Source organism: Parazoarcus communis, assembly GCF_003111665.1.
GTDB lineage: Bacteria > Pseudomonadota > Gammaproteobacteria > Burkholderiales > Rhodocyclaceae > Parazoarcus > Parazoarcus communis_B.
Genome location: NZ_CP022188.1, coordinates 4800737 through 4856461, shown reverse-complemented (window position 1 = coordinate 4856461; position 55725 = coordinate 4800737). Strand labels below are relative to the sequence as shown.

The 55725-nt window shown below is 63.3% G+C and carries 54 protein-coding genes and 2 pseudogenes (2 of these 56 only partly in view); 27 read left to right on the top strand and 29 right to left on the bottom strand.

Translation table 11 applies throughout. From position 1 onward, the window contains the following. From atzF to CEW87_RS22120, 5 genes are all read left to right on the top strand, one after another. On the top strand, window positions 1-1446 hold the 3' portion of the coding sequence (gene atzF, locus CEW87_RS22140; RefSeq protein WP_108976776.1) for an allophanate hydrolase. Its footprint begins 357 nt before the window's first position; only the last 1446 of its 1803 coding nucleotides appear in the window; its start codon lies off the left edge, out of view; its stop codon occupies window positions 1444-1446. 22 nt (window positions 1447-1468) lie between these two features. Beyond that, window positions 1469-3079 (top strand): ABC transporter substrate-binding protein, encoded by a 1611-nt coding sequence (locus CEW87_RS22135; protein WP_108976774.1) that lies wholly within the window; start codon window positions 1469-1471, stop codon window positions 3077-3079. Between the two features lie 65 nt (window positions 3080-3144). Beyond that, window positions 3145-4167 carry an ABC transporter permease gene (locus CEW87_RS22130; RefSeq protein WP_108949097.1) on the top strand — a complete coding sequence of 341 codons (1023 nt, stop codon included), beginning with the start codon at window positions 3145-3147 and terminating at the stop codon, window positions 4165-4167. Window positions 4168-4178: 11 nt separating this feature from the next. Beyond that, window positions 4179-5024, top strand: coding sequence for an ABC transporter permease (locus tag CEW87_RS22125; protein WP_108949096.1), 846 nt, complete (start codon window positions 4179-4181; stop codon window positions 5022-5024). A gap of 10 nt (window positions 5025-5034) precedes the next feature. Then, on the top strand, window positions 5035-6795 hold the full coding sequence (locus CEW87_RS22120) for a dipeptide ABC transporter ATP-binding protein (protein ID WP_108976772.1): 1761 nt from the start codon (window positions 5035-5037) through the stop codon (window positions 6793-6795). Window positions 6796-6939: 144 nt separating this feature from the next. Here CEW87_RS22120 and CEW87_RS22115 read toward each other — a convergent pair whose 3' ends face one another. The 7 genes from CEW87_RS22115 to CEW87_RS22085 all read right to left on the bottom strand — a co-directional run bounded on the left by CEW87_RS22115 (window position 6940) and on the right by CEW87_RS22085 (window position 15464). Continuing rightward, window positions 6940-7605 carry a glutathione S-transferase gene (locus CEW87_RS22115; protein WP_108976770.1) on the bottom strand — a complete coding sequence of 222 codons (666 nt, stop codon included), beginning with the start codon at window positions 7603-7605 and terminating at the stop codon, window positions 6940-6942. After that, a complete protein-coding gene (locus tag CEW87_RS22110; protein WP_108976768.1) occupies window positions 7602-8534 on the bottom strand; it encodes a rhodanese-related sulfurtransferase in 933 nt (310 codons plus the stop codon). The genes CEW87_RS22115 and CEW87_RS22110 overlap by 4 nt, the downstream gene beginning before the upstream one ends. Window positions 8535-8624: 90 nt before the next feature. Further along, a complete protein-coding gene (locus CEW87_RS22105; protein WP_159098237.1) occupies window positions 8625-8792 on the bottom strand; it encodes a hypothetical protein in 168 nt (55 codons plus the stop codon). A 63-nt stretch (window positions 8793-8855) separates the two neighbouring features. After that, window positions 8856-10268, bottom strand: coding sequence for a solute carrier family 23 protein (locus CEW87_RS22100; protein WP_234421775.1), 1413 nt, complete (start codon window positions 10266-10268; stop codon window positions 8856-8858). 61 nt (window positions 10269-10329) lie between these two features. Next, window positions 10330-11961 carry an electron transfer flavoprotein-ubiquinone oxidoreductase gene (locus CEW87_RS22095; protein ID WP_108976762.1) on the bottom strand — a complete coding sequence of 544 codons (1632 nt, stop codon included), beginning with the start codon at window positions 11959-11961 and terminating at the stop codon, window positions 10330-10332. Further along, window positions 11961-13751: an acyl-CoA dehydrogenase gene (locus CEW87_RS22090; RefSeq protein ID WP_108976760.1), complete on the bottom strand. Its 1791-nt coding sequence runs from the start codon at window positions 13749-13751 to the stop codon at window positions 11961-11963. The genes CEW87_RS22095 and CEW87_RS22090 overlap by 1 nt, the downstream gene beginning before the upstream one ends. Window positions 13752-13823: 72 nt before the next feature. Then, a complete protein-coding gene (locus CEW87_RS22085; RefSeq protein ID WP_234421619.1) occupies window positions 13824-15464 on the bottom strand; it encodes an acyl-CoA synthetase in 1641 nt (546 codons plus the stop codon). A 24-nt stretch (window positions 15465-15488) separates the two neighbouring features. Between CEW87_RS22085 and CEW87_RS22535 the strand changes: the two genes are divergently transcribed. From CEW87_RS22535 to CEW87_RS22075, 3 genes are all read left to right on the top strand, one after another. Further along, window positions 15489-15632 (top strand): hypothetical protein, encoded by a 144-nt coding sequence (locus tag CEW87_RS22535; protein ID WP_159098236.1) that lies wholly within the window; start codon window positions 15489-15491, stop codon window positions 15630-15632. Window positions 15633-15745: 113 nt separating this feature from the next. Then, the gene (locus CEW87_RS22080; protein ID WP_420094123.1) at window positions 15746-17779 is read left to right on the top strand and encodes a PAS-domain containing protein; all 2034 of its coding nucleotides are present in this window, start codon (window positions 15746-15748) and stop codon (window positions 17777-17779) included. Window positions 17780-17814: 35 nt separating this feature from the next. Then, on the top strand, window positions 17815-18531 hold the full coding sequence (locus tag CEW87_RS22075; RefSeq protein WP_108976756.1) for a response regulator transcription factor: 717 nt from the start codon (window positions 17815-17817) through the stop codon (window positions 18529-18531). A gap of 13 nt (window positions 18532-18544) precedes the next feature. Here the strand turns inward: CEW87_RS22075 and CEW87_RS22070 are convergent, their stop codons facing one another. From CEW87_RS22070 to CEW87_RS22060, 3 genes are all read right to left on the bottom strand, one after another. Then, on the bottom strand, window positions 18545-18937 hold the full coding sequence (locus CEW87_RS22070; protein ID WP_199917091.1) for a hypothetical protein: 393 nt from the start codon (window positions 18935-18937) through the stop codon (window positions 18545-18547). 163 nt (window positions 18938-19100) lie between these two features. Then, window positions 19101-19781: a cupin domain-containing protein gene (locus CEW87_RS22065; protein ID WP_108976754.1), complete on the bottom strand. Its 681-nt coding sequence runs from the start codon at window positions 19779-19781 to the stop codon at window positions 19101-19103. A gap of 186 nt (window positions 19782-19967) precedes the next feature. Then, window positions 19968-21605 carry a sigma-54-dependent Fis family transcriptional regulator gene (locus CEW87_RS22060; protein ID WP_108976752.1) on the bottom strand — a complete coding sequence of 546 codons (1638 nt, stop codon included), beginning with the start codon at window positions 21603-21605 and terminating at the stop codon, window positions 19968-19970. A gap of 353 nt (window positions 21606-21958) precedes the next feature. Here CEW87_RS22060 and adh point away from each other — a divergent pair, with 353 nt between their 5' ends. The 3 genes from adh to CEW87_RS22045 all read left to right on the top strand — a co-directional run bounded on the left by adh (window position 21959) and on the right by CEW87_RS22045 (window position 24346). Then, complete coding sequence (gene adh / locus CEW87_RS22055) at window positions 21959-23479, top strand: aldehyde dehydrogenase (RefSeq protein ID WP_108976750.1); 1521 nt, start codon at window positions 21959-21961, stop codon at window positions 23477-23479. Between the two features lie 119 nt (window positions 23480-23598). Further along, window positions 23599-23967 carry a DUF779 domain-containing protein gene (locus tag CEW87_RS22050; protein WP_108976748.1) on the top strand — a complete coding sequence of 123 codons (369 nt, stop codon included), beginning with the start codon at window positions 23599-23601 and terminating at the stop codon, window positions 23965-23967. Window positions 23968-24025: 58 nt separating this feature from the next. Then, window positions 24026-24346, top strand: coding sequence for a c-type cytochrome (locus CEW87_RS22045; RefSeq protein ID WP_234421618.1), 321 nt, complete (start codon window positions 24026-24028; stop codon window positions 24344-24346). 87 nt (window positions 24347-24433) lie between these two features. On the opposite strand, the gene CEW87_RS22040 is transcribed toward CEW87_RS22045, so the two are convergent. The 4 genes from CEW87_RS22040 to pedF are packed head-to-tail and all read right to left on the bottom strand — an operon-like array spanning window position 24434 to window position 27235. Further along, a complete protein-coding gene (locus tag CEW87_RS22040) occupies window positions 24434-24970 on the bottom strand; it encodes a cytochrome b (RefSeq protein WP_108976746.1) in 537 nt (178 codons plus the stop codon). Next, window positions 24967-25941: a beta-propeller fold lactonase family protein gene (locus CEW87_RS22035; RefSeq protein WP_108976744.1), complete on the bottom strand. Its 975-nt coding sequence runs from the start codon at window positions 25939-25941 to the stop codon at window positions 24967-24969. The genes CEW87_RS22040 and CEW87_RS22035 overlap by 4 nt, the downstream gene beginning before the upstream one ends. A 3-nt stretch (window positions 25942-25944) precedes the next feature. Next, the gene (locus CEW87_RS22030; protein WP_108976742.1) at window positions 25945-26799 is read right to left on the bottom strand and encodes a substrate-binding periplasmic protein; all 855 of its coding nucleotides are present in this window, start codon (window positions 26797-26799) and stop codon (window positions 25945-25947) included. Continuing rightward, entirely contained in the window at window positions 26789-27235 is a 447-nt protein-coding gene (gene pedF / locus CEW87_RS22025; RefSeq protein ID WP_108976740.1) for a cytochrome c-550 PedF, read from the bottom strand. Before pedF ends, CEW87_RS22030 begins: the two co-directional genes overlap by 11 nt. Window positions 27236-27470: 235 nt before the next feature. Between pedF and CEW87_RS22020 the strand changes: the two genes are divergently transcribed. The 9 genes from CEW87_RS22020 (at window position 27471) to CEW87_RS21980 (ending at window position 36479) form a co-directional block, all read left to right on the top strand. Then, window positions 27471-29498: a sigma-54-dependent Fis family transcriptional regulator gene (locus tag CEW87_RS22020; RefSeq protein ID WP_108976738.1), complete on the top strand. Its 2028-nt coding sequence runs from the start codon at window positions 27471-27473 to the stop codon at window positions 29496-29498. Between the two features lie 155 nt (window positions 29499-29653). Further along, window positions 29654-30130, top strand: coding sequence for a 4Fe-4S dicluster domain-containing protein (locus tag CEW87_RS22015; protein WP_108976736.1), 477 nt, complete (start codon window positions 29654-29656; stop codon window positions 30128-30130). A 13-nt stretch (window positions 30131-30143) separates the two neighbouring features. Next, on the top strand, window positions 30144-31991 hold the full coding sequence (locus tag CEW87_RS22010; RefSeq protein ID WP_108976735.1) for an aldehyde ferredoxin oxidoreductase family protein: 1848 nt from the start codon (window positions 30144-30146) through the stop codon (window positions 31989-31991). A gap of 75 nt (window positions 31992-32066) precedes the next feature. Further along, window positions 32067-33332, top strand: coding sequence for an NAD(P)/FAD-dependent oxidoreductase (locus CEW87_RS22005; protein WP_108976733.1), 1266 nt, complete (start codon window positions 32067-32069; stop codon window positions 33330-33332). A 14-nt stretch (window positions 33333-33346) separates the two neighbouring features. Further along, on the top strand, window positions 33347-33598 hold the full coding sequence (locus CEW87_RS22000) for a MoaD/ThiS family protein (RefSeq protein WP_108976731.1): 252 nt from the start codon (window positions 33347-33349) through the stop codon (window positions 33596-33598). A 2-nt stretch (window positions 33599-33600) separates the two neighbouring features. Continuing rightward, complete coding sequence (locus CEW87_RS21995; RefSeq protein ID WP_108976729.1) at window positions 33601-33906, top strand: hypothetical protein; 306 nt, start codon at window positions 33601-33603, stop codon at window positions 33904-33906. Between the two features lie 91 nt (window positions 33907-33997). After that, the gene (locus tag CEW87_RS21990; protein WP_108976727.1) at window positions 33998-34702 is read left to right on the top strand and encodes an ABC transporter permease; all 705 of its coding nucleotides are present in this window, start codon (window positions 33998-34000) and stop codon (window positions 34700-34702) included. Window positions 34703-34712: 10 nt separating this feature from the next. Further along, window positions 34713-35426 (top strand): phosphate ABC transporter ATP-binding protein, encoded by a 714-nt coding sequence (locus CEW87_RS21985; RefSeq protein WP_108976725.1) that lies wholly within the window; start codon window positions 34713-34715, stop codon window positions 35424-35426. An 81-nt stretch (window positions 35427-35507) separates the two neighbouring features. After that, window positions 35508-36479, top strand: a complete 972-nt coding sequence (locus tag CEW87_RS21980) for a YcjF family protein (RefSeq protein WP_108976723.1) — start codon at window positions 35508-35510, stop codon at window positions 36477-36479. A 54-nt stretch (window positions 36480-36533) separates the two neighbouring features. Here CEW87_RS21980 and CEW87_RS21975 read toward each other — a convergent pair whose 3' ends face one another. From CEW87_RS21975 to CEW87_RS21945, 7 genes and pseudogenes are all read right to left on the bottom strand, one after another. After that, window positions 36534-36752, bottom strand: coding sequence for a Nif11-like leader peptide family natural product precursor (locus tag CEW87_RS21975; protein ID WP_108949073.1), 219 nt, complete (start codon window positions 36750-36752; stop codon window positions 36534-36536). Window positions 36753-36988: 236 nt separating this feature from the next. Continuing rightward, a pseudogene (locus CEW87_RS21970) lies at window positions 36989-37114 on the bottom strand (cyclic pyranopterin monophosphate synthase MoaC); the annotation flags it as partial. 201 nt (window positions 37115-37315) lie between these two features. Further along, window positions 37316-37657 carry a hypothetical protein gene (locus tag CEW87_RS21965; protein WP_108976721.1) on the bottom strand — a complete coding sequence of 114 codons (342 nt, stop codon included), beginning with the start codon at window positions 37655-37657 and terminating at the stop codon, window positions 37316-37318. Between the two features lie 306 nt (window positions 37658-37963). Continuing rightward, window positions 37964-38917 (bottom strand): metallophosphoesterase, encoded by a 954-nt coding sequence (locus tag CEW87_RS21960; RefSeq protein ID WP_108976719.1) that lies wholly within the window; start codon window positions 38915-38917, stop codon window positions 37964-37966. A gap of 11 nt (window positions 38918-38928) precedes the next feature. Next, window positions 38929-39195: a hypothetical protein gene (locus tag CEW87_RS21955; protein ID WP_108976717.1), complete on the bottom strand. Its 267-nt coding sequence runs from the start codon at window positions 39193-39195 to the stop codon at window positions 38929-38931. Beyond that, window positions 39192-39656: a hypothetical protein gene (locus tag CEW87_RS21950; RefSeq protein WP_108976715.1), complete on the bottom strand. Its 465-nt coding sequence runs from the start codon at window positions 39654-39656 to the stop codon at window positions 39192-39194. Before CEW87_RS21950 ends, CEW87_RS21955 begins: the two co-directional genes overlap by 4 nt. Window positions 39657-39682: 26 nt before the next feature. Next, window positions 39683-39877, bottom strand: coding sequence for a hypothetical protein (locus tag CEW87_RS21945; protein WP_108976713.1), 195 nt, complete (start codon window positions 39875-39877; stop codon window positions 39683-39685). A gap of 184 nt (window positions 39878-40061) precedes the next feature. On the opposite strand from CEW87_RS21945, the gene CEW87_RS21940 reads away from it, so the two are divergent. Continuing rightward, window positions 40062-41072 (top strand): helix-turn-helix transcriptional regulator, encoded by a 1011-nt coding sequence (locus CEW87_RS21940; RefSeq protein ID WP_108976711.1) that lies wholly within the window; start codon window positions 40062-40064, stop codon window positions 41070-41072. A gap of 165 nt (window positions 41073-41237) precedes the next feature. Here the strand turns inward: CEW87_RS21940 and CEW87_RS23085 are convergent. From CEW87_RS23085 to moaC, 3 genes and pseudogenes are all read right to left on the bottom strand, one after another. Continuing rightward, a pseudogene (locus tag CEW87_RS23085) lies at window positions 41238-41342 on the bottom strand (hypothetical protein); the annotation flags it as partial. 57 nt (window positions 41343-41399) lie between these two features. Continuing rightward, window positions 41400-41633 carry a hypothetical protein gene (locus tag CEW87_RS21935; protein ID WP_108976709.1) on the bottom strand — a complete coding sequence of 78 codons (234 nt, stop codon included), beginning with the start codon at window positions 41631-41633 and terminating at the stop codon, window positions 41400-41402. 139 nt (window positions 41634-41772) lie between these two features. Continuing rightward, the gene (gene moaC / locus CEW87_RS21930) at window positions 41773-42267 is read right to left on the bottom strand and encodes a cyclic pyranopterin monophosphate synthase MoaC (protein WP_108976707.1); all 495 of its coding nucleotides are present in this window, start codon (window positions 42265-42267) and stop codon (window positions 41773-41775) included. A 114-nt stretch (window positions 42268-42381) separates the two neighbouring features. On the opposite strand from moaC, the gene CEW87_RS21925 reads away from it, so the two are divergent. Together CEW87_RS21925 and CEW87_RS21920 are read left to right on the top strand one after the other, a co-directional pair. Further along, window positions 42382-43821, top strand: coding sequence for a M48 family metalloprotease (locus tag CEW87_RS21925; protein WP_108976705.1), 1440 nt, complete (start codon window positions 42382-42384; stop codon window positions 43819-43821). Window positions 43822-43912: 91 nt separating this feature from the next. Further along, a complete protein-coding gene (locus tag CEW87_RS21920) occupies window positions 43913-44143 on the top strand; it encodes a sulfurtransferase TusA family protein (RefSeq protein WP_108976703.1) in 231 nt (76 codons plus the stop codon). 95 nt (window positions 44144-44238) lie between these two features. Here the strand turns inward: CEW87_RS21920 and CEW87_RS21915 are convergent, their stop codons facing one another. Further along, window positions 44239-47235: a valine--tRNA ligase gene (locus CEW87_RS21915; protein WP_108976701.1), complete on the bottom strand. Its 2997-nt coding sequence runs from the start codon at window positions 47233-47235 to the stop codon at window positions 44239-44241. 98 nt (window positions 47236-47333) lie between these two features. Then, window positions 47334-48266: a LysR family transcriptional regulator gene (locus CEW87_RS21910; protein ID WP_108976699.1), complete on the bottom strand. Its 933-nt coding sequence runs from the start codon at window positions 48264-48266 to the stop codon at window positions 47334-47336. A 318-nt stretch (window positions 48267-48584) separates the two neighbouring features. Here CEW87_RS21910 and dctP point away from each other — a divergent pair, with 318 nt between their 5' ends. The 3 genes from dctP to CEW87_RS21895 all read left to right on the top strand — a co-directional run bounded on the left by dctP (window position 48585) and on the right by CEW87_RS21895 (window position 52036). After that, window positions 48585-49679, top strand: a complete 1095-nt coding sequence (gene dctP / locus CEW87_RS21905) for a TRAP transporter substrate-binding protein DctP (protein WP_108949067.1) — start codon at window positions 48585-48587, stop codon at window positions 49677-49679. Between the two features lie 181 nt (window positions 49680-49860). Further along, complete coding sequence (locus CEW87_RS21900; protein ID WP_108976697.1) at window positions 49861-50502, top strand: TRAP transporter small permease subunit; 642 nt, start codon at window positions 49861-49863, stop codon at window positions 50500-50502. Window position 50503: 1 nt separating this feature from the next. Then, window positions 50504-52036 carry a TRAP transporter large permease gene (locus tag CEW87_RS21895; RefSeq protein WP_108976695.1) on the top strand — a complete coding sequence of 511 codons (1533 nt, stop codon included), beginning with the start codon at window positions 50504-50506 and terminating at the stop codon, window positions 52034-52036. Between the two features lie 135 nt (window positions 52037-52171). On the opposite strand, the gene CEW87_RS21890 is transcribed toward CEW87_RS21895, so the two are convergent. From CEW87_RS21890 to CEW87_RS21880, 3 genes are read right to left on the bottom strand one after another with little or no spacing between them, the layout of a single operon-like run. Continuing rightward, window positions 52172-52684 (bottom strand): hypothetical protein, encoded by a 513-nt coding sequence (locus tag CEW87_RS21890; RefSeq protein WP_108976693.1) that lies wholly within the window; start codon window positions 52682-52684, stop codon window positions 52172-52174. After that, window positions 52681-53118, bottom strand: coding sequence for a DNA polymerase III subunit chi (locus CEW87_RS21885; protein WP_108976691.1), 438 nt, complete (start codon window positions 53116-53118; stop codon window positions 52681-52683). The genes CEW87_RS21890 and CEW87_RS21885 overlap by 4 nt, the downstream gene beginning before the upstream one ends. A 5-nt stretch (window positions 53119-53123) precedes the next feature. Further along, on the bottom strand, window positions 53124-54626 hold the full coding sequence (locus tag CEW87_RS21880; RefSeq protein WP_108976689.1) for a leucyl aminopeptidase: 1503 nt from the start codon (window positions 54624-54626) through the stop codon (window positions 53124-53126). A gap of 123 nt (window positions 54627-54749) precedes the next feature. Here CEW87_RS21880 and lptF point away from each other — a divergent pair, with 123 nt between their 5' ends. Beyond that, window positions 54750-55725 carry the 5' portion of an LPS export ABC transporter permease LptF gene (gene lptF / locus CEW87_RS21875; RefSeq protein WP_108976687.1) on the top strand. The gene runs 104 nt beyond the window's last position, so 976 of the gene's 1080 nt are visible here — the first part of the coding sequence; the start codon lies at window positions 54750-54752; its stop codon lies beyond the right edge, outside the window.

The following is a 55725-nucleotide window of genomic DNA, read 5'->3' as shown; positions in this document are numbered from 1 at the left end:
CTGGATCAGTTCGCGACCGGACTGGTCGGTGTGCGCACCCCCTTTCCTGTACCGCTTAACGCGCTCGACCCCGCGATCGTGCCGGGCGGATCCAGTTCCGGTTCTGCGGTGGCGGTTGCACACGGCATCGTGAGTTTCTCGCTGGGCACCGACACCGCCGGGTCCGGCCGGGTGCCGGCGGCGCTGAACGGCATCGTGGGGCTCAAGCCCACGCTCGGTGCGCTTTCGGCGACCGGCGTGGTGCCAGCCTGCCGCACCCTCGATACGATCTCGATCTTCGCGCTGACCGTTGGCGACGCCTACAAGGTGTTCGCCGCTGCGGCAGTGTTCGACCCCGCGGATTCGTACGCGCGACCGCTTGTGCTGGCCGAGAACCTCGTCGCCGCGCCGACGTTCCGCGTGGGTGTGCCGGATACCGCGAGTCGGCGCTTCTTCGGTGATGAAGTCCAGGCGGCGTCCTTCGATGCCACGCTGGAATCCCTGCGTGAGCGTGGGGCGGAGATCGTCGAACTCGACTTCGGTCCGCTCTATGCCATCGCGGAGATGCTTTACGACGGCGTCTGGGTGGCGGAGCGATACACCGTGATCGAGGCGCTGTTGCGCGAGCAGCCCGAGGCTGTGCTGCCGGTCACGCGGGCCATCATCCAGCGCGCCGAGAAGTTCTCTGCGGCCGACGCATTCCGCGGCTTCTACCGCTTGCAGGATCTGCGTCGCGAGGCGCTTGCCGTGGCCGATGCGGTCGACCTCCTGTGCGTGCCCTCGATTCCGACCTTCTGCACCGTGGCCGAGCTCGAAGCGGATCCGGTGGGGCCCAATTCCCGCCTCGGAACCTATACCAATTTCGTGAACCTGCTCGACATGTGCGCAATCGCGGTGCCCGTTCGCACGCGTGCCGACGGCAGGCCGGGCAGTGTCACCCTGATCGCCGGGCGCGGGGAGGATGCACGCATCGCGGCAGTCGCCGGGGTGCTGCAGCAGGACTGCGCCGCACCGCTCGGTGCGACTGGCTGGCCCCTGCCTCAGGCTGCCAGCGTTTCGCCGGCCGCCAATCGTGACGAGATTGCGCTGGCCGTGGTGGGCGCACACATGTCAGGTCTGCCGCTCAACCACGAGCTGACCCGCCTCGGCGCCCGCTTCCTGTGCGCTACACAAACCGCCCCGAACTATCGCTTCTACAGCCTCGCCGGTGGCCCGCCGCGGCGGCCCGGGCTGGTGCGCAGCGAGGCGGGTGCTGCGATCGCCCTCGAAGTCTGGGCGCTGCCGCTTTCCCGCTTCGGCGAGTTCACGCGCGGCATCCCGCAGCCGCTTGGCATCGGCACGCTCGATCTGGCAGATGGGAGCCAGGTAAAGGGATTTCTGTGCGAGCCCATGGGCACTGCGGGTGCCGAGGACATTACCCATTTCGAAGGCTGGCGCACCTACATGGCCGCGCTGGCTTCAACCTGACTACACACCAAGGAGTTCGATCATGCAAAGACGAGATTTCATCAAGGCAGGCGTAGTCGGCGCGAGCGTGCTGCCTTTCCTGCGTCATCTGCCCGCCCACGCAGCGGCCGGCAGCGACACGCTGGTGGTGGTGACCGGTGACGGCATCAACAGCCTCGACCTGCACCGCGCCGGGACCAACCGTCCGAGCTACCAGATTACGGTCAACGTCTACGACCGCCTGGTGCGTTTCGGTGTGAAGACGCTGGAAGATGGCTCGCTGTCCTACGATTCGACCAAGATCGTGCCGGAGGTGGCGGAATCCTGGACCTACTCGAGCGACCGCAAGTCGATCACCTTCAAGCTCAGCTCCAAGGCACGCTTCTGGGATGGTTCGCCGGTGACGGCGGAGGACGTCAAGTGGTCCTTCGATCGGGCAGTGAGCCTGGGCGGTTTTGCCGGTGTGCAGATGAAGGCGGGCTCGATGACCCGTCCGGAGCAGTTCGTGGTGGTCGATGCGCAGACCTTCCGCATCGACCTGCCCGCGCCTTCGAAGCTGACCTTGCCCGACCTCGCGGTGCCGGTGCCCTTCATCATCAACGCCAAGGTCGCCAAAAAACATGCGACCAAGGAAGACCCCTGGGCCACCGAGTATCTGCACAAGACGCCGGCCGGCTCCGGTCCGTTCAAGATCGCGCGCTGGGAACCGGGTCAGCAGTTCGTGTACGAGCGCAACGACGCCTGGGCCCTCGGACCCAAGCCGGCGCTGCGCCGCGTGATCGTGCGTGAGGTGCCGTCCGCGGCAACGCGTCGTGCGCTGATCGAGCGCGGCGATGCCGATCTCTACATGGATGTGCCGGCCAAGGACTCCAAGGAGCTCATGGAGGGCGGCAAGGTCAAGGTCTCCGGTGCGCCGATCGACAACTGCCTGCACGTGCTCGGGCTCAGCGTGACGCACAAGCCTTTCGACGATCCGCGTGTGCGCCAGGCCGTCGCCTATGCCCTGCCGTACAAGGACATCCTTTCCGCTGCAGCCTATGGCCGCGGCAAGCCGATGTTCGGTGCCGGTGCGAAAACGCCCGCCACGACCGAGTGGCCGCAGGCTTTCCCCTACGACACCGACCTGGTCAAGGCGCGTGCGCTGCTTGCGGAGGCGGGCCTTGCGGGCGGCTTCGAAACGACGCTGTCCTTCAACCTCGGGCTGGCCGACTGGCAGGAGCCGACTGCGCTGCTGATTCAGGAGGCGCTGGGCAAGATCGGTATCAAGGTCACGCTGGACAAGATTCCGGGTGCCAACTGGCGCACCGCTGCGCTGGTGGAAAAGCGCCTGCCGATGCATCTGGAGAACTTCGGCGGCTGGCTCAACTACCCGGATTACTACTTCTTCTGGGCGTACAAGCACGGGCACCTGTTCAACTCCTCGAACTACAAGAACGAAGAGATGGAGAAGCTCGTAGATGAAACCCTGCACATGGAGGTGAGCGATCCGAAGTACGCGCCCAACATCAAGCGCATGATCGCGATTGCGTTCGCCGACGTGCCGCGCATCCCCCTGTATCAGCCCTATCTGGATGCCGCACTGGCGAAGAACGTCGGTGGTTACGCCTCGTGGTACCACCGCCAGCTCGACTGCAGCACCATCACCAAGGCCTGAGATATCGTGAGCAGAGCTTCGCTGCCCATGGCACGCGCACCCATGTCTTCGGGCGGGGTGCGCTGATGCCGACAAAACTCATCCAGATCGGGAAGCGGCTGCTGCAGTCGCTGCCTTCACTGTTCGGTGTGGTGGTCATTTCCTTCGTGCTGACGCGGGCGCTGCCGGGCGATCCGGCGGCCTACTTTGCCGGCGCGATGGCCGACGCTGCATCCATTGCCCAGGTGCGCGAATCGCTGGGTCTGGACCGGAGCTGGCCGGAGCAGTTCGTTCTCTACGTCGGGCGACTGTTGCAGGGCGACCTCGGCATGTCGCTCGGCACCGGCGTGCCGGTGATGGAGGAGCTGCTGACGCGGCTGCCGGCTTCGCTGGAGCTGACTTTCTGCGGGCTGGGGCTGGCGATCGCGGTGGCGATTCCGCTCGGCGTACTGGCGGCGACCCGTCCCGGCTCGTGGATCGATCATCTGTGCCGCGTGGTGGTGACGGCGGGGGTTTCGCTCCCCACCTTCTTCACCGGCCTGTTCCTGATCTACATCTTCTACTTTCTGCTGGGCTGGGCACCGTCGCCACTGGGGCGGCTGGACATTCTGTATCTCTCGCCCGAGCGCGTGACCGGCTTCTTCCTCATCGACAGCATCATCGCCGGTGACGCCGAGACCTTCTGGGCCAGTCTGCGCCAGCTGGTGCTGCCGGCGATCACCCTGGGCGTGTTCGCGATGGCGCCCATTGCCCGCATGACGCGTGCGGCAATGCTCAATGCGCTGTCCAGCGAATACGTGCGCTCGGCACGCGCCAACGGCCTGTCGCGCTCCACCATCCTGGGCGCTTATGCCTTGCGCAACGCGGCGCTGCCGGTGCTGACGACGCTGGGCATGGTGTTCTCCTTCCTGCTCGGCGCCAACGTGCTGGTCGAGAAGGTGTTCTCGTGGCCGGGCATCGGTTCCTACGCGATCCAGGCGCTGGTGGCGTCCGATTACGCTGCGGTGCAGGGATTCGTGCTGGCAATGGCCTTGCTGTTCGTTTTCGTCAATCTGCTGATCGACGTGGTGCTGACCCTGGTCGATCCGCGCGTCGGTCTTGACGCCTGAGGACCATTGCAATGATCCGCTTCCTGCGTCATTTCCGCTATGTGATGAGTGAGAACCCGGTGACGGCCGGGGCCTTCTTCCTGTTCTTTGCCATCGTGCTGATCGCCCTGTTCGGCCCGGCGCTGGCACCGTACGACCCGATCGCCACCAGTGCCGCCAATGCATTGCAGGCGCCGTCGTGGGCGCACCCCTTCGGCACCGACCACCTCGGTCGCGACATGCTGAGCCGTGTGATCGTGGCCACCCGGCTCGATCTCGGCATCGCCCTCGCCGCGGTGGCGCTGTCCTTCTTCGTCGGCAGTGCGCTCGGCTGTGCCGCCGGCTTCTGGGGCGGATGGACCGACCGCATCGTCGGCCGGGTGACGGACACCATCATGGCTTTCCCGCTGTTCGTGCTGGCGATGGGTGTGGTTGCCGCGCTGGGCAACTCGGTGGAGAACATCATCTACGCCACGGCCATCATCAACCTGCCGTTCTACGCCCGGGTCGCGCGCTCGGAAACCAGCATTCGCCGCAACGCCGGCTTCGTGCAGGCGGCGCGCCTGTGTGGCTGCACCGATGTGCGCATTCTGGCAACGCATCTCTTTCCCAACATCCTGCCGCCGATGATGGTGCAGGTCTCGCTCAACATGGGCTGGGCAATCCTCAATGCGGCCGGCCTGTCCTTCATCGGGCTGGGCGTGCGTCCGCCCGATGCGGAGTGGGGAATCATGGTTGCAGAGGGCGCGACCTACATCGTGTCCGGCGAATGGTGGATGGCGCTCTTTCCTGGACTGGCGCTGATGCTGGCGGTGTTCTGTTTCAACCTGCTGGGCGACGGTCTGCGCGACCTGGTCGACCCCCAGCGTCGTACCTGAGGAGCATTCCGTGTCCACTCATCCCCTGTTGTCGGTGGATCGTCTGTCGGTCGAGTTTCGCACCCGGCACGGCGTCGTCCGTGCCCTTGACGAGGTTTCGCTCACGGTCGAGAAAGGTGAAGTGCTCGGTGTGGTGGGCGAGAGCGGCTCCGGCAAATCGGTCACCGCCTATACCGTGCTCGGACTGCTCGATGCCGCCGGCACGGCTGCCGGGGGCTCGGCCAGCTTCGACGGCATGCCGCTGACCGGCGCGTCGGAGGCCGCCTTGCGCGATCTGCGCGGACGCGAGATCTCGATGATCTTCCAGAACCCGCGCGCCGCACTCAATCCGATTCGCACCGTCGGCCGTCAGATCGAAGACGTGCTGGTGCGCCATTCGCAGGCAACCCGGCTGACCGCGCGCGAAAAGGCGATCGAGATGCTCGACAAGGTGCGCATCGTCGACCCCGCCCATCGTTACCACGCCTATCCCTTCGAGCTTTCGGGCGGGATGTGCCAGCGCGTGATGATCGCGATGGCGCTGGCGTGCAATCCGCGTCTGCTGATCGCGGACGAGCCCACGACCGGGCTGGATGTGACCACGCAGAAGGCGACGATGGACCTGATCGCCGACCTGACCCGCGAGCGCAACATGGCGGTGGTGCTGATCACGCACGACCTTGGCCTGGCTGCGGCCTACTGCGACCGTATTGCCGTGATGCAGAAGGGCAAGGTCGTGGAGTCGGCGGCGGTGGCCGACCTGTTCAGACACCCCACCCACCCCTACACCCGCAAGCTGATCGCGGCGTCGCCGGGACCGGAGACCGATCTTTCAGATCTGACCGCGGTGCCCGACGAGCTTGTCGATGGTCTCGTCGGCACGGCCGCCTCGGGTGAAGCGATGGTCTCGGCGGGTGGCAGCGAAGCGCCTGCCGTCATTGCCCATGCGCCGGCGCGCAGCGACACCTTGCTCGAGGTGGTCGATCTGGTGAAGGTCTTTCCGCGCCGCGATACCGGCGGCGGCTGGCCGTGGCGCCGCGCCGATCCGGCCGAGTGCGAGTTTCGCGCAGTGGATGGGATCTCCTTCAGGCTGCAGCGCGGCGAGAGCCTGGGGCTGGTGGGCGAGTCGGGCTGCGGCAAGTCGACGACGTCGAGCATCATTACCCGCCTGCTCGATCCCAGTTCGGGGGACGTGATCCTGGACGGCGAGAACATCACCACGCACCCTGCGGCGCGCTTTGCCAGTCTGCCGCAGCGCATGAAGATCCAGATGGTGTTCCAGGATCCCACCGACAGCCTCGATCCGCGTTACTCCGCGCAGGATGCGATTGGCGAACCCTTGCGCAGGCTCAAGGGCATGCGCGACGGGCGCAAGATCGCCGCGCGAGTCACGCAGCTTGCCGACATGGTCGGCCTGCCGCGCGAGCTGCTGACGCGCTTTCCGCATCAGCTTTCGGGGGGGCAGAAAGCGCGCGTCGGCATCGCCCGCGCGATCGCAGTCGATCCCTTGTTGCTGGTGCTGGACGAGCCGACGTCGGCGCTCGACGTATCGGTGCAGGCGGTCGTGCTGCAGCTGCTCGACCGCCTGAAACGCGAGCTGGGCATGAGTTACATCTTCGTGTCGCACGACCTCAACGTGGTGCGGCTGCTGTGCGAACGGGTAATCGTGATGAACCGCGGACGCATCGTCGAAACCGGGACGGCAACAGAGGTCCTGCGCAACCCGCAGGAGGATTACACCCGCACGCTCATCAACGCGATCCCGCACTTTCAGCCCGAGACCATGGCCTGAACGCCGCGTCACGCCAGCACCCTCCTGCGTCGTTGGTGATGGCGGGGCTGGTGTTTCGCGCGGAGGCGCGGAGAGCGCGGAAGGAAGACAGAATGGTCTTCTCTGCGTGCTCCGCGTCTCCGCGTGAGTCGATTCTTGGACTGATTATGGAAACAGGGTGGGTTGCGCACCTGCTCGCCACTGCGGGTGCTTGCCCATTACGTGGGTGAAGCACGGGCTTGTCGTGATGGTGGTCAGCCAGGCTTGCAGTCGCGGCCAGGGCTGGCCGGCAAACCAGTCGGGGTCGGTGGCGGCGAACTGGCGCACGAAGGGGGCAATCGCCATGTCAGCGAGTGCGGGACGGTTGCCGAACAGGCACACCGTCGCTTCGAGCCGGTGTTCGAGTTCCATCAGGAAGGCGGCTCCCCCGCTGCGATGCTGTGCGGCGTCTGCGCCCGGATAGCGGTTCGGGTGCTTGTAGCGGTCGAGGTGGTGCTTGAAGCCGCCTTCGCTGTTGCTGTCGTTGCGGGCGATGAGCGCCAGCATCCCGTCGAGCGTGCCCGATGGCGGATTCAGCCAGGCTTGCGGGTCGTGCAGGCGCAGCGCCCACAGCATGATGTCGATGCTCTGCTCGATCACCTGGCCGTCGGGCAGGACCAGCACCGGGACTGTGGCCTTGGGCGAGGCGGCGATCAGTTCGGGCGGTTTGTCCCTGAGCACGACTTCGCGCAACTCCACCCGCTGGGCACTGGCTGCAATCGCGAGGCGGGCCCGCATCGCATACGGGCAGCGTCGGAACGAATACAGCAGGGGCAGGGCGCCGTCCCTCACGGCTTGGGGCGTGCCGCCTTGTCGTCGGCGCGCTTCTGTTCTGCGGCCAGCGCTTGCTGGCGGCGGCGTTCGCGCAGTTCGGCCTTGCGTTCTTCGGTCGAGTCGCAGCAATGCGGGCAGCTCACGCCGTCCTCGTAGTGCTCGGAGGCCTGTTCTTCTGCGGTGAGCGGGTAGCCACAGGCAAGGCAGCGGCCCAGCCCGCCAGGCACCAGCGCGTGGCCGACCGAGACGCGGTCGTCGAACACGAAACATTCACCCTGCCAGCTGCTGTCGGCTTCGGGAATGGTTTCGAGGTATTTGAGGATGCCGCCTTCCAGGTGATAGACCGCCTCGAAGCCCTGCATGCGCATGAAGGCGGTGGATTTCTCGCAGCGGATGCCGCCGGTGCAGAACATCGCCACCCTCGGTTTGTCGGCGAGCAGACCGCCGGGTGCGGACTCCTTTTCCACCCAGGCGGGCAGCTCGGAAAAACTGCGGGTGTGTGGATCGACCGCGCCGTCGAAGGTACCGATGGCCACCTCGTAGTCATTGCGGCAATCGACCACCACCACGTCGGGGTCGGCAATCAGCGTGTTCCAGTCCTGCGGCTTGACGTATTCGCCGGCCATGTTGGTGGGCGAGACACCGTCTACACCAAGGGTGACGATCTCGCGTTTGAGCTTCACCTTCATGCGCTGGAACGGGGGCGAGTCGGCCCACGAGGACTTGTGCTCAAGTTCGGCCAGACGCGGGTCTTTGCGCAGCCAGGCCAGCACGGCTTCGATGTCGTCTGGCAGTCCGGCAATGGTGCCGTTGATGCCCTCTTCGGCCAGCAGCAGGGTGCCCTTGACCTGATGGCGGTTGCAGCAATCCAGCAGCGGGGCATGCAGCTCGCGGAAGTCGGGGAGGCGGACGAACTTGTACAGCGCTGCGGTCAGAAAACGGGACATGGGGAGGGCCGGAATGGAATGCGGCCAATTTTAGCCCGGATTGGTGGCCGGCTTGCACCACGATGACGGCGCGCGGCAGGCGGTGGGTGTTCAGTTTCTGAACGCGGCCCAGTGCAGCGCTTCAGGTGCGAAGACGAGCAGCATGGTCAGCGCATAGAGGGAGACAAGCGCAACGGTCAGGCCCAGACGGGCGAGGCTACGGCTGCGTGGGAGGGGCTCGGCGTCGGCGCCGCAGAGGCGGTGAATGAGTGCGGACATGGGGGCAGGGGCGTGGGAGGCGGCCACCATGACCCCTTGCAGGGCAATGATGGCCGTGTGCGTTTAACCGCGGGTCTGACCGTGGCTGTCGGCCGCTTCCATTTCGGCGGTGGTGTTGGCAAGGATGCTCACATCCTTGGTTTCACGGGTGCCGATGCGATGCGGACGCTCGATCAGGAAGTACAGGACCAGGCCGATCACCACTGCATACACGGTGGATTTCGGGTCGGGCATCGCCAGGGTGACCGCAACGATGCCGGCCACGCCGCGCTCGGTTGAGTTCTTCAGCTCTTCCATGCCGACCATGATGCAGATGTAGGCCGTCAGCACCAGGGTGAGCGAGAGCGCGATCGGCAGCACCGGCTTGAACACGCTGACCAGGGGTAGCATGAACAGCGCGATGAAACCGGTGATCCAGAAGGTGCCGCCGCCGCTGTAGATGGAGTCCATCGCCTTGCGGCCGAGTGCATAGCGCTCGGCAACGGTGGCGTGCGCAGCCGTCCACAACGGACCGGCCAGACCGGGCCACGGTGCGAAGAATGCGTGGATGCCGTTACGGATGGCGGTCACCAGGTGAACGCGGGTGATGCCTTCTTCGATCTTCTCGTCTTCACGCAGGTGGTCGACACGCTTGACCAGGGTGAAGCCGACCACGATGTCGCCGAAAGCGATCACGTAGGCAATGATTGCGGTCGGGAGTGCGACGAGGAAGGTGCTGGCGTCGGGCAGGCCGGTAGAGAACACCAGGTAGTTCCACATCAGCTTGAAGTCGGGATTGGTGATGCCCCACTGCACGTCCGGCCACGGGTATTCACCCACTGCCCAGCCGACCAGCATGGCCAGAATCATGCCGGGAATCATGCCGAAGTTGGAGATGCGCTTGGCCCACACGTTGTTCTCGACGATGCTCTTGAACGACAGCGAGAACAGCACATAGGCGGATACGATCGAACCGATGATCAGCGAGATCGGGGTGTTGTCGATACGCCCGCCGACCTTGAGCTCACCCATCATCGCGGCAATACCGGCGCCGATGATGATGCCGGATTTGAGCGAGTTGGGGATGATGGTCACCAGCCGGTTGCCCATGCCGGTAATGCCCAGGATCAGGAAGATCGCGAACACTTCGATCTGCAGCGCGAACAGCGCCTTGATTGCCTCGGGGCCAGGCTCGAAGCCTTGCAGGTAGAGGATCACCACTGGAATCGCGGGGGTGATCCAGCCTGGTACCAGTGGTACCCCGAGCAGGGCGGGCAGCATGTAACCTACACCGGCGATCACGCAGAAGGCGAGCGCGGCTTCGTACGGCATGCCGAGGTATTTCTGCAGCAGCGGAATCATCGCCAGACCGACCACGAACATGATCAGACCCTGGATCATCTCCGGGTATTCCCAGCGATAGTGGATGAAGGGCAGGCGGATCTTGAATGGACCGGCTGGCCAGTAGGGCTGTTCGGCCCCGTGAGGGCGTTGCATGGACACGATGTCTCTCCTCGTCTGTTAAAAGTTGTTTGTTGATGCTGTCGTGCGGGCTTGATTACATGTTCGGGTAGTTGGGGCCGCCGCTGCCTTCGGGTACCGCCCAGTCGATGTTCTGCGTCGGGTCCTTGATGTCGCAGGTCTTGCAGTGCAGGCAGTTCTGGGCGTTGATCTGCAGGCGCGGGCCCTGTTCTTCGCGCACGATTTCATACACGCCGGCCGGGCAGTAGCGCTGCTCGGGGGCCTCGAAATCGGCGAGGTTGGTGACGATGGGCGTCAGCGGATTCTTCAGCCGCAGGTGGCAGGGCTGCTCTTCCTCGTGGTTGGTGGCCGAGATGAAGACCGATGACAGGCGGTCGAAGCTGATCTTGCCGTCCGGCTTCGGATAGACGATCTGCTCGCAGTCGGCCGCCTTCTTCAGCTGGGTGTGGTCGGCATGGTTGCGCAGTGTCCATGGCGCACGGCCGCGGAACAGGAAGGTATCGATGGCGCTGTAGGCGATGCCGCCCCACAGGCCCCAGCGGAAGGACGGGCGGACGTTGCGCACCGAGTACAGTTCGTCCCACAGCCAGCTGGCCTTGAGGCGCTCGGGGTAGCCCGTGACTTCAGTCGCCTTTGCATCGTCGGCCGTCAGGTGCGCGAACAGCGCAGCAGCGGCTTCGATGCCCGACTTCATCGACATGTGGGTGCCCTTGATCTTGGGCACGTTGAGGAAGCCTGCGGTGTCGCCGACCAGCATGCCGCCCGGGAACGTGAGTTTGGGCAGGGACTGGAAGCCGCCTTCCGACAGCGCACGGGCGCCGTACGACACGCGGCGGCCGCCTTCGAAGTACTTGCGGATCTCGGGGTGAGTCTTGAAGCGCTGGAACTCTTCGTACGGCGACAGCCAGGGGTTGCTGTAATCGAGACCGACGACAAAACCGACCGACACCAGGTTGCCTTCCAGGTGATACAGGAAGGAGCCACCGTAGGTGTCCGACTTGAGCGGCCAGCCGGCGGTATGCACGGTGAGGCCGGGGCGATGGACGGCCGGGTCGACCTCCCACAACTCCTTGATGCCGATGCCGTAGGTTTGCGGGTCGGCGTCGCGGCGCAGGTCGTAGCGCGCCATCAGGCCCTTGGTGAGCGATCCGCGACAGCCTTCCGAAAACACCGTCTGGCGTGCGTGCAGCTCGATACCTGGCTGGTAGTTGGGGCCTTGCTCGCCGTCGCGGGTCACGCCCATGTCGCCGGTGGCGATGCCACGCACCGCACCGGCTTCGTCGAACAGCACTTCGGCAGCGGCGAAGCCGGGGTAGATCTCCACGCCGAGCGCCTCGGCCTGCTCACCCAGCCAGCGGCAGAAGTTGCCCAGGCTGACGATGTAGTTGCCTTCGTTGTGCATCTGCGGCGGCGTGGGCAGTTTGCGTGCACCCTTCTCCGACAGCAGCATGAAATGGTCTTCGGTGACCGGGGTGTTGAGCGGGGCGCCGCGTTCCTTCCAGTCGGGGAACAGTTCATTGAGCGCGCGCGGCTCGATCACCGCGCCGGACAGGATATGGGCGCCGACCTCGGAGCCCTTTTCCACCACGCACACCGACAGTTCGCGCCCGGCCTTTTCGGCAAGCTGCTTGAGCCGGATCGCGGTGCTCAGACCAGAGGGGCCTGCGCCAACGATGACGACATCGTATTCCATGCATTCGCGGCTCATCAGAACAGCTCCTCAGGCAGTGCCAGCACCGATTCGGCACCATTGACGATGGCGTCGCGCAGGCTGTTGGCTTCGGGCAGCACGTGCTCGACGAAGTAGCGTGCGGTAACGAGCTTGGCGCCGTAGAAGCCGGCATCCGGCCCCTGCATGCGCTCGATCGCAATTGCGGTGCTGCGTGCCATCAGCCAGGCGCCCGCTACCGTGCCGGCGAGCTTGAGGAAAGGCACGGCACCGGCTGCGGCCGCCTGCGGGTTGCGTTCGTAGTTGGCCAGCAGCCAGTCGGTGGCTTCGCGCAGGGCCAGGATGCCCTTGCCAAAGGACGCGCCGATCTTCTGCAGCTGGCTGTCGGCGTGCGCTTCGAGTTGAGCCCGGGTTACGGACATCTCCTCGATCAGGGCTGCCATGGCGTGGCCGCCTTCGCGGGCCACCTTGCGTCCGATCAGGTCATTGGCCTGGATCGCGGTCGTGCCTTCGTAGATGGTGGTGATGCGGGCGTCGCGCATGTGCTGGCAGGCGCCGGTTTCTTCGATGAAGCCCATGCCGCCGTGTACCTGGATACCGTTCCAGGTCACGCTCTGAGCGGTTTCGGTGCACCAGCCCTTGACCACCGGGGTGAGCAGTTCGAGCCGGCTCTGGTTGTCCTTGCGCACGTTCTCGTCGGCGTCGCTGCGGGCGCGGTCCATGCAGCCGGCAACGTAGTAGGCGAGGGCGCGTGTGGCCTCGGTGCGGGCCTTCATGTCCATCAACATGCGACGCACGTCGGGGTGATGCAGGATGGGCCGGGTTGCGCCCGACTTGTCGCCGATGATGCGGCCCTGCACGCGTTCGCGGGCATAGCCGAGCGCGGCCTGATAGGCGCGTTCGGCAATCGCCACGCCTTCAAGGCCGACGTTGAGGCGGGCATGGTTCATCATCGTGAACATGTACTCGAGGCCACGGTTGGGTTCGCCCACGAGGTAGCCGATCGCGCCTTCCTTCTCGCCGAATACCATGACGGCGGTCGGGCTGGCGTGGATGCCCATCTTGTGCTCGATCGATGCGCACACCAGGTCGTTGCGGGCGCCGAGGCTGCCGTCGGCATTGACCAGGAACTTGGGCGCGACGAAGAGCGAGATGCCCTTCACCCCCGGCGGTGCGTCGGGCAGGCGTGCGAGCACGAGGTGGATGATGTTCTCCGCCATGTCGTGCTCACCCCAGGTGATGAAGATCTTGGTGCCGGAGAGCGCGTAGCTGCCGTCACCGCGCGGTTCGGCCTTGCTGCGTACCGCAGCGAGGTCGGAGCCGGCCTGGGGCTCGGTCAGGTTCATGGTGCCGGTCCACTTGCCGGACACCATGTTGGGGAGATAAGTCGATTTCAGTTCGTCGCTGCCGTGATGGGCAATGGCTTCAACCGCACCCAGGGTCAGCATCTGGCACAGCGAGAACGACATGTTGGCCGACTTCCACATCTCCAGCACGGCGGTGGATACCGTGACCGGCAGTCCCTGGCCGCCGAACTCGGTGGATGAGGGCATGCCGTTCCAGCCGGTGTCGCAGAACACCTCGTAGGCTTGCTTGAAACCGTCGGCGGTGCTGACTTCGCCGTCGCGCCAGGTGTTGCCCTGACGATCGCCCGGGGCGTTGATCGGCGCCAGCACTTCGGCTGCGAACTTGCCGGCTTCGTCGAGAATGGCCTCGACGAGATCGGCGCTGACATCCTCATTGCCCGGCAGCGAGTAGATGTCCTCGAGTCCGGCGAGTTCGTTCATTGCGAACAGCATGTCGCGTACGGGAGCGGTGTAAGTGGTCATGTGCGTGTTCCTTGTGTCGTTGGGTGCAGGCCTGGCACGCCGCAGTGCGCGGTGGCACGGCGGCGGAGCGCGTCAGCCGATTGCCGAAGCGGATTTCGCCTGATCGCGCAGCACGAATTTCTGGATCTTTCCGGTCGAGGTCTTGGGCAGGACGCAGAACTCGATGTGCTTGGGCACCTTGTAGCGGGCCAGATGCTCGCGGCAGTGGGCGACGATGTCGTCGGCGGTGACGTTGGCGCCTTCCTTGACCTCGATGAAGGCGGCGGGCACTTCGCCCCATTTCTCGTCGGGGCGTGCGACGACGGCTGCGGTCATGACCGCGGGGTGGCGATACAGCACCTCCTCGACTTCAAGCGACGAGATGTTTTCGCCGCCGGAGATGATCACGTCCTTGGAGCGGTCCTTGATCTTCACGTAACCGTCCGGATGCATCACCGCGAGGTCGCCGGTGCGGAACCAGCCACCGGCAAAGGCCTCGGCAGTGGCCTTCGGGTTTTTCAGGTAGCCCTTCATCACCAGATTGCCGCGGAACATGATCTCGCCCATGGTCTCGCCATCGGCGGGCACCGGTTGCAGGGTGTCGGTGTCGAGCACGGTGATCGCTTCCTGCATGTGGTAGCGCACGCCCTGGCGGCCATTGCGCTCGGCACGCTTGTCGATCGGCAGCGCATCCCATTCGGGGTGCTTGGCGCAGACGGAAGCCGGGCCGTAGGTTTCGGTCAGTCCATAGACATGGGTGATGTCGAAGCCGATGCGCTCCATGCCTTCGATGATGGCGGCCGGAGGTGCAGCGCCGGCGATGAGGGCCGACACCTTGTGCTCGATGCCCGCGCGCAGGGCTTCGTTGGCGTTGATCAGCATGCCGTGCACGATGGGTGCGCCGCAGAAGTGCGTGACCTTGTGCTTGCGGATCAGCTCATAGATCAGCGCCACGTCGATCTTGCGCAGGCACACATTCACGCCTGCATTGGCGGCGATGGTCCAGGGGAAGCACCAGCCGTTGCAGTGGAACATCGGCAGCGTCCACAGATACACCGCGTGCTGCGGCATGCCCCAGCTGATGATGTTGGAGGCGGCGTTGAGGTAGGCGCCGCGGTGGTGGTAGACCACCCCCTTGGGGTTGCCGGTGGTGCCCGAGGTGTAGTTGAGGGCGATTGCGTCCCACTCGTCTGCGGGCAGCTTCCACTCGAAGTCGGGCTTGCCGGTGTCGAGGAAGGATTCGTACTCGATCGAGCCGAGGCATTCGGTGGAAGGATATTCCGGGTCGAGCGCATCGATGATCAGCGGCTTCTCGCCTTCGAGCCTGTCGAGGGCGGGGCGGACGATCGCTGCGAATTCGGGGTCGGTGATCAGCACCTTGGCCTCTCCGTGCGACAGCATGAAGGCGATCGCTTCCGGGTCGAGGCGGGTGTTGAGGGTGTTGAGCACGGCGCCAGTCATCGGCACACCGAAATGCACCTCGACCATGGCGGGCACGTTGGGCAGCATGACGGCCACCGTGTCGCCGTGGCCGATACCATGCTGGGTGAGGGCGCTTGCCAGACGGCGGCAGCGCTCGTAGGTTTGCTTCCAGGTGAACTGGCGTGCGCCGTGAATCACGCTGACACGGTCGGGATATACATAGGCGCTGCGCTCGATGAAGCTCAGGGGCGACAGCGGTACAAAGTTCGCTGCATTCTTGTCCAGGCCCTGCTCGTAAGGATTGTTCGACACCCTTTGCTCCTCCATGACGTTTTTATGGAATACCTTGCCGGTGGTCCGGCGGTCACCGCGCGTCTGAAACCCCGAAACTGCCAGGCAAGCTGGCTGGCAGTGGTCGATCTGCGCCGCGGGAGCAGAATGACAAACAAACTTGTCGCCAATTTCGAGGAAATGTACTGAATCTTGTCGGCGCTGCCCTGGGGCTTGCTGGCCGACTAGAATCAGTCCGTACCCGGAAAATACGGGGGTGCAGGAATGAGTGAATCGGCATGACATCAGGGCAGGTTCCAGCCGTGGCTGGGGACACGAACAAACCGGTAATCAGTGACCGTCGCTATCGCGAGATGACGGCTGCGGGGCTCGATCTGCTCGACCAGGGGGTGACGGTTTTCGACCGCAATCTGCGTCTGGTCGCGTGCAATCGCACTTTCCTGCGCCTGCTCGACTTCCCCGATACGATGGCCGAGCCCGGGCTGCCATTCGAGGCTTTCATCCGCTACAACGCCGATCGCGGCGAGTACGGGCCGGGCGACCCCGACGTCCAGGTCAGCGAACGGGTAGAGGCTGCGCGTGCGTTCAAACCGCACGAAACCCGGCGCCGCCGTCCGGATGGCACGCTGTTGCTGATCCGTGGATTCCCGCTGCCACACGACGGTTTCATCGCGCTGTACTCGGACATCACCGAACTCGATGCGAAGCAGACCCAGATCGAACGTCAGCAGATCGAGCAGGAGGCTGCCATCGAGCGCCGCACCGCCGAGCTGACCCGGGCCAATGCGGAACTCACCGCCGCCATCGAGGACAACCGCCGGATTACCGCGGCGCTGCGTTTCAGCGAGGCCAGGCTACGCCAGATCACCGACACGATTCCGGCGCACATTGCCTACTTCGACAATCAGTGGATCTATCGTTACGCCAACCGCAGTTATGCGGAGTGGTTCGGGTGGACCAGCGAAACCATGGCAAACCAGCCCATCCGCGAAGTGATCGGGCTGCAGGTGTTCGAGGCCGTGGAAGACGCGGTGGGGCGGGCGCTCGACGGAGAGGAGGTGTCCTACGAGTACTCGCTCACCGCGCCGGATGGCATGACGCGCTTCGCCCGCAGCACGCTTGTGCCCGACGTGGGGCCGGACGGCGAGGTGATCGGCTGCTTTGTCCATGCGGTCGATATCACCGAACAGCGGCGCACCTTCAGCGCGCTGGCGCAGGCGCAGAAGATGGAAGCCATCGGCCAGCTCACCGGTGGTCTCGCGCACGACTTCAATAACATGCTGACGGTGGTGATGGGCAATCTCGCCGGGCTGCGCGAGACGCTTCCCGGTCATCCGGTGATCGACGAGTTTGTCGATCCGACGCTGGAGGCTGCGGAGCGCGGCTCCACGCTGATCAAGCGCCTGCTCACCTTTTCGCGCCAGCAGCCGATGGCGCCCGAGCCGGTGGAGGTCAACGAGCTCGTCCTGAGCATGGCGCGCCTGATCCGGCGCTCGGTGCCGGGCAATATCTCCATCCTCACCCAGTCGAAAACCGATCAGCTGGTCGCCATGGTCGATGCGCACCAACTCGAGAGCGCCCTGCTCAATCTGGCGCTCAATGCACGCGATGCGATGCCGAACGGCGGCGCGCTGTGCATCGAGTCTTCGCTCGAACCATTGGGGCGGGCGGAGGCGGCCGACCTCGAGCTGCCGCCCGGCAACTATGTGCAGATCGCGGTGAGCGACAACGGCATGGGCATGGACGGTGCGACCGTCGCCCGCGTGTTCGAGCCCTTCTTCACCACCAAGAAATTCGGCATGGGCAGTGGCCTGGGCATGGCCATGGTGTACGGCTTTATCAAGCAGTCCGGCGGCGGCGTGCGGATTCGCAGCCGCCAGGCGGTCGGTACCACGGTGGCGCTGATCCTGCCGTGCGCAGCACGCCCCGCCGTGACCTTGCAGCTGGATGCGCCGGCCTCTGTCGGGATGGACCTCAAGGACCGCCTCGTGCTGCTGGTCGAGGACGATGACGATGTGCGCAAGGTGGTGCGAAAGCAGCTGGCTTCGCTCGGGTGCACCGTGCTGGAGGCGGAAAGCGGAAACGAGGCGGCCGACATGGTGGAAAACGTCGCGTCGATCGCGCTCGTGCTGTCCGACGTGGTCATGCCCGGCGGCATGGACGGACGCGCGCTGGCGCGTTTCGTGAGACGCTTCCGTCCCGATCTTCCGGTGGTGCTGATGAGCGGTTACGCGAGTTCGGAGCCGGGGCGCAGAGGCGATGATGACGTCCCGATGCTGGACAAACCCTTCAGCCGCGATAAGCTTGCGGCAGCGCTCACATCCTTGGGGCGCTAGACGGGTACATCGACAGAAGAAAATACGGGGGCTGGATGCAGGTCAAGGATAGCGTGCTCATCCATGTGGTCGAAGATGACGCAACTGTTGCACGACTGATTGAAGGCGCCCTGCAGCGTTTTGGTTATGAGTGCGAGGTGTTTCGAACCGGCAGTGATTTCCTGCGCCGGCTGAGGGGGCAGCAACCCAAGCTGTGCATTCTCGATCTCGGACTGCCGGACATGGATGGCATGGAGGTCTTGCAGCAGGTGCGCGCGCGGCATCGCTTCGGCCTGCTCATCGTCACCGGCCGGACCGATACCTCGGACCGGGTGATGGGGCTGGAACTGGGCGCGGACGATTACGTGCTCAAACCCTTCGAGCCGCGCGAACTCATTGCCCGTGTGCGCAGCGTGCTGAGACGCTATGAGCCGGCGCAGCCCGACCTTGCGCTGGGCGCGGCCAAGGTCGCGCAGTTTGCGGGCTGGCGCTTCGAGCTCGGCACGCACCGGCTGATCAGCGCCGACGGCAGGGAAGACACCCTTGGTCTGGCCGAAGCACAGCTGCTGATCACGATGCTCGAGCATCCCAACCAGATTCTGTCGCGTGAGCAGCTGCTCAGCGGACGCGATGTGTCGGCGCTCGATCGCAGCATCGACCTGCGGGTGTCGCGCCTGCGCCGCCGGCTGGAGGAAAACCCGCAACGCGCCAAGGTGATCAAGACGGTGTACGGCGCGGGCTACCTGTTTGCATCGACGGTGAGCTGGAAGTAGTTCTGCGCGCGGATCAGCTCTGCCACAGCATCCGGATGGACAGCACGATGCTCAGAAAGCAGATGATCCAGAACACGATCGGTGCGGCGCCGCCCTTGAACTTGACGCCCGCCATCTCGAACTCCAGCGGCCCGGTCGAAATCCGCAGAATGAGGGTGACGAACAGCGCGCCCAGCCCGGCCATGGGCAAACCCACCAGCACCGGAAACTGCTCGCGGATCAGATCACGCCAGTAGGTGCCCGGGGTTTCATGCACGGACACGAGCTTCATCAAGGCGTAGGAGCCGAAGCCGATCAGGATGACCACGACCACCCAGCTTGCGACTGCCTGAAATTTGCGCGTGTGCGCATCGGGTTCCTGAAGCGCATGGGTTTCGCGGTCGAGGTCCGGCATATCCTTGTCCATGTACGTGAGCCTTCACAGTCGATATTCGACGGTGCCGCAAACACATGCTTCGGGCATGCATGAAAATGTCTTCCGCTTCAGCGCCCGGCGTGAGCGCGAAGCACGGCACTGCGCGTCGGGTGTGCCTCTGGAGCATAGGTGCTCATCCCCGCAGCCGCAAATGTCATTTCCCTGACGCGATGTCGGCGGGGAGGGGCAGATGGCCGGTCTTGACAAGGATGGTGCAGCCCTCGCGGCTGAAGGGTTCGTGCTGGCTCAGGTGAGGGCTGCGTATCCAGGTGTCCGCAGGGTAGCGTCCGAATTCATCCTCGAATACGCCGTCGATGACGAAGATTTCCTCGCCGCCGTAGTGACGGTGCGGGTTGAAGCAGGTCCCCGGTGCCCAGCGCACCAGCGCCGTGTGCTCGGTACCGAACTCGGCAAGCGGTAGCACTGACAGGCCGGGCACAAGCCCCGGATACCAGGTCGCGGTCGTGGTATCGATCGCCAGATGGGCCTGATCCGCCGGGTTGATGTGACGCAGTTTCACGAACAGCACGCAGCCCGTGGCCGAGTGCGGCGCGTGCGACGACCCCGGGGGATTGCGCAGATAGGTGCCCGCGCCGTAGTCGCCAGATTCGTCACTGAATGTGCCCTCGAGCACGAAGATCTCCTCGCCCAGCTCATGCAGGTGGCGCTCGAACCTTGCCCCGGGCAGGTAGCGGACGATCGAGGTCGCGCGCGCCACCTCGTCGCCATCGCGCTCAAGCATCCGCCGCTCGACGCCACCAGCGGGAGATCTGACCCAGGGCAGGTCCTGATGTTGTACGACGGCGCGCAGGGAGAAGTCCGCGTTGATGTGCATGGAAAATATCCGCTTTGTGGCTCTCTGACAGGAACGTCACTGTACCAAAGGGGGTAGTGGCACGCGGAGGCGCGGAGGACGCGGAGAAGCACGACTGCACGAGTTGTCCTCTGTGCCTCTGCGCGAAACAGCCGCCGTTTCAATCATTGAGATTACGGGCAGGGCAGGCCTGCGTCTGTCGCACCTTCAGTCGCCGATCTGCTCCAGCAGCTCTTCGGGGATGTCGTCCGGGCACAGTTGCCCGGCTTCGTCGCCCATCAGCGCGAGGATCAGGCGCAGGCGGTTGTGAAGTTCGCTCAGGTTGCCGGGCCAGCGGTGTTTGCGCAGCAGGGCGAGGGCGTCGGGGCAGACGTACATCGGACGGTCGGGACATTCCTCGCGGACGATACCGCGCACCAGACTGTCGAAGTCGCTGCGGCGGCGCAGGGGCGGCAGGTGGACTTCGGTGCCGTGGCTGGCGACGAAGGCGCTCATGTTGAAGCGGTTTTCGTCGACCAGGACGTCCAGGTTGCGACGGGTCGTGGCAATGAGCCGCGGGCTGAGGCGCGCAGCATTTTCGAACAGGGTGCCCTGCCATGCGAGTGGCAGGGTGTCGATGTCGCTCAGATAGAGCGCACCGCCGCTGGCCTGCTGCATTGCGACTGCCAGGTCGGTGCCGATGTCGGCGCTGGAAGCGAGCGCCCGACAATCCATCTGGATCAACGGTGTTCCGGGGGCGTGTTCGTGCCAGAGCGCGCTCGCCAGGTAGTGCTTTCCGGTGCCCGTTTCACCCTCGATCAGCACCGGTCCTGTACCACTGGCCCAACGGCGGATCTGTGTCGTGGCAGCGATGACGCGAGGGTCGCCGGATGGCGTGCTGCGTGCGACGGCAACGACGCTGTCCGCGTTCGCTGCGGGCGGACTGCCTGCCCCCAGTGTCGCCGTCTTGCCGCTAGCGCGGCTTTGGCTGAAGTTGAGCGGGCAGTGGTGAAGACTGACACGCGCCGCCAGAGTCTGGCCCTGTCGGGCGCGCAGCGGGAAGGGCAGGCTCTGATCGAGCGCTGCCCAGTCGAGCAGTCTTTGCCAGGTGATGGCGAAGCAGTCTTCGCAGCTTGCGTCTGGATACTCCTGATGCAGCCTGAGCAGGTTGCGGGCGTTACGGTTGCAGGCCATCACTCGCCCGCCTTCGTCGAACACCGCAATGGCTTCGAGGGGGCTGCCGAGCAGTTCAGGGCGGTTGTGGAAGCGCACGCGAAGAAAGCCGTCGTCCATGCTCTCGACGAGGCGGTGTTCGATGATCTCGGCCGTCGTGCGCAACAGCGCATTGGAATGCGACAGATTGGCATTGGCATCGGTCGAGATGTCGAGGATGCCTGCGATGCCGCCGGTGGGCGCCAGGATGGGGATCGCGACGCAGGTCAGGAAGCGGTTGCGCTCGAGAAAATGTTCATGCCCGCGAACCGCGATGATGTCGCCAGTCGCGAGCGCCGTGCCGATGGCATTGGTGCCCATGGCGTCCTCGCTCCACGCTGCGCCGGGGCCGAGCGCGACGCGGGCGGCGCGGTCCAGAAAGCCGGTGTCTCCATTTGCACTGAGGATCAGCCCCTGATCGTCGGTCAGGAGTACGGTTGCGTCCCTGCTGTCGATCTGGCGCAGCAGGTTCTCGATGACCGGTTGCGAGAACGTCACCAGGCGGGCGTTGGACTCGAGACGGTCTGCGAGATCTGCCCGGTTCAGCGGATCGAGCGGAAGTGGCTGGTCGGTCTGCAGCCCATGCGCCTGGCTGCGCAGCCAGGAGGCGCGCAGGTTGGGAGGGAGCGCAACGGATGAGCTTGCCTTGTTCATGATGTTTTTGATGCAGGAAACGTGCCTTCCGCGAACGTTAACCCTCCTGGGTGCGGCGTGCTTGTTTCTACTGCACAAATTCTGTTGCATGCGCCTTGTGTGCGTCGATATGCAGCCTGATTCATAGGGCTGCCTGCATCGCATTTGAGCAGATGTACCCAAATTGAACACTGCGGTGGGTGACAGAAGCCCGCAGCCCGATACCGGTGCATGTGCCTCGGAAATGTGGCATGTGTCGGAAAAATATGGGGTTTTTCCAGAATTGAACGCAATGGCTCTGGGGCTGGCATGGCGTCTGCGAATAGAGCGCAACGCAACACCGCGTTATTCGCTCACCCGGAAGGAGACAAAAAATGATCTACGAAATGCCCGGCAGGCCTGGTGCCAAGGTTCAGTTCAAGGAAAAGTACGACAACTACATTGGTGGCGAGTGGGTTCCGCCGGTCAAGGGGCAGTACTTCGACAACATCACGCCGATTACCGGCGCCGTGTTCTGCAAGGCCGCCCGCTCCACCGCGGAAGACATCGAACTCGCACTGGATGCTGCGCATGCTGCTGCTGACGCCTGGGGCCGCACACCACCGGCCGAACGCGCCAACATCCTGCTGAAGATCGCGGACCGGCTCGAAGCCAACCTCGAGATCCTTGCCTATGCCGAGACCGTGGATAACGGCAAGCCGATTCGGGAGACGCTCAATGCCGACATCCCGCTGGCGGTTGATCACTTCCGTTACTTCGCCGGCTGCCTGCGCTCGCAGGAAGGCAGCCTGAGCGATCTCGACGAGAATACCGTGGCGTACCACTTCCACGAGCCGCTGGGCGTGGTGGGTCAGATCATTCCGTGGAACTTCCCCATCCTGATGGCAGCCTGGAAGCTGGCGCCTGCCATCGGCGCCGGCAACTGCGTGGTGCTCAAGCCGGCTGAATCGACGCCGGTCAGCATCCTGGTGCTGGCCGAGCTGATCGCCGATCTGCTGCCGCCGGGCGTGCTCAACGTGGTCAACGGTTTCGGTCGCGAAGCCGGCATGCCGCTGGCCAACAGCAAGCGCATTGCAAAGATCGCCTTCACCGGCTCCACCTCCACCGGCCGCGTGATCGCCCAGGCCGCTGCAAACAACCTGATTCCGGCAACGCTCGAGCTGGGCGGCAAGTCGCCCAACATCTTCTTCGCCGACATCGCCGATGCCGACGACGAGTTCTTCGACAAGGCGATCGAAGGTCTGGTGCTGTTTGCCTTCAACCAGGGCGAAGTGTGCACCTGCCCGTCGCGTGCGCTGATCCATGAGTCGATCTACGACAAGTTCATGTCGCGCGTGCTCGAGCGCGTCGCAGCCATCAAGCAGGGCAACCCGCTCGATACCGACGTGATGATGGGCGCACAGGCCTCGAAAGAGCAGCTGAGCAAGATCATGAGCTATATGGATGTGGGCCGGCAGGAAGGTGCCGAGCTGCTGATCGGTGGCGGCCGGGCGCAGCTGGAGGGCGAGCTGGGTGACGGCTACTACGTCAAGCCGACCCTGTTCAAGGGCCACAACAAGATGCGCATCTTCCAGGAAGAGATCTTCGGACCGGTGCTGGCGGTGACCACCTTCAAGACCGAAGCCGAAGCGCTCGAGCTTGCCAACGATACCCTCTACGGACTGGGTGCCGGCGTGTGGTCGCGCGACGGCAGCACTGCCTACCGCATGGGCCGCGCGATCAAGGCCGGTCGTGTGTGGACGAACTGCTATCACGCCTATCCGGCACACGCCACCTTCGGCGGATACAAGGAGTCCGGTATCGGTCGCGAGACGCACAAGATGATGCTCGACCACTATCAGCAGACCAAGAACCTGCTGGTCAGCTACGACCCGAAGAAGCTCGGCTTCTTCTGATGCAAGGCCCCGCATGCCGGCTTGGCATATGCGGGGCTGCCTGAAGTTCTCCCTCCTCATGAAAGTGAGTTCACGGGCGGCAATTGCCGCCCGCTTTTTTTGCAACGATGGAGGCCGTCATGGTCGAGAGAGTCATTGCAACCGAAGCGACGCTGGCACTGATCGACGTGCTGCGCGCCAAGCATGGTGAGCTGATCTTCCACCAGTCAGGTGGATGCTGTGACGGCAGTGCCGCCAACTGTTATCTGCCGGGCGAGCTGTGCACCGATCAGGATGTGCGCCTGGGCGAGATCGGCGGCTGTCCTTTCTATATCAGCAGCTCGCAGTACGAGTACTGGAAGCACATGCAGCTGATCATTGATGTGCTCGATACGCGTGGAGGTGGAACGTTCTCGCTGGAAGGGCCTGAAGGCAAGAGCTTTCACACCCGCTCGCGGCTGTTTACCGATGAAGAGTGGGCCGGGCTGGTGGCGGCCGGTGTTGTTTGAAATCCCGTTTCCCAACAGAGGGGTGCGGCTCGCACCCAGGCAAGGAGTGAAAACCGTGATGATCAGGACGATGGTAGTGGGGGCCGTGCTGATGGCCTCGATGTCGGCGTCGGCAATGGCTTCGATGGAGATCGTGAAGAAAGCGCGCTGCGTGGCCTGTCATGCAGTGGACAAGAAGATGGTGGGGCCGGCCTATCGCGAGGTGGCCGCGAAGTACGAGGGGCAGGCTGGCGCAGCATCCGCACTCTTTGACAAGGTGCGCCATGGTGGCTCAGGTGTTTGGGGCGCCATTCCGATGACGCCGAACGACGAAAGCAGGATCAGCGACGACAATCTGAAGGCCGCAATTGAGTGGATTCTTTCGGGCGCAAAGGATTGAGCAAGAAAAAACACCTGCTCCGGAGTGGAGCAGGTGTCTCGTTTTGGAACAGGTGTCGTATGTTTGCCTGCGACACCGTTTCCCGACTCAGTCGATCGGTTTACTGCCTGGCAGCATGCGCCCGAGAACCGGCTTCTTCTTGATGCTGTGCAACACGACGGCCGCCAGATGAATGCCGATCACCCCCATCAGCGACCACGCCAGAAAGCCGTGGCTCGCGTTGAAGAAGGCATTGATCCCTTCGTCGGGCCAGCCAGGCTTGGGGATGACGATGCCAAAGAAACGCATCGGATACTGCGTGAAGCTGGCAGACAGATAGCCAGCGAGCGGGGTCAGCACCAGCAGCAGGTAGAGCAGGTGATGCCCCGCTGCGGCAAGCTTGTGCTCGGCCCGGGAGAGCCGAAGATCGACCGGCGCAGGATGGCTGCGGCGCCATAGCAGGCGGACCGCGACGACGAGGATTGCCACGATGCCGAAGGACTTGTGCACGCCGATTGCAAAACTGCGGTCGGGGCCCTTGGGCAGATCGGCCATATACAGGCCCCAGCCGATCATGCCCAGCACCAGAACGGCATGGCCCCAGTGCAGCAGCATGGCGCCGCGACCGTAGCGTTGCGTGCTCATTTGATCTCGACGCCCCAAGGCAATTCGCCCACGGCGATCTCGCCAAGCACGGTGAGTGCCTCAGTGTCGATCACGCTGACACTGTTCGAGCGACCGTTGGCCACGTAGAGCTTCTTGCCGTCAGGCGTGATCGCCATGTTCCACGGGCGCTTGCCCACCGGCATGGTGGCAATCATGGTGTTGCTCGCGGTGTCGATGGCCATCACCGTGCCGTCACGGCCATTCGATACGAACACACGCTTGCCATCGGGCCGGATGGCGATGCCGTTGGAGAAGTTGCCGGCAGGAATTTTCGCAATGACCTTGTGGGTGGCGGTATCGATCGCATAGACGGTATTCGCCAGCTCGCAGGCGACATAGGCGCGGCTGCCGTCCGGGGTGAAACCGATGCCGCGCGGGCGCTTGCCAACCGGAATCTGCGCCACTTGTTTGCGGCTGGCGACGTCGATCACGTCGACCTGCTTGGCGTCTTCCGCACTGGCGTAAAGCCAGCGCCCGTCAGGGCTGAACACCGCGTGCTCCGGGTTTTCACCCTTCACCGGAATTTTCGCCAGCACCGCACCGTTGCTGGTGTCGATAAGTGCGACTTTGTCCTCTTCCTCAACCGCGACGGACAAATAGCGACCATCGTGCGAGGCGTGAGAGCCCTCGGGTGATTCACCAACCTTCCACTCGGCAACCTTGTTGCCTTCGGGCAAGGCCAGGACCACGACCGACTCGGTGGGCGAGTTGGTCAGATACAGCCGTGTGCCGTCTGGAGAAACGGCGATGCCGCGCGGACGTTCGCTGGGGCTGAGGGTGCGGACGACCTGATCGGTTTCGGTGTCGATGACGCTGACCGTGCCCGATTTTTCATTGGGGACATAGGCAAACGGGGCTGCGCCGGCGAGGCCGGGCGCAAGGCCTGCAAATGCCACACAGAGCAAGGTGTGACGGAGAGTGTTCTTAGGGCTGTTCTGGCGTGTTGTCATGAGTCAGATTCCTCCGGGTAGACGATGAGTGCTGCCGTTTTCACTGAAGATGCGGCCGAGTTCGCCGCTGCGCTGAAGTTCTGCCAGTGCGTCTCCTAGCGCTGCGGCAAGCGCCGGATGATCGGCTTTTACTGCCATGCCCAGCGGCCAGCCAGTCACGCGGAGCTCGGGCATCTGCAGACTGTCGATGGCAACGCCCGGTGCATCCTTGAATGCCACTTCAAGTTCGGTGCGGGTGCCGATTACGGCAGCCACTTCGCCGGCCTTCAGCCCTGCCGCTGCGAACGGAATGCTGCGGTAGTGAGTGACCTGGTCACGCAGGCGACCGTTGAGCACATGGAGCATGAAGTCGCTCCCGTGGGTGTCGAGTTCGGCGCCGATGCGCTCGCGCGTGAACACCTCGAATGCGTTGGCGGCCGACCCCGCAATGGCTGGAATGCGCGCGCTGTTGCGCGCAATCGCCATGGTTTCGAGGTGGTAGGGTGCGAAGATCGCGACCTTGTCGTTGTTGGCGGCAAAGTTGCGATCGACCGGTACGTGCAGCATCACGTCGCCCGGGCGCATGCCCAGGTAGTGGCCCTTCCACACCATGTTGCGCAGGTCGTCGCTCATGTCTTCGTCGGCCGGAAACTCGGCGAATTCAGCGCGCAGCCCGAGCCGGGCCGCCAGTGCCCTGCCCAGCGCGATATCAATGCCCTGGCCCTTGTCCGACCAGGGCGGATAGTTGGCGTAGACCGCAATGCGCAGTGCGCCAGGCTGTTGCAGTTCGAGTTCGGCTGCCGCTGCATGCGCGGGCAGCGCTGCGGCGACCAGCATCGCGCCTGCGCTCAGGAGAAAGTGTCTGCGTTCATTCTTCACGGACGGTCTCCAGCCATGCGCGAATGGACCACATCGCTTCCTGAGGCAGGATGCCCTCGAACGGCGGCATGTAAACACGTCCGCCGCGGCTGGCGCCGTCACGGATGCGCTGCATGAAGATCTCGTCGCCTTCGTCACCTTCCGGCAGGTAGCGCAGGTCCGGTGCGATGCCACCCGAGACGGCACCCAGCCCGTGGCAGCGTGCGCAGTTCTGGTTGTAGGCCGAGTCACCGATGCGGATGGCTTCCTTATCCTTGCGGTAGGGGTTGGCAGGGAGCCAGTCCTTGCCCAGGGCCTTCAGCGTGGATACATCGACAGCCTGTGGCGTTACATCACCATGCGCCCCCGCGAGGCCCGCAATGCCGGCGAGTGCAGCAGCACAGACGGCCTTGCGCAGCGTGCGGGAAATCCTCTCCTTGTTGTCCTTGTGGTCCACTTTTGTCTTCCTCCTGGCTGATTGTCGGGTTCTGCTTTTCAGGCGCTGTGTGGCCTGGTGTGCTCATGCTCTGCAAAGGCTGTGCCACTCATGGCGCTTGCTAGCACTGGCAAGGAAATTGCTGACGGAGCAGTGACTGTCCGTGAGCAGCGGTTGCTGCGCTTTGAGACAGGTGCTAAGTTTTGGAACATTCCCTGAATAAAAATCAGACAGCAGGGGATCTGGAGGAGACAAGATGACAGGTCATCCAATGACCACGAGTCCGCATGATTTGCGTGTGCTCGAAGCTCGCCGACAGTTTTTCGAGCGCGGGGACTTTCCAGAGGGCGAGGTGCCGCAGGAGGTGCTGCGTTCCTGGCTGCGTTGTCGTGACAGCGGAGTTGATTACCGTGATGACGGACGGGGTGACCCGGAAGGGCGCTGCGGACTTGCCGAGGCGCGGGAGCAGAGCGAAAGCCTGCTCAGCAATGCGGCCGGGATCATGGAGCACGTCTTCGATCAGATTCGTGCATCCGGGAGCATGGTCATTCTGGCTGATTGTCAGGGCATGATCCTGCACAGTCTGGGCGACCCGGACTTCGTCAGCAAAGCGCAGCGCGTGGCATTGCAGCCGGGATCATCCTGGCGCGAGGACGTGCGCGGGACCAATGCAATCGGCACGACGCTCATCGAGGCTGCACCGGTCGAGGTTATTGGTGCGGAGCACTTTCTTGACCGCAATGGTGTGCTGACCTGCAGCGCATCTCCGGTGTTCAACCCCTGCGGCGAAATCGCCGGCGTGCTGGACATCTCCGGCGACTACCGCAGCAACCAGCGCCACACGCTTGGGTTGGCGCGACTCGCCGCCCAGTTGCTGGAAAAGCGACTTTTCGAGTTCGAGTTCTCCCGTCACATACTGATGGCGATGCACGTCCGCCCGGAATGTGTGGGTGGGTTGCAGGAGGGATTGCTCGCAGTGTCGCCTGAGGGCCGTGTTGTCGGGGCGAATCCTGTCGCCCGCGCCTTGCTGGGCATTTCCCCCGGACCTTTGGCTGGCGGGGAGTTTAATTCTTTGTTCCGGGTGCCTTTCGGGGTGTTTCTCGATCGCTGCGTGCGCGACCCCGGCTCCATGCAGGCATTGGATTTGCGGGCGAATCAGCGTCTGTATGTACGTTTGCGGGGCAGCGTTCCGCTCTCCGCAAGCACTGTTGCCCCTGTTGCCGGTGAGCGCAGCGCAGTTGCTGCAGTTGGCGGGCGCAAGACGCCGCCCTGTGATCGGCGCAACGGGCGTGCAACGCTTGAGTGTCTGGCAACCGGCGATGCGCGCCTGCAACTCGCGCTCGACCGTGCGGCGAGGATCATGGGTAAGGACATTCCGTTGCTGGTGCAGGGCGAGTCCGGGGTGGGCAAGGAGTTGTTTGCGCGCGCTTTTCACTATTCCAGTCCGCGTCAGGACGGGCCGTTCGTTGCAGTGAACTGTGCCGCCATTCCGGAGAACCTGATCGAATCCGAACTCTTCGGTTATGTCGGCGGTGCCTTTACCGGTGCGCGGCGCGAAGGTGCCGTGGGCAAGATCCAGCAGGCGCATGGCGGCACGCTGTTTCTCGACGAGATCGGTGACATGCCTCTGGCGATGCAGGCACGTCTGCTGCGGGTGCTTCAGGAGCGCTGCGTGACGCCGGTGGGCGCTCAACGCAATGTGCCGGTCGATATCACCCTTGTGTGTGCGACCCACCGGGTGCTGCGGGATTCTGTGCGTAACGGCAGCTTCCGCGAGGATCTCTACTACAGGGTGAATGGCCTTACCGTCACCCTGCCACCCCTGCGCGACCGCAGTGACATCCGCTCGATCGTCGCCATCATTCTGGCGTCCGAAGTCGAGGCCGCACGTGGCGAGGTGACGATCAGCGAACAGGTGCTCGACTTCTTCGAGCGCTACCCCTGGCCGGGCAATGTGCGTCAGTTGCAAAACGTGATCCGGGTCGCAGTGGCGTTGCTGGATGAAGACGAGTACGAGATTCTGCCACTGCACCTGCCTGAGGAATTGTTCGGTTCCGACCCGATGGACGATGCCGAGAGCGGGCAGGCCAGCGCGGAGGTTGCGTCCTCGCCGGCCCCTGCGGTAATGCCCGCGCAAGGCAAGGCTGGTCGGAGTCTGGACGAGATCGAGCTTGATGTGATTTCCCGCGTGATGCTCGAAGAGGGTGGCAACGTGTCGGCCGCAGCACGCCGCCTCGGTATCAGCCGCAACACCCTGTATCGCAAGATCGGCCGCATGAAATAAGGCTGCGTTACGGGCTGTCTAATCCATTAGTACTAGGGGTTTTCCTGCGCTTGTCCCGTCCCGGGTCGGGCGTATCCTCGAAGGCAGGTATGAAGTGTGCTTCATAGGGAGTGCTTCATCACTGTCATAACAATGCATTTCGGAGGAGAAGGTCGATGTGGAAATCACTTCATATTGATCCCGCAAAGTGTACCGGCTGTCTGCAGTGTGAGATGGCCTGCTCTTATGAGCACACCGGGGTCTTTAATCCCAGCAAATCACGGATCAAGGTATTCAACTTCGAGGCCGAGGGGCGCAAGGTGCCGTACACCTGTACTCAGTGCACCGAAGCCTGGTGCCTGAACGCCTGTCCGGTCGATGCGATCCGAATCGACCTTGCCACCGGCGCAAAGATGGTGTTCGAAGACACCTGTGTCGGCTGCAAGGTGTGCACGATTGCCTGCCCCTTCGGCACGATCAATTACAACCAGGATTCGGGCAAGGTGCAGAAGTGCGACCTGTGCGATGGCAATCCTGCCTGTGCCGAGGCCTGTCCGACGGCGGCGATCACCTACATCGACGCCGACTGGACCGGGCTGGACAAGATGCGCACCTGGGCCGCCAAGGCCAATACGCCGACCACCGCTGCCTGAAGGAGGAGAAACCATGGGCTGGAACAGAAAAGTCCTGCGTGTCGATCTGACTGCGGGCACATGCAAGGAAGAGCCGCTGAACATGAAGTGGGCCCAGGAATATCTGGGTTCGCGCGGTCTGGCTACCAAGTACCTGGTATCGGAAATCGATCCCAAGGTCGATCCGCTGTCACCCGACAACAAGATGATCATGGCTACCGGTCCGCTGACCGGCACCATGGCATCGACCGGCGGGCGCTATACGGTGGTGACCAAGGGGCCGCTGACCGGGGCCATCGCGTGCTCGAATTCGGGCGGCTACTTTGGCGCCGAGCTCAAGTTTGCCGGCTGGGACATGATCATCTTCGAGGGCAAGTCGCCCAAGCCGGTCTATCTCTTCATCGAGAACGACAAGGCCGAGCTGCGCGACGCCGGACATCTCTGGGGCCGCAGTTGCTGGGAAACCGAAGAAACGATCAAGCACGAGCTGCAGGACCCGCTGGTGCGGGTGTCTTCGATTGGCTTGGCGGGCGAGAACGAAGTCATGTTCGCCTGCGTGGTGAATGACTTGCACCGCGCAGCAGGGCGCTCCGGCGTGGGCGCGGTGATGGGCTCGAAGAACCTCAAGGCGGTCGCGCTGCGCGGCACCAAGGGCGTGTCCGGCATTCACGACTTCAAGGCCTTCATGAAGGCGACCACCGACGCCAAGAAGGTGCTGGCGGATAACGCGGTGACCGGCCAGGGGCTGCCCAAGTACGGCACCCAGGTGCTGATGAACGTGATCAACGAGATGGGGGCGCTGCCGACGCGCAACCACCGCGACGTGCAGTTCGAGGACGCAGGCAAGATCTCCGCCGAGGCGATGCACGAGAAGCGCGAGAGCGACGGCAAGCCGCAGCTGGTGACCAATGCCGCGTGTTTCGGCTGCACCATTGCCTGCGGACGAATTTCGGAGATCGACAAGGGCCACTTCACCGTCAAGAACAGTCCCAAGTACTGGGGTGCGTCCGGCGGTCTGGAGTACGAGGCCGCCTGGGCACTGGGCGCAGCCAACGGCGTGGGCGATATCGAGGCCCTGCAGTACGCCAACATGATCTGCAACGAGCAGGGCATGGACCCGATCTCCTTCGGTGCGACCGTGGGTGCGGTGATGGAGCTGTACGACATGGGCGTGCTCGATTCGGCCAAGATCGGCATCGATTCGCCCTTCGGCTCTGCCGAGGCGCTGGCGAAGCTGGTGGAGATGACGGCAAATGGCGAGGGCTTTGGCAAGGAGATCGGCCTCGGCTCCAAGCGCCTGTGCGAAAAGTACGGTCATCCCGAGCTGTCGATGAGCGTGAAGGGCCAGGAATTCCCGGCCTACGATTCGCGCGGCATCCAGGGCATGGGCCTGGCCTACGCCACCTCGAACCGCGGCGCCTGCCATTTGCGCGGCTACACCGTGGCTTCCGAAGTGCTCGGCATTCCGGTCAAGACCGATCCGCTCACCACCGAGGGCAAACCGGAGTTGGTCAAGGCTTTCCAGGATGCCACCGCGGTGTTCGACTCTGCCGGTATCTGCGTCTTCACCAGCTTTGCGTGGACCCTGGCCGATGTGCAGCCCCAGCTCGACGCCGCCTGCGAGGGCGACTGGAGCATGGACAAGCTCAACGAGGTGGGCGAGCGCATCTGGAACATGGAGCGTGAGTTCAACAACGCCGCCGGCTTTACCTCCAAGGACGACAACCTGCCGCCGCGCCTGACCACCGAACCGGCCAAGACCGGTCCGGCCAAGGGCCTGGTCAATGGGCTGGCGACCATGCTGCCGGAGTACTACAAGGTGCGTGGCTGGACGCCGGACGGTGTGCCGACCGCGGAGACCAAGGCTCGTCTGGGCCTGTAATCGCGCTGGTCGAACTTGCAATGATCGCGGGCGCTTTGCGCAAGGGCGCCCGCGGCTGAGCATCGAGGATGCCTGATGAAACACCTGATACTCGGTAACGGCCCCGCTGGTGTGGTGGCCGCCGAAACCCTGCGCCGCGCCGCGCCGCAGGACGAGATCGTGCTGGTTGGGAACGAGGACTCACCGCCGTATTCGCGCATGGCGATTCCCTACCTGCTGGAAGAGAACATCGACGAGAAGGGCACTTGGCTGCGCAAAGCGCCGGGCCACTTCGAGCAGCTGCGCATCCGCGAACTGCGCGGGCGGGCCGTGGCGCTCGACACCGAGAAGCAGCGCATGCTGTTTTTCGACGGCCATTTCGAGGACTACGACCGTCTCCTGATCGCGACCGGTTCGCACCCGGTGCGCCCGCCGATTCCGGGCGTCGACCTGCCCGAGGTGCAGACCTGCTGGACCCTGGAGGATGCGCGTGCGATCGCCGCACACGCGAAGCCCGGTGCGCGGGTGCTGCAGCTGGGCGCCGGCTTCATCGGCTGCATCATCATGGAGGCGCTGGCCAAGCGCGGTGTAGAGTTGACCGTCGTGGAGATGGGCGACCGCATGGTGCCGCGCATGATGACGCCGAAAGCGGGCGGCATGATCAAGGAGTGGGTCGAGAACAAGGGTGTGAAGGTGGTCACCTCGGCCGGGGTCAATCGCATTGACTGCGGTGCGGGCTCACCTCTGACGGTGAGCCTGAGCACGGGTGCCAAGATCGACTGCGATCTGGTGATCGTTGCCGCGGGCGTGGCGCCGAACGTCGCCTTCCTTGAGGGAACGGGCGTGCATGTGGCCAAGGGCGTGCTGGTGGACGACCATCTGGAAACCAGCGTGAAAGGTATCTACGCAGCGGGTGACGTCGCCGAGGCACCGGACGTGTTTACCGGCGCCCACCTCGTCGCCGCGATTCAGCCCAACGCTGCCGATCAGGCGCGCGTGGCCGCGCTCAACATGGCGGGACGGGACAACTGCCTCAACGGCGTGCTCGCCATCAACGTGCTCGATACCCTGGGCCTGATCTCGACCTCGTTCGGACAATGGTGGGGTGAGGCGGCGGACAAGGGCGGTGAGGGCGTCGAGCATGTGGATGAAATGCGCAGTCGCTACCTCAGCCTGCAGTTCAAGGACGATGTACTGATCGGTGCCACATCGATCGGGCTGACCGAGCATGTCGGTGCCCTGCGCGGCCTGATTCACGGGCAGGTCAAACTCGGGAAGTGGAAAGAGCGCCTGCTTGAGACACCGTTGCAGTTCGTCGATGCCTATGTCGCAACGTCGCAGCCGATGGCGCTGGCAAGGTGAGGGCGCAAGTTACGATGAAAGTCGCGTTCAAACTGTTTGCTTCGCTGTCCGATTATCTTCCCGCCGATCGCAAGGGCAACAGGCTTGAGCTCGACGTGGAGGAGGGGACGACGGTGGCAGACCTGATCCGCCGCTACAACGTGCCCGAGCGCAGCGCGCATCTGGTGCTGGTCAATGGTGTCTTCATTCCGCCGTCCGAGCGCATCCGTCACCGTCTGCAGCCGAGTGACGAACTGGCGATCTGGCCGCCGATCGCCGGCGGCTGAGGATGGCCTTCATCAATGGTCCGGTGCCGGAGATCGTCGAGCGTCTGGTGACGGCGACACCGGCGGAGTTCGAGCGCGACCTGCGTGCCGCATGGGCAGACGTGAGCCGTCCGGCGCAGGGGCGCTTGCTGCTTGTCGATGGCGAGCAGCGCCTGAGGCTGGAACTGCTCGTGTTGCCGGTGCGAAAGCTGGGCCTTTTCGAGCTGCCTCAGCTGCAGGTCAGATATTGCTTTGAAGGCGGTGACGAGCCGGCGCGGCGCAGCTGGCTCGCCAGGCTCGATCGTTCGATGCAGAAGGGTGGCGGCTGACAGCGTGTAATCGAGGGCGGCCACACCGGAACAGCCCCCAGGGCCGCCCTAGATCACGGCAGGTCGCGCGGATTCGGGTATTCTCCCCGCGATGTCGATGTTCACCTCCACCTTTGCCGATGCACTGGCCCTGCTCGCGACTTTCGACGCGCGAGTGGGCGAAATCGTCTGGCTGTCGCTGAAGGTCAGCGGAGGCGCGGTCATGCTGGGCACGCTCATCGGCCTTCCGCTCGGTGCCTGTCTGGCCGTCGGGCGTTTCCCCGGCAAGCATGCCGCCTCGGTACTCATCAACGGCATGATGGGCCTGCCCTCGGTCGTGGTGGGCGTGGTGGTCTATCTGTTTCTGTCGCGCTCAGGGCCGCTCGGCGACTTCGGCCTGCTCTACACCCCGGCTGCAATGGTGGTCGCGCAAACCCTGCTGGTGATCCCGCTGATGGCTGCGATTGCGCGCCAGGTGGTGGAGGATGTGTGGCAACGCTACGCCGAAGAGCTGCAGGTCATGTGCTTCAGCTGGTGGCAAAGCGTGACCACGCTGCTGTACGACTGTCGCCACTCCCTGATGGTCGCGGTGCTCGCGGGCCTTGGCCGCGCCATGAGCGAGGTGGGCGCGGTAATGATCGTCGGTGGCAACATCGACCGCTCGACCCGGGTGATGACGACGGCCATTGCGCTGGAAACCAGCAAGGGTGACCTGCCGCTGGCCATTGCGCTCGGTGTGGTGCTGATCCTGCTCATTCTCGCGCTCAACGCCTTTGCCTTCCTGCTGCGGCAGTGGGCGATGCGACGCTACGACTGACCGAGGTCCGATGTTCCCTGTCCGTATCGACAATCTGCGCTTTTCACCCAACGGACATGCCGTGCTCGACGGCATCGATCTGCAGCTCGGCAGCGAGGGCATCACGCTCTTGCTTGGTCCCAACGGAGCGGGCAAGAGCATGTTGCTGCGCGTGCTGTGCGGCCTGGTCGAACCCAGCGGCGGGACAATCGACTGGGGCGGTGGTGTGCGTCCGGCGCGGGGAGTGATGATGGTGTTCCAGCATCCGATGATGTTGCGTGCCACGGTGCTGGAGAACGTTGCGCTCGGACTCAAGCCGCTCGGCGTGTCTGCGGCCGAGCGCCAGCGCAGGGCGATGGCCGTGCTCGAGCGCATCGGGCTCGCACATCGCGCCGGTGACAGCGCGCGCCAGTTGTCGGGCGGGGAGAAGCAACGGCTGGCGCTTGCGCGCGCCTGGCTGACCCGCCCGCGCCTGCTGCTGCTCGACGAACCCACCGCCAGCCTCGATCCGTCGGCAACGGCGGAAGTCGAGCGCATCATCCGCGAGATCCGTACCGACGGCACCCGCATCCTGATGGTCACCCACAACCTCGGACAGGCTACCCGGCTGGGGGATGACATCGTCTTTCTGTCCGCCGGCAAGGTGTGCGAACACACGCCGACGCAGCGCTTCTTCTCTCGCCCTGCATCGGACGAGGCCAGACTCTTCATCCAGGGCGAACTGCCCTGGCGCATGACTTTCTGATCGGGCGCCTGCGTCACTGCGGGGAACTCGAGCATGCTCATCGGGTCTTGAGTGCACCCGTTTCATCGAGCCCGAGACATCATGAATGCAGATCAGCAGAAAGCCGTCCTGACCATCGCCCTGATGGCCGCCTTTGCAGATGGCGCGAACGACGAGCAGGAGCGTGAACAGATTCGCGGCATCGCCGAATCGCTGAGCGGAGAAGCCGGTGCGGCCGATCTGCGCGGTCTATACCAGCAGGTCTTGCTCAAGCGCGTCAGCCTGGACGATGCGGTCGCCGCGCTGGGCGAGCCGACCCACCGGCAGCTTGCATACGAGATGGCCGTTTGCGTGTGCGATGCAGACGGTCACACCAGTCCGGCCGAGCGTGCCTTCCTCGATGCGCTCGCGGCCGCGCTGGGTCTGGGGCGGGCGGTGACAGCGCCGGTCGACCAGCAGGGTGAGGAAATGGCCGACCTGATCGATGCGGCAGCGCCGATGGCGCCAGCGGGCGCGGCTGCCGGTCAGGAAGTCCCGCGCGCTGCATCGAACCCGGCGGCGGACGCCGAGATGGACCGCAGTATTCTCAACTACGCGATTCTGAACGGGGCGCTCGAGCTTCTGCCGCAGTCGTGGGCCTCGATGGCGATCATTCCGCTGCAGATCAAGATGGTCTATGGCATCGGAAAGACCTATGGGCACGAACTCGACCAGGGCCATATCCGCGAACTGCTGGCCACGATGGGCGTTGGCCTGACCTCGCAGTATCTCGAACAGTTCGGGCGCAAGCTGCTTGGCGGGCTGCTGGGCAAGGTCGGGGGCGGCTTGGGGCGCCAGCTCGGCAAGTCTGCGACCAGCGTCGCTTTCTCTTTCGCCACCACCTATGCGCTCGGTCAGGTGGCGCGGCGCTACTACGGCGGCGGGCGGCAGATGAGTACCGAACTGCTGCGCGACACGTTCCAGAATCTGCTGGGACCGGCCAAGGAGATGCAGGCGCGTTATCTGCCGCAGATCCAGGAGCGGGCGGGTTCGCTCGATGCGGGCCAGATCATGTCCATGGTGCGCGGGCGCTGAGGCTGTTCGCGCCGGGGGAAGGTCGGGCCTGACGGATGTCAGGCCCTTGTCGGATCAGACCCGCAGCAGCGCCTTGCACAGCCGCTCGGAGAACTGGTCTTCGGTGAACTGCGGCTCGTTGGGCGGATAGAGTTCGACTTCGTCGATCGGGAAGCCGCTGTCGCGCGCGAGTGCGAGCAGTTCCCTGACTTTCTGACAGGCCTTCAGCTGTTCGCCGAGGGCCGCATCAGCGCGGGCTTTGTCCGAAAAGGCCTTGATATCCTTGATTGCCATGATTTCCCTGCGTGATCATTCCAGATTTAAACTAGGGCGTGGCGCCTGCACCACGCCTGACCTTTGAAGCAAAACTGCATCCGGCGTGAACGCAATTCCGGTGCCTGTCTTGGTCTGGTCTTGATCAACAGAATGAATTCAGAGGCTTACGCTGTTTCCTGGGCGACTTTTAGCGGCACGCATTGTCGGCTTTCGCCCCTTGTGCCGCGCAATGAAGGTTTTGCGCCCAAGCGGCTTCAGCTGCCAGAAACCCAGTGCCCCGACTTGCCGCCGAGCTTTTCCATCAGCTGGATGCCTTCCATGCGCATGCCGCGATCCATCGCCTTGTACATGTCGTAGATGGTGAGCAGGGCGGTGCTAATGTTGTTTTATAACAATCGCTTAGTTTGTTGCGCTTCTTTCGATTTCGCCCAATTCGGTTGGTCAATTTGAACAGCGTTTGGACAGGGAATGGACAGCGACCCCTTGTCCAGCGCCGCACTCGACATTATGGCGGTTCGGAGAGTGCATCTATTACGCATCGATCAATGCTAGGCGCGTGAGGGTCGAAAACATGATAAAAATCATTTTCTTATCGTCATGATCTTCATCAGATTGCGCATCTTCTCGTCCGAGAACCCGTAAAGCTCTTGAATGGCGAGAATCATCGCTAACCAAAGGGTCGTGCCCTCCGTGTGGTGCGCGAAATTAAGAATCGGGTCGAACTGGTGGAAGAGGTCGCAGGTATCGTCCCAACGGAAGCGATGGTTGAAACCCTGCGCGGACTTCAGCGCGCACAGCAGAGACGCCATCTTGTCATCGCCGTAGAGCGTCTCTGCCGCGTTCTCAGGCAGAGGGTCGTAGACCGCTTCAAAGATGTAGTTCAGACGCTCTTGATCGAGGTAGGGCAGATTTTTCCGAGGCATGGTTGGATGAGTGGGCTCAATTCAGCAACGGACACCAACCGGGCCTGTTCGTGTCCTCGTGTAAATGGTGGGGCCGGCATGACTGTGCGACGCACCGATAGGGGTTCCGGTCCGAGAGCCAGCGAGATTCAGGGTCTTGCACTGGGTTCTGCACCTTAGTCCATACCACCGCAAGGTCAGTGGCAAAGCACCAGTCTTCCGGCTCCGGGTCGGGGATTGCCCGGTGATTAGGACAGTCGAGACAGTTTGCGGCTAGCCCTGTGGGGGCGTTCCCCTTCTTTGATTTGGCCTTAGCAATACCTCCATTCAAGTCCGCCCGTCTTGCACGTAGTGGAAGCCTTCGTTCGAGAGTTTCTGCTCGCCATTCCAGCGGTAGGCCACCAACTTGCCCTGTTTGGCCACAGAAAAGTCTGTACAGGCCGCGAGAGTGCTCTGAATGGACGGGTGGCCACTCATCCAGTAGTGGCCGAAGAAGACTGGTCTCTGTGGCTCATAGCGGTATCGAGCGGCTTCCGGAATCTCGACCGCAGGCAGCCGCGCGCGGATGTGTTCTTCTATCATCGCCGCCTCGGGATATAGGGTTGCGCCTTCATCCCACCACCGAACGCGCACCTCTGTCCGCGGATGGCCATCCTTGTCATTGAACTTTTCGCCGACGGGCAGCGGAGCTTCAAGGCCTTTGAGCCACACTTCTATGGCATTGAACAAGGTTTCCTCGCCACCTGGAGCAGGTTTTCTCGCTGCTTCGTTCATCAATTCTGGTGTCAGGCGATTCCCCGGCGCGAGACGGTCTGCGAAGCGGTCCATATACCCGGTGTGCCAGCAGGCGTGAATCACATTGATCCCGTCCAGTTCGAGCCACAGCGGCAGGGTCAGAAACCAGTCGACAACGTCCTTGTGTAGTTCCGGATTTCCATCAACTGCAGCAAGAAAGGCGGCGTGCTGATCTTCGTTCTTCTTGGAGTGCTCGCGAAGGGGGCTGCCATGCTCGTCGAGCGTTCGCCACGCGATGGCGTTGAACTCATGATTTCCCATCGTGGCCTTTGCGTGGCCTTCCTCGACCATCCTGCGAACGATGTCGACGACCTCCAGTTGCTTCGGCCCTCGGTCGATAAGGTCGCCGACGAACACAGCCGTGCGTTCAGGATGACGCCAAGTTCCACCCTGCTTGCGGTAGTCCAGCTTTCTCAGCAGTGCTTCCAGTTCATCGGCGTGACCATGAATGTCTCCAATCACGTCGTACCCAGCAACTTCCGCCATGAGTGCTCCCGTTATGCTTGTTTCTTGATTGATGGCCAAACCCCAACGCCGACGATCTCGGCATGGCTCTTTCTTAAATCCTCGTCAGAGAGCGCGTCTTCAAAGAACGCGTCGACGAGAACGGCGCGAAAGGCTTCGAATGTGAGTTGCTCCAACGGGATTTCCGCAATCGCGCCAGCGATGCGGTCGTATTCGTCTTCCATGTCCTCGCACACGCTGCAGCCCGTGTTCGCGGGGTCGTGGCGATAGAGAATTGCACTGATGCGATCAGCCGTCATTTGCTGTTCCTGTCTTCGGTAAGAACTTCCATACGAACCTGCGGCGAGACGAACCCGTCATGCCAGAGCAGCACGCGTCCGCGGGCGCCTCCCTTGTCTGCGCATTGAAACTGCAGGACGCCCGACGCTGCGCTGGCGACCGTGATGGTCGAAGCGATGTACAGATCGCAGTCGAACTGAGCGTCGAATGCGTCGATCAACACACCTTCCCCCGGCAGAACCTGCTCATAGTGGGTCTGGGCATCGGTGGTCGCCACCGGGTCGCCACCCGCGTCGATGAACCCGCCTACCGAGCCGTTCGCGACCCAGTCGAGCGTCTCATCCGTGTGGTTCACGAAGAACAGTTCACCATTGCTGCGGTAAAGACAGAATCTTGGCCGCAACGACCTGTCGGTGCGCGAGTGTGGGTAGTTGAGCAGCGCCGCATCCCTTCGTCTCTTTGCTTGCATTTCGAGGTCCATCGTAGTGTTGTGGATTTGGCTGGCCGTCAGAGGCTGCGCTTGACCGCCCCTGTCTTGATCTCGATGACCCTCACGCGCCCGTTCTTGTCCGTGACCTGAACCATGTCACCAAGCACCTGCGCCGAGAGGATGCCGCCGCTTACAGTCCGCTTGATCCCGCCAGTCTTGATGTCGACCACCTTCGCGGAACCGCCTTGCACCTTCACCGCATAGCCACTCATGGAGATGTCTCCGTGATGAGTTGATTGCATTGACATCATGCCGTAGACCATGAGAATGGTCAGCCCGACACGCGATAGACGTAGGATAACGGTGTTGTGCGACGCAGCCTGTCGCAGGGCGTGCGGAAGATCGCATGCCGCGAGCTGAGAAGAGCCAAGCAGTGCAATTGCGAGACAGACACGAGTGACTATCCGAGAGACCATCCTTCGCCACTGGCAGCTTCTCAGGCTCTTACCCCGCTATCCGCAGAAAATCACCGTTCAAGAACTCAAGCAGGCGCTTGCCGTGCAGGGCTTCGACACTACGGAGAGGACCGTCCAGCGCGACCTGATGGACCTGTCGAGTGCCTTTCCGCTGGTGGTTGATGAGCGCGCCAAGCCTTACGGTTGGAGTTGGCAGCGTGAAGCCCGTAGTTTCGACCTGCCGGGATTGTCGGTTGCCGAGGCACTGACTTGGGTTCTAGCGGAACAGCACCTGCGCAGCCTGCTCCCGGCCGGTATCGTCGAACACCTTCAGCCCCAGTTCCAGGCCGCCCGCAGCCGGCTGTCTGCCGAGCAGCAACCCAAGCCCACGCGATCCTGGTTGGACAAGGTCCGCACCGTCCCGCCCGCCCAACCACTGATACCGCCCGGAGTCGCCCAAGAGATTCAGCGCACCGTCTCGGATGCGTTGATGCACGAACGCCAACTGGACATCAGCTACCGGAAGAAGGGCAGTAAGTCCGCGGAGAGTTACCGGATACACCCGCTGGCCATCATCCAGCGTGGCTGGGTGATCTACCTGCATGCCCGGATTGGCGACTACCCCAATGCGCAGAACTTCGCCCTGCACCGCGTTGAGGCGGCAACGCTACGCGAAGAACCAGCCATTCCACCACCGGGCTACGATCTCGACGCCGGTATCGAGCGGGGTATCTGGGCTTTCGGCAAGGGCCAGTTAATACAAGTCGCGCTGCGCTTCTCGCGCGAAGCCGGAGAGCATCTGCTCGAAACGCCCCTGTCTACCGATCAGAAGGTAAGCGAGGAGGGCGACACGCTGCTTGTCCATGCAACCGTTGCCGATACCCCGCAGCTCAGATGGTGGCTGCTCGGCTTTGGCGACGCGGTCGAAGTGCTGAGCCCAACTGCCCTGCGACAGGAATTGTCGGACGTCGCCGCTGGAATGGCCCGAAAATACGCTTCGCCGGAGCCCTGACCTGCTCCGGGGGTTTCGTCTTCCTGTCGCCACTAGTGCTTCCAGTAGCGCGATTTCTTCGTCAGTGGAAGGTACTCGATTGCGTCCTTCTGGACTCGCTGGGCGTCGAACCGACGTAACGGGGTTCGTGATGTTGATACCCCATTCGCGTCGTGCGTGGTTGACGATTGACGATAGGTAGGCGAGTTCCCGAATGACTGTCGCGGGCTTGACCTCGGTTAGTCGTTCATCGCGGTAAGCGGCGATAAGCTTCGGTGTGAGGGCGGCCATGCTCAGGTCGGCAATTTGACGGCGGCAAGTCGCCCTAAGCCTGATAGTCTCTTCCTTTCAACCACGCCTTGTTGGGACGACCTCAACGATGTAGCGGTTGATGATTTCTCGGAGCGTGGTTGTCTCGGCTTCAGTTCTGCTGACATAGCTACCGCGTTCCATCTCGACTTCGATGGTTCTCGCCCACCGCTCGGCGTCTTGGCGGGTCGAGAAGGTCTTCACTTCATCAATGAAGCCCTTGCGGATAACTCGGGTCTGCCACTTCGTTCCTCTGCGACGTATCGATGCCATTCCTCGTCTCCATTTGGACAGGAATTGGACAAGATCGAATGTGCGTCAGAATTTACAAGCTATTGTCAGAGTTCTGTATCGCGACGGACGTGGTCTTCGTGGTTGGCTGCGATCCGAAAATTCTAACGGAAACAACAGTCTAGCCTTCCGCGACCCAGTGCCCCGACTTGCCGCCGAGCTTTTCCATCAGCTGGATGCCTTCCATGCGCATGCCGCGATCCATCGCCTTGCACATATCGTAGATGGTGAGCAGGGCGACGTTGACCGCTGTGAGCGCTTCCATCTCGACGCCGGTGCGGCCGACGGTTTCGGCCGTCACCGTGCAGCGAATGGCGAGCGCGGTGGGATCGCTTTCGAACTCGACGGCGACGCGGGTGAGCGGGATCGGGTGGCACAGCGGGATCAGGTCGCTGCAGCGTTTGGCGCCCTGGATGGCGGCGATGCGGGCGATGCCCAGCACGTCGCCCTTCTTTGCCGTGCCGCTCTGAATGGTGTCGAAGGTCGCGGCTTCCATCAGGATGCGGCCGGTCGCGACGGCAACCCGGCGGGTTTCCGTTTTGGCGCCGACATCAACCATGTGGGCCTGGCCTTCGGCGTCGAAATGGGTCAGGGCGGACGGAGTGGAATCGCTCATTGTTCGGTGTCGGAAGGGTATTGAGTGAATGGTTCGACGGCGCGACTGGCACTTGCTACATGCCGATACACCGCACGCCGGAACTACGCTTCGGGAGGGTTATCATAGCATCCCATGATGCGTCGATCCCTCGCCCTGCTGCTCAGCCTCGCGCTGGCTTTTCCTGCCCATGCCGTCGATCTGCCCGATCTCGGCGACGTGGGTACGTCCGACCTGTCGCCCGCGGAAGAGCGCCGTATCGGTGAGGAGATCATCCGCGAGATCCGCTGGAAGGATGCGGCCTATCTCGATGATGCCGAGGTCGAAGAATACGTTAATCGCCTCGGCAAGCGTCTGGCAGCGGTCAGCAACAACCCGCTGCAGAGCTTCGATTTTTTTGTGGTCAAGGATGCCACCCTCAACGCCTTCGCATTGCCGGGTGGCTATATCGGCGTGCACTCGGGGCTGATTCTCGCGTCCGAGAGCGAGTCCGAACTGGCTTCGGTGCTTGGCCATGAGATCGCCCACGTCACGCAGCGCCATATCGCCCAGATCGTGGGCAAGCAAAGTCAGGCCGGCATTCTGATGCTCGCCTCGCTGCTGGTTGCGGTGCTGGCGGCGCGCAGCAATACGGATGCCAGCATGGCTGCAGTTGCAGCCGGTCAGGCCGGCGCCATTCAGTCGCAACTTGGCTACTCCCGCGATTTCGAGCGCGAGGCGGATCGCGCGGGTTTGCAGACGCTGGAGTCTGCCGGTTTCGATGTGCGCGGCATGCCCAGCTTCTTCGAGCGGCTGCAGCGCTCGAGCCGTCTTTACGAGAACAATGCGCCGGCCTATCTGCGCAGCCATCCGCTGACGACCGAACGTATTGCCGACATGGAGAACCGAGCGGCGTCGCTGCGCTACCGGCAAGTGCCGGATTCCGCCGATTTCCGCTACGTGCGGGCCAAGCTGCGGTCGCAGACCGCGCAGCCTGCGGAAGTGCTGAAGACCTTTGAAGACCTTTTCGCGCGTTCGCCAAAGGATGAGGCGGTGCGGTACGGCCTTATCCGGGCGCAGATGCGTGCCGGGCGGCTGGATGACGCCGAGGCGGGCCTGAAGGCATTGCGCAGCAGCACGGAGCCGTCGGCCTTCATCGAGACGCTTGCCGCAGAGCTTTCGATGGCACGGCGTGACGCGGGTGCCGCGGTCAAGACGCTGGACGCGGCGGCGCGGCGTTTTCCTGCCAATCAGAGCTTGCGCTACGCGCTGGCTGATGCGCAGATCATTGCGGGACGGGCGGCGGACGCGGTTGTCGGCGTCCGTCAGGGGCTGCAGACGCGCGCCGAGGATATCCGGCTGTGGCAATTGCTGTCGCGGGCCAATGCGCAGCTTGGCAAGCTGACCGCCCGTCACCGCGCACAGGCTGAAGTCTACGCCCTGCAGGGGAGCTATCCCGCTGCGGTCGAGCAGCTAGAGCTCGCGCGCAAGGCTGGGGACGGCGACTTCTACGACCTCTCTGCCGTCGACGCGCGCCTGCGCGAACTGAAGATCCGGGTGCGCGAGGAACGTCGCGAGCGCGGACTCGAGCGCTGAGTCGTGTGGCATGCGGGATGCGTCTACCGGTGCGCTGTGCTTTACATTAAAATCGTCGGGTTTGCTGATAACGAAGACTAAGGACGAAGCAATGGATTTCGACAAGGAAGTAGACGCCCGCGGTCTGAACTGCCCGTTGCCGATCCTGCGTGCCAAGAAGGCACTGGCCGAGCTTGAGCATGGCCAGGTTGTGCGGATCATTGCGACCGACCCGGGTTCGGTGAAAGACTTTCAGGCTTTTGCCAAGCAGACCGGGAATGAACTGGTCAAGCAGGGCGAGACCGCTGACAAGGCATTCGAGTTCTTCATGCGGCGCAAGTGATGTTGCACTGAGTGTTACTCAAGCAAAAGGGCCGCGATCAGCGGCCCTTTTGCTTGAGCTTCACCCCGGGGCCACGTCGGCCCCGGGAGATTGCATCAATGCCCGGCCAGCTTTGCCAGTTGCGGGCGCAACTGCTCCAGCGTGACCTTGAAGCCGGCGAGGCGATCGCGTTCCTGCTGCACGACGGCAGCGGGGGCACGATCGACGAAGCTGGCGTTGCCCAGCTTGCCTTCGGCCTTCACGATCTCGCCTTCGATGCGGGCGATCTCCTTGCCGAGGCGCTCGCGCTCTGCGGCGATGTCGATCTCCACGCGCAGCATCAGGCGGGTTTCGCCAGCCACGGCCACCGGTGCCAGCTCTTCGGCGCTGATTTCGGCGACGATCTCGACATCCGACAGCTTGGCCAGACCCGCAAGATAGGGCGCATAGGCCTTGAGCTTGTCGGCGCTGCCCGCCGCGACCAGCGGCAGGCGCTGGGCGGGGGAGATGTTCATCTCGCCGCGCAGGTTACGACAGGCGTAGATCATGGCCTTCAGTTCGGTGACTTTAGCTTCGGCCGCTTCATCGACGCGACTCAGGTCCGCCTGCGGGTAGCGCGCCAGCATCACGCTCTCGGCATCCTTGCGTCCGGCGAGCGGCGCAACGGTTTCCCACAGCTCTTCCGTGATGAAGGGAATCAGCGGGTGGGCGAGGCGCAGCACGGTCTCGAGTACGCGCAGCAGGGTGCGCCGGGTGGCGCGCTGCTGCTCCGGGGTGCCGGTCTGGATCTGGACCTTGGCCAGCTCCAGGTACCAGTCGCAGTACTCGTCCCACACGAATTCGTACACCGTGCGGGCGACGAGGTCGAAGCGGTAGGACTCGAACTGGGTGGCAACGTCGGCTTCGGTGCGCTGCAGACGGGAAACGATCCAGCGGTCGGCAAAGGAGAAGTCGAGATAGCCGCCGGGGGCGCATTGATCCGGCGTGTGCTCGTTCATGCCGCAGTCCTGACCTTCGCAGTTCATCAGCACGAAGCGGGTGGCGTTCCACAGCTTGTTGCAGAAGTTGCGATAGCCCTCGCAGCGCGCGAGGTCGAACTTGATGTCGCGGCCCGGGCTGGCAAGGCTGGCGAAGGTGAAGCGCAGGGCGTCGGTGCCGAAGGCCTGGATGCCCTCCGGGAATTCCTTGCGCGTCTTCTTCTCGATGCTCTGCGCCTGCTTCGGGTTCATCAGGCCGAAGGTGCGCTTCTTCACCAGTTCGTCGATGGCGATGCCGTCGATGAGGTCGATCGGGTCGAGCACATTGCCCTTCGACTTCGACATCTTCTGGCCTTCCGCATCGCGGATCAGGCCATGCACATAGACGTGCTTGAACGGAATCTTGCCGGTGATGTGGGTCGTCATCATCACCATCCGGGCGACCCAGAAGAAGATGATGTCGAAGCCGGTGACGAGCACGGTGGAGGGCAGGTAGAGGTCGAGCGCGTCGTTGCTCTGCTGCGGCCACTCGGCCGTCCAGTCGAGCGTGGAGAACGGCCACAGTGCGGACGAGTACCACGTGTCGAGCACGTCGTCTTCGCGGCGCAGCTTGCCCTCTTCGTAACGGGCGTGCAGCACGGACAGGCGCTGCGCGAGTTCCGGGTGCTGCTCGGTGGTCTCGCCCCTGGCCTGGCGGGCCTGGACTTCAGCCTTGAGGCCGTCGATCTCGGCTTCGAGCGCGGTCTTCCATGCACGAATGGCGGCTTCTTCGTCGGTGGCAACGTAGATCTTGCCTTCCTCGTCGTACCAGGCAGGAATGCGGTGGCCCCACCACAGCTGACGCGAGATGCACCAGTCCTGGATGTTGTTGAGCCACTGGTTGTAGGTGTTGATCCAGTTTTCCGGATAGAACTTGATCTCGCCCGACGAGACCACGTCGAGCGCCTTCTGCGTAATCGACTTGCCGTCGGCGCCCGGCTTGCTCATGGCGACGAACCACTGGTCGGTGAGCATCGGCTCGATCACGACGTTGGTACGGTCGCCACGCGGCACCTGCATCTTGTGCGCCTTGATCTCGAGCATCAGGCCGAGCGCTTCGAGCTCGGTCACGACCTGGTGGCGGGCAGGTACGCGATCCATGCCGACGATGCTGGCGGGCATGGCCACGCCTTCGAGAGCCTTGCCGTCGGTGGTGTAGCGCTCGGCGACGGCGGGCAGGCTGCCGTCGAGCTTGAGCACCACGATCATGTCGAGCTTGTGGCGCTGACCGACTGCGTAGTCGTTGAAGTCGTGCGCCGGGGTGACCTTGACGCAGCCGGTGCCGAATTCACGGTCGACGTAGTCGTCGGCGATGATCGGGATGTCGCGGCCGGTGAGCGGCAGACGCACGGTCTTGCCGATCAGGTGAGCGTAGCGCTCGTCCTCCGGGTGCACCATCACCGCGACGTCGCCCAGCAGGGTTTCGGGCCGGGTGGTAGCGACGGTGAGGCCTTGCAGTCCGTCGATCGCGCCGTCGGAGAACGGGTACATGATGTGATACAGCTTGCCGTCTTCTTCCTCGGAGACCACCTCGAGGTCAGACACGGCCGTACCCAGCTTCGGATCCCAGTTGACCAGACGCTTGCCGCGATAGATCAGGCCCTCGTTGTAGAGCCGGACAAAGGTTTCGGTGACGGTCTTCGACAGGCCTTCGTCCATGGTGAAGCGCTCGCGCTTCCAGTCCGGGCTGGTGCCGAGGCGGCGCATCTGGCGGGTGATGGTGCCGCCGGAGTACTCCTTCCACTCCCACACTTTCTCCAGGAACTTCTCGCGCCCGAGTTCGTGACGCGAGATGCCCTGGGCGTCGAGCTGGCGCTCGACCACGATCTGGGTAGCGATGCCGGCGTGGTCGGTGCCCGGCTGCCACAGCGTGTTATGGCCACGCATGCGGTGGTAGCGGGTGAGCGCATCCATGATCGTCTGGTTGAAGCCATGACCCATGTGCAGCGTGCCGGTGACGTTCGGCGGCGGCAGCAGGATGCAGAAGGCGTTGGGGTTCGACTTGTCGAGGCCGGCATCAAAGTAGCCGCGGGATTCCCACTCGGGGTACCAGCGACGCTCGATGTTCTCCGGTTCGAAGCTTTTGGCCAGTTCCATGTTGTTTTAGCGCGCTTGAAGGCAAAGGCGTAATTATAACGGATGCGCCACCAACACTCCCGGTGGCATTCGTCCGAAACAACGCAAGGCGTGTTCGCTCAGCGCAGTGAGTCGAGATTTCCCCATTCGCGCTTGATCCACGCATCGTCCTCGAACTGCGTCTGCAGAAAACCGATCCATGCGCTGACCTTGGCGGGAACGAGTCTGGGCGAAGGGTAGACCGCGTGGATCTCCTGCGCTGGCAGGGGAAAGTCCTTCAGGATCGACGTCAGCGCGCCGCGCACGATCCACCTGCGCGCAATGTAGAGCGGCAGCAGGGCGATGCCGATGCCGTCGATTGCGGCCGAGGCGATGCAGGAGATGTTGTTCGTGCGCAAGGGGCCGCCAACTGCCACCGGAATCGGGGTGCCCTTGCTGTCGGCGTAATGCCACAGGTGGTCGCCCTGCACGCTGCTATAGACGATGCAGTGGTGCGCGGTGAGCAGCGAGGGGTGGTTGGGTTCGCCGCAGCGGGCGAGATAGGCCGGGCTCGCCACGGTGACCCAGGGGTTGAGTCCGAGGCAGCGACTGCCGAGCGTGGAATCCGCGAGCTTTCCCATTCGCACTGATACGTCGATGCCGTGCTCGACGAGGTCGATCATGTGATCGTCGAACTGGAGGTCGAGTTGTACGCCCGGATTGCTGGCCATGAACTCGAGTGCCAGCGGCATCACGACCCTGCGTCCGAAGCCCGAGGAGCTCGCGATGCGCAGGCGGCCGTTCACCCTTTCTCCGAGCCGGGTGACCATGTCGTCGGCCGTCTCGACCTCACGTTGAATGATCTTGCAGCGTTCGTAGAACAGCGTGCCTGCCTCGGTAAGCCGCATGCCGCGCGTGTTGCGGTTGAGCAGACGGACGCCGAGCCTGGCCTCGATTGCAGCGATGTGCTTGGTGACCGTCGGCTGCGTCAGGTTCATGTCGCGCGCCGTGCGGGAGAAGCTGCCGCTATCCACGAGGCGGATGAAGAGCTGCATGCTGGTGAATCTGTCCATCGGCATTCTCCCGCGCCAGAGTCTTTCACTCATTCCTGTGAAGAATAATTGATATTCCTTATGCTGTGTTTTTCAGGGCTTGAATTCAGCGCAATATGCAGTGGTGCCAATGTTTTGGCGCGTTGCTGTGGTCTTAAGGGTTATCCCTTATATCAATGGGTTGTGGCGAATTCTGAGGTGCGGGTCGCTGCGTCCAGGCTGGCTTTTGATGTACCGGGTGAGGTGCTGTAGAGAATCTGCTCGAAGTGTAATTGCTGCGCTGCGGGAATAAATAAGTCGAGGGTGCCTGCCTGGCCAAATAACGACGGAGGAGACGAGATGAGCAAGACATTCACACGCCGAGAGGCTCTGAAGGTGGCTGCATCGACTGCGCTGGTGACGGCGCCGTTCATCGGCAATGCACAGGCGCAGTCGGGAACGACCTGGAAAGTGCAGTCGACCTGGGATGCCGGAACCACCGGCTACAAGCTCTTCGAGACCTGGTGCAACAACTTCAAGGAAAAATCCGGCGGTGAATTGAGCATTCAGCCTTTTCCGGCAAAGGCAGTCGCCGCCGACAACAATTCCCTGTTCGATTCGGTACGCAGCGGTGTTCTGCAGGGCATGAACCCGTTCACGCTGTACTGGGCGGGCAAGATTCCCGCATCGGTGTTCCTGTCCTCGTACCCGATGGGGCCGGATCAGCCGGCGCAGTGGGACACGATGTACTACGGTCTCGGCATGCTCGAACTGGCGCGCGAAATCTACGCCAAGCAGGGGCTGTTCTTCGTTGGTCCGATTCACCACGACGCCAACATCATTCACTCCAAGGTGCCGATCCGCTCGGTCGATGACCTGAAGGGCAAGAAGATTCGTCTGCCCGGCGGCATGGTTGCCGAGGTGTTCCAGACCTTTGGCTGCTCCACGGTGGCCTTGCCGGGCTCGGATATCTTCCCCGCACTTGAGAAGGGCACGATCGATGCGGCCGACTACGTCGGCCCGGCGGTCAACTACGACCTCGGTTTCCACCAGGTGACCAAGTACATCCTGTTCGGGCCGCCGGGAACAATGAGCGTCTACCAGCCGGTGGACATCATGGACCTCACGGTAAACATGGGGGCCTGGAAGCGCTTGAGCAAGAAGATGCAGGAGTTCGTCGAGGATCAGGTCAAGAGCTACTCCCTGCATCACTACGTGGAAATCCAGAAGGCCAACATGGTGGCGATGGACAAGTTCATCGCTGCGGGCTCCGAGGTTTCCCGGATGGGGCCGACCGACATCGAGCGCTTCCGCAAGGCGGCGATTCCGATCTGGTACAAGTGGGCGAAGAAAGATCCCGATGCGACGCGTGTGTTCAAGCTGCAGCTCGACTACATGAAGAACGAGATCCTTGGCTATGTGACCGCCGACGACCTCAAGGGTCAGAGTCTCTGAGTCTGGCCAGCGGTGCCGGTGTTGAAAACCGCTGTGCGGCGGATCGCGTCATGGCGCGATCCGGGCGCGCAGCCGCAGCGTGCCCGCGGCGACGGGGCACGGCGCTGCCGGCAACTGATCTTTTTCCGGATCGAACCTGTCTGCGGACGGGGGCGGTCCGGCCTATCTCCCGGAGTTCGTGATGAGTGACCTGCAGGGCTTTGGCTTTGTCATGCCCCATTGGGCCTACTGGGGCTGGCTGGCAGTGATGCCGCTGATCCTGATCGTGCTTGCGCAACGGCAGGGGGTGCTGCCCGCGGTCAAGCATGAGGCGACTGCGACCACTTTTGAAAGAGTGGTCGACTGGCTGAGCGACCGCAGTGGGACCTTCGTTGCGCTGTGGAGCGTGAACGCGGTGCTCGCCTACACCTACGAGGTGCTCATGCGCTACGCCTTCAATCAGCCCACGATCTGGGTGCATGAGTCCAGTTATCTGCTGTTCGGCATGCAGTACGCGCTCGCCGGCGCCTACGGCCTGCTGCATGGCTCGCACGTGCGGGTGGATGTGATCTACACCAAGCTGTCGAGACGGGCGCGAGGCGCGGTCGATGTGGTGACCTCGGTGTTCTTCTTCGCTTTCGTGCTGGTGATGATCTCCACCGGATGGCGCTTCTTTTCCGACAGTTTCAACCAGGGGGAGCGCTCGCTGGAAACCTGGCAGGTGCAGTACTGGCCGGTCAAAGCGGCGCTGCTGCTTGGGGCAATCCTGATCCTGCTGGCGGGAATATCGCACCTGATAAAGGATATCCGAAGATTTGAAACGGCCTGCCGGGAGCGGTACTGACATGCAGACCACGAATCCAAAAGCCCCTGCTGGCAAGCATTTCGGTTTCCGTCTGGCCGTCTACGGCGCAGCCTTGCTGCTCGCCGCCATCATGGCGGTCGAGGCGGTAAACATCGCGTTCTACGACCCCTGGGGTGACGACTACTTCCTGTTCCGCATGCAAGGTGTGCTCGCCAACGTGGACATGAGTGCGCTCACCTGGATCATGTTCGGCTCGCTCTTCGTGCTGCTGATGGCCGGGCTGCCGCTGGCCTTCGTCGCAGGCGGGCTCGGTGTGGTGTTTCTGTACCTGGTTGGCGACTCGGCCATGCTGAACATGGTGCCGAGTCGCGTCTTCCCGATGATGACGAACCCCGATCTGGCGGCGATTCCACTCTTCATCTTCATGGCGACGATGCTCGAGCGCGCGGGCCTGATCGAGGAGATGTTCGACGCCGTCTATCAGTGGATGGGCGGCTTGCGCGGCGGCCTTGCAGTGGCCACCATCCTTGCATCCACCATTCTTGCGGCAATGGTCGGCGTGGTGGGGGCGGCGATCGTCACCATGGGCATCATCGCCCTGCCGGCGATGCTCAAGCGCCACTACGACGAGCAGATCGCGCTTGGCTCGATCATGGCGGGGGGCGCCCTCGGGGTGCTTATTCCGCCGTCCATCCTCGCCATTCTGTACGCGGTGGTGGCACAACAGTCGGTCGGTGAACTGTATGCGGGCAGCGTGTTGCCGGGTCTGATGCTTGCGGGCCTGTATGTCGCCTACGTGCTGATCCGTTCCTTGCTGAACCCCGCAGTTGGTCCGGCCGTTCCGGTTGAGGAACGCCTGAGTCTGGGCGCCAAGCTGATCCTGTTGCGCGGCCTGATTGCCCCCATCCTGCTCGTCGTCATCGTGCTGGGACTGCTGTTTACCGGCGTCGCTACGCCGGTGGAGGCGGCGGGCCTCGGCTCCTTCGGTGCCATGATCGTGGCGCTGATTCATGGCCGTCTCACGCTTGATGGCCTGTTCGGTGCCAGTCTCGCGACCGCCAAGGCAACCGTGATGGTGTTGTGGATCATCTTCGGCGCGTCGATCTTTGTCGGGCTCTACATCCTCAAGGGCGGGCAATCCTTCATTACCGACAGTCTGCTCGGTACAGGGCTTTCGCCCTACGGCATCCTGTTCCTGATGATGTTCCTGCTGGTTGTTCTCGGCATGTTCCTCGACTGGGTCGGCATCCTGCTGCTGGCGGTGCCCATCTTCGTGCCGATCGTGAAGAGTCTGGCCTTTGACGGTTTGTTCGGCATGCCCGGACCGACGCCTGACCAGGTCCTCGTCTGGTTCGGGGTGCTTTACCTGGTCAACATGCAGATGAGTTTTCTCAGTCCGCCATTCGGCTATGCGCTGTTCTACATCCGCGGCGTGGCGCCGGCCACGATCAGCATGGCCACGATCTTCAAGTCGTCGCTGGTGTTCCTCGCCATCCAGGTGCTGGCGTTGATGCTGGTGGTGGTGTTCCCTGCACTGGCAACCTGGCTGCCCGGGGTGCTCTATGGCTCCTGAACGCGGCAGGGCCTGGTCGGTGGAAACCGGCGCGGCGTAAACGATGAAAAGGGCCCGGCAGATCGCCGGGCCCTTTGTACATGGGGTCAGTCACCTTTTCGCGGGGCCGATAACTGGCGCCGGCTTCCCGGCGCTTCAGCGTTCGGTATCGTCCAGCCGGCTCGCGATGTGTGCGGACAGGGTGGGGAGCAGTGTGGCGCGCAGGTGGGCGAGGGTCTCGATGCGCAGTCGCTCATTGAGCTTGTCGAGCTCGCGGGAGAGCAATTGCGGGAGCTCGTTGCTCAGCCAGGTTTCCACTTCGTGCGCGATCAGGGTGTCGATTTCGACCAGGTGCTCGACGAGCAGGGCGCGGTCCTGGATGCTCAGGCCGGTCTGACTTGCGGCCGCTGCTGGCGCGGGCGCCAGGGTGTTCTGCTGCAGTTGCGCCACTTCGCTGAGCAGCGGGATGCTTTCGTCGAAGTCGAGCACGACATCGGTGAGGATGGGCAGTTCGTCACTGTCGTCATTCGGTTCGTTGGCCGCTGCCGAAGCGGGCGGGGTGTTCGTGCCGTGGTGGCGACGCAGCAGCGCATCGGCTTTGCCGATCAGGCTGTCGGCCAGCTCGAGTTCGGCGTCGGCGCTTTCGTCCCGGGGTGACCACTCATTCATAGGGCTGACCTGCTTTCGGCGTCGAAGGCTTTGAGTGGAACCTGGCTGGACTTGTACTGCTGCCAGCGTGTTCGCGCGGGCAGTTTGTCCGCCTCGCTCTGGCCGACGATTTCGACCACGGTGCGGAACTGTTCGAAACCCGGCGGGATGTCGTCGGCAAGGTTGAACAGCAGGTCGGCATGGGGCCAGGGGCGGGTGCTGTCGGCGGTGCCGATCACGATCGGCGTCTCTGCCGCCAGCGGGGACTCGAGCAGCACATGGGGAATGAAGGAGAGCGGCACGGCTGTCCACAGGTGCTGGTCAAGCCGGCGTGCGTGGGCGAAGTCTGCAACGCGGATGGCGACCTGCCTGCCACCCGCATGTGCGTTTGCGGCCAGCTCGCAGGTGAGCGCGAGCCGGTCCGGCGTGTTGTGATAGAACTGTACCCGCGTCACCGCGTTCAGTCCGCCGTGCCCTCGGCACGCCTCACCAGAAACTCGGTCAGCAAGGGCACGGGCCGTCCGGTCGCGCCCTTTGCATCACCCGACACCCAGGCCGTACCGGCGATGTCCAGGTGGGCCCACTTGTAGGCCTTGGTGAAGCGCGACAGGAAGCAGGCTGCGGTGATGGTGCCGCCGTAACGGCCGCCGATATTGCCCATGTCTGCAAAGTTGCTCTTGAGCAGATCCTGGTATTCCTCCCACAGCGGCATCTGCCACGCGCGGTCGCCAGAGTCGTTGCTGCACTTGATCAGTTCGGCGGCAAGATCGTCGTCGTTGGCGAGCAATCCGGAGGGGATCTTGCCCAGCGCAACAACGCAGGCGCCGGTCAGCGTGGCGACGTCGATGACGCAGTCCGGTTTGAAGCGCTCGGCGTAGGTGAGGGCGTCGCACAGGATGAGCCGGCCTTCGGCGTCCGTGTTCAGGATCTCGATGGTCTGGCCCGACATCGAAGTGACCACATCGCCCGGGCGGGTTGCGGTGCCGCTGGGCATGTTCTCGGTGGCCGGTACGATCGCAACAACGTTGATCGGCAGGGCCATGCGTGCGATGGCCTTGATGCTGCCGATCACGCTGGCGGCACCGCACATGTCGTATTTCATTTCGTCCATTTCGGCGCCGGGCTTGAGCGAGATGCCGCCCGAGTCGAAGGTGACGCCCTTGCCGACCAGCACCACGGGCTTGGCCTTGGCCTTGCCGCCCTTGTAGTGCATGACGATGAGCTTGGGTGGCAGTTCGGAACCCTTCGCAACCGAGAGCAGCGAGCCCATGCCGAGCTTTTCCATATCGGCGCGGTCGAGCACGTCGACGTCGAGCTTGAACTGCTTGCCGAGTGCCTTCGCGGTGTCCGCGAGATAGGCCGGTGTGCACACGTTGCCCGGGAGATTGCCGAGGTCCTTGGCCAGCGCCATACCCTCCGCCACGGCCTGCCCACGGCGCACGGCTGCTTCGAGCCCAGCGTTGACCTTGCCGCTGATCGTGAGGGTGATCTTGCGAGCGCCACGTTCTTTCTTGCTGTCCTTGGCGGCTGCTTTCGGAGCGTCGAAGCGATAAGCGCCATCGGCGATGATGCGGCTGGCCTGCTGCAGGCACCATGCCTGCGAGCGCTGTCCCGGTGCCGTGTCGGCAAGGGTGACGGTGGCGTCCTTGGCAGGGCTGGACGACAGCGTCTTTGCGACGCTACCGAGTGCATCGCGATAGGCTTTGTCGCTGAAGTCCTCGGCCTTGCCGAGGCTCACGAGGAGTACTCGGTCGGCTGTCGTGCCCGGCAGGTCGTGAAGCGTCATGGAGGCGCCGGCCTTGTCTTCGAGGTCGCCGCGCTTGATCAGTTGTGACAGCTTGCCTTTGCTGGCCTTGTCGAGGGTCTGGGCAGAGGCGGTCAGGGTGCCGCCGGCGAACACGCCGACAACGAGCACGCCGGTCCGGACTTTCTCCGGGCTGACGGTCTTTATGGTAAATTCCACGAGCTTACTCCTGTGTACGACGCGTCCTTGGGTCTGTTGCCGATTATGGCCCGTTCCCGACAAGCCCGTCAAAAGCAGCTGAACACCCTCCCCAAAAACGCTTACTGGTCCAGACTTGGTGCGATGATCTTCCGCCGCGCCCTTCAGCGGGAATTTTCCTACGCCGCAGCGGCTGTGTTTGTCGCCCTGTTCGCGATTCTCATCACCACCGTGCTGATCCGGCTTCTCGGTCAGGCTGCGGGTGGCAGCGTGCCCGCGGACGCCGTGGCGGCACTGATCGGCTTCGGCGCATTGAGCGAGCTTCCGGTCGTGCTCACGCTCACGCTCTTCATTGCCGTGCTGCTCTCGCTGTCGCGAGGCTATCGTGATTCCGAAATGGTGGTGTGGTTTGCATCCGGCGTGCCGCTGACGGCCTGGATCTCGCCTGTGCTGCGCTTTGCGGTGCCGCTGGTGCTGGTCATTGCCGGGGTGACGCTCTTTCTCGGGCCATGGGCGCAGCTCAAGAACGCCGAGTACCGCGATCGTCTGGACAGTCGCGACGATACGACCCGTGTGGCGCCGGGCGTGTTCCGTGAATCGTCGGGCGCCCGCCGGGTGTTTTTCGTCGAGGTGGGTGCCGGAGAGGACGGCCGGGTGCGCAATGTCTTCGTCAGTGAGGAAGACAAGGGCAAGCTGACGGTCATCGCCGCTGCCGAAGGTTTCATGCACAACGATGCCGACGGCAACCGCTACGTGATTCTCGAAAAGGGGCGGCGCTACGATGGCACGCCGGGCACGCCCGAGTACCGGGTCATGACCTTCGAGCGCTATCAGGTACAGATCGAATCCAAACAGATGGCGGCGGCGCCGGCCAAGACCCGGACCCGCCCCACCCTGCAGCTGCTGCAGAATCCGGATGATCGTAACCTTGCCGAGCTGGCGGGGCGCATCGGCATTCCGCTGGCTGCCCTGTTGCTGGCGCTGCTCGCGATCCCCCTGTCTTTCGTTAACCCGCGTGCCGGTCGGACGAACAACCTGCTGCTGGCCCTGTTTACCTATCTGATCTACAGCAATGCGATCACCGTCTGCCAGGCCTGGGTGTCGCAGGGTCGTCTGCGTT

Excerpts from the sequence above, each read along its gene's own strand:
- CEW87_RS22135 (WP_108976774.1), top strand. The coding sequence starts at position 1,469 with ATGCAAAGACGAGATTTCATCAAGGCAGGCGTAGTCGGCGCGAGCGTG.
- CEW87_RS22130 (WP_108949097.1), top strand. The coding sequence starts at position 3,145 with ATGCCGACAAAACTCATCCAGATCGGGAAGCGGCTGCTGCAGTCGCTG.
- CEW87_RS22125 (WP_108949096.1), top strand. The coding sequence starts at position 4,179 with ATGATCCGCTTCCTGCGTCATTTCCGCTATGTGATGAGTGAGAACCCG.
- CEW87_RS22110 (WP_108976768.1), bottom strand. The coding sequence starts at position 8,534 with ATGTCCCGTTTTCTGACCGCAGCGCTGTACAAGTTCGTCCGCCTCCCC.
- CEW87_RS22105 (WP_159098237.1), bottom strand. The coding sequence starts at position 8,792 with ATGTCCGCACTCATTCACCGCCTCTGCGGCGCCGACGCCGAGCCCCTC.
- CEW87_RS22100 (WP_234421775.1), bottom strand. The coding sequence starts at position 10,268 with ATGCAACGCCCTCACGGGGCCGAACAGCCCTACTGGCCAGCCGGTCCA.
- CEW87_RS22095 (WP_108976762.1), bottom strand. The coding sequence starts at position 11,961 with ATGAGCCGCGAATGCATGGAATACGATGTCGTCATCGTTGGCGCAGGC.
- CEW87_RS22090 (WP_108976760.1), bottom strand. The coding sequence starts at position 13,751 with ATGACCACTTACACCGCTCCCGTACGCGACATGCTGTTCGCAATGAAC.
- CEW87_RS22535 (WP_159098236.1), top strand. The coding sequence starts at position 15,489 with ATGGAATACCTTGCCGGTGGTCCGGCGGTCACCGCGCGTCTGAAACCC.
- CEW87_RS22075 (WP_108976756.1), top strand. The coding sequence starts at position 17,815 with ATGCAGGTCAAGGATAGCGTGCTCATCCATGTGGTCGAAGATGACGCA.
- CEW87_RS22070 (WP_199917091.1), bottom strand. The coding sequence starts at position 18,937 with ATGGACAAGGATATGCCGGACCTCGACCGCGAAACCCATGCGCTTCAG.
- CEW87_RS22065 (WP_108976754.1), bottom strand. The coding sequence starts at position 19,781 with ATGCACATCAACGCGGACTTCTCCCTGCGCGCCGTCGTACAACATCAG.
- CEW87_RS22060 (WP_108976752.1), bottom strand. The coding sequence starts at position 21,605 with ATGAACAAGGCAAGCTCATCCGTTGCGCTCCCTCCCAACCTGCGCGCC.
- adh (WP_108976750.1), top strand. The coding sequence starts at position 21,959 with ATGATCTACGAAATGCCCGGCAGGCCTGGTGCCAAGGTTCAGTTCAAG.
- CEW87_RS22050 (WP_108976748.1), top strand. The coding sequence starts at position 23,599 with ATGGTCGAGAGAGTCATTGCAACCGAAGCGACGCTGGCACTGATCGAC.
- CEW87_RS22045 (WP_234421618.1), top strand. The coding sequence starts at position 24,026 with ATGATCAGGACGATGGTAGTGGGGGCCGTGCTGATGGCCTCGATGTCG.
- CEW87_RS22040 (WP_108976746.1), bottom strand. The coding sequence starts at position 24,970 with ATGAGCACGCAACGCTACGGTCGCGGCGCCATGCTGCTGCACTGGGGC.
- CEW87_RS22035 (WP_108976744.1), bottom strand. The coding sequence starts at position 25,941 with ATGACAACACGCCAGAACAGCCCTAAGAACACTCTCCGTCACACCTTG.
- CEW87_RS22020 (WP_108976738.1), top strand. The coding sequence starts at position 27,471 with ATGACAGGTCATCCAATGACCACGAGTCCGCATGATTTGCGTGTGCTC.
- CEW87_RS22015 (WP_108976736.1), top strand. The coding sequence starts at position 29,654 with ATGTGGAAATCACTTCATATTGATCCCGCAAAGTGTACCGGCTGTCTG.
- CEW87_RS22010 (WP_108976735.1), top strand. The coding sequence starts at position 30,144 with ATGGGCTGGAACAGAAAAGTCCTGCGTGTCGATCTGACTGCGGGCACA.
- CEW87_RS22005 (WP_108976733.1), top strand. The coding sequence starts at position 32,067 with ATGAAACACCTGATACTCGGTAACGGCCCCGCTGGTGTGGTGGCCGCC.
- CEW87_RS22000 (WP_108976731.1), top strand. The coding sequence starts at position 33,347 with ATGAAAGTCGCGTTCAAACTGTTTGCTTCGCTGTCCGATTATCTTCCC.
- CEW87_RS21995 (WP_108976729.1), top strand. The coding sequence starts at position 33,601 with ATGGCCTTCATCAATGGTCCGGTGCCGGAGATCGTCGAGCGTCTGGTG.
- CEW87_RS21990 (WP_108976727.1), top strand. The coding sequence starts at position 33,998 with ATGTCGATGTTCACCTCCACCTTTGCCGATGCACTGGCCCTGCTCGCG.
- CEW87_RS21985 (WP_108976725.1), top strand. The coding sequence starts at position 34,713 with ATGTTCCCTGTCCGTATCGACAATCTGCGCTTTTCACCCAACGGACAT.
- CEW87_RS21980 (WP_108976723.1), top strand. The coding sequence starts at position 35,508 with ATGAATGCAGATCAGCAGAAAGCCGTCCTGACCATCGCCCTGATGGCC.
- CEW87_RS21975 (WP_108949073.1), bottom strand. The coding sequence starts at position 36,752 with ATGGCAATCAAGGATATCAAGGCCTTTTCGGACAAAGCCCGCGCTGAT.
- CEW87_RS21965 (WP_108976721.1), bottom strand. The coding sequence starts at position 37,657 with ATGCCTCGGAAAAATCTGCCCTACCTCGATCAAGAGCGTCTGAACTAC.
- CEW87_RS21960 (WP_108976719.1), bottom strand. The coding sequence starts at position 38,917 with ATGGCGGAAGTTGCTGGGTACGACGTGATTGGAGACATTCATGGTCAC.
- CEW87_RS21955 (WP_108976717.1), bottom strand. The coding sequence starts at position 39,195 with ATGACGGCTGATCGCATCAGTGCAATTCTCTATCGCCACGACCCCGCG.
- CEW87_RS21950 (WP_108976715.1), bottom strand. The coding sequence starts at position 39,656 with ATGGACCTCGAAATGCAAGCAAAGAGACGAAGGGATGCGGCGCTGCTC.
- CEW87_RS21945 (WP_108976713.1), bottom strand. The coding sequence starts at position 39,877 with ATGAGTGGCTATGCGGTGAAGGTGCAAGGCGGTTCCGCGAAGGTGGTC.
- CEW87_RS21935 (WP_108976709.1), bottom strand. The coding sequence starts at position 41,633 with ATGGCATCGATACGTCGCAGAGGAACGAAGTGGCAGACCCGAGTTATC.
- moaC (WP_108976707.1), bottom strand. The coding sequence starts at position 42,267 with ATGAGCGATTCCACTCCGTCCGCCCTGACCCATTTCGACGCCGAAGGC.
- CEW87_RS21925 (WP_108976705.1), top strand. The coding sequence starts at position 42,382 with ATGATGCGTCGATCCCTCGCCCTGCTGCTCAGCCTCGCGCTGGCTTTT.
- CEW87_RS21920 (WP_108976703.1), top strand. The coding sequence starts at position 43,913 with ATGGATTTCGACAAGGAAGTAGACGCCCGCGGTCTGAACTGCCCGTTG.
- CEW87_RS21915 (WP_108976701.1), bottom strand. The coding sequence starts at position 47,235 with ATGGAACTGGCCAAAAGCTTCGAACCGGAGAACATCGAGCGTCGCTGG.
- CEW87_RS21910 (WP_108976699.1), bottom strand. The coding sequence starts at position 48,266 with ATGGACAGATTCACCAGCATGCAGCTCTTCATCCGCCTCGTGGATAGC.
- dctP (WP_108949067.1), top strand. The coding sequence starts at position 48,585 with ATGAGCAAGACATTCACACGCCGAGAGGCTCTGAAGGTGGCTGCATCG.
- CEW87_RS21900 (WP_108976697.1), top strand. The coding sequence starts at position 49,861 with ATGAGTGACCTGCAGGGCTTTGGCTTTGTCATGCCCCATTGGGCCTAC.
- CEW87_RS21895 (WP_108976695.1), top strand. The coding sequence starts at position 50,504 with ATGCAGACCACGAATCCAAAAGCCCCTGCTGGCAAGCATTTCGGTTTC.
- CEW87_RS21890 (WP_108976693.1), bottom strand. The coding sequence starts at position 52,684 with ATGAATGAGTGGTCACCCCGGGACGAAAGCGCCGACGCCGAACTCGAG.